We start from the raw sequence: 57671 nt of genomic DNA, 5'->3' as shown, positions 1-57671 counted from the left end.
ACGATGCTGGAAAAAATGACTTATATGGCAGCACATCATGATGATTTTCGCCGTTTGCTGATGTTCGAGCCGCGTGGTCATGAGGTGATGTCAGGCTGCATTTTAACAGAACCTTGTCATCCTGATGCAGATATTGGTGTGGTCTTTATAGAGACCGGTGGCTATTTACCGATGTGCGGTCACGATACGATTGGAGTATGTACGGCGCTGATGGAGGGCGGACTGATTGCTGCGGATAAAAAAGCAATATTGCTGGACACTCCGGCAGGCCCGGTTCAAGTGCAACTGGAGGTGGATGCGGGCAAGGTGCGACAAGTAACGTTCACAAACATCCCTTCTTTTGTGTACCGCCGTGAAGTGGAGATTCAGGTAGAGGGCATCGGGCAAGTCACGCTGGATATTGCGTATGGAGGCAACTTTTACGGCATTGTAGAGGCGGCTTCCATCGGTCTTGCACTGGAGCAGAGCCATGGGGCAAAAATTGTACGAACAGCGGTGCAGATTCGGGAGGCGGTGAATGCGGTTGTTGAGGTCGTACATCCTGAAAATCCGGTTATTCAAGGATTGACACATATTGAATTTTACGGGGAGCCTGTGGCTCCACAGGCCGATTGCCGCAACGTCGTCGTCATCCCACCGGGAGGGATCGATCGTTCTCCTTGTGGCACAGGAACCTCGGCCAAGGTAGCGGTGTTGCACGCCAAGGGAAAACTGGACTTCAATGAGCCGTTTGTACATGAAAGCATCACAGGTTCCATGTTTCGGGCTGAAATCGTGGGGGAGACGCAGATCGGTCCTTATCCGGCAGTCATCCCACAAATTACAGGCTCGGCTTGGGTGACGGGACATCATCAATTTGTGTTGGATCCTGAGGACCCGCTTAAAGAAGGTTTTTTGCTGATGTGAGCATTTTACATCATTCCCGAATGCTGAATATGAAAATAAAGATCGGAAAGGGTTGGTAAGCATATGGCACGTTTTGAAGGTGTATATGTGGCCTTGGTTACACCGTTCACGGCAGAGCTGGAGGTAGACCATAAGCGTCTTACCGAGCTATGCGAGCATCTGATTGCAAGTGGCATTAGCGGACTGGTTCCTACAGGATCGCTGGGAGAATATGCGGCTTTGTCCCCGGAGGAACGGTCGCAGGTTGTGCATACCGTAATTGACGCTGCGGCAGGGCGTGTCCCGGTTGTTGTCGGCTCGGCGGCTCCGTCCACCAAACAAGCGGTGCATTGGATTCAGCATGCGAAGGATGCTGGGGCTGCGGGTGTCATGGCACTGCCACCCATTAATTACAATCCACTGCCTCATGAGGTAACGGCCCATTATGAAGCATTGTCAAAGGTGGGCTTGCCGATCATTGCGTATAACAACCCCCATGATTACAAGGTTGACTTGACTCCAGATATTCTTGCGGACTTGTCGCGAATTGAAAATATCGTAGCAGTCAAGGAATTTTCCGGTGATGTACGGCGTATTCACGCTATTTTGGATCAGACAGAGCTGGAGGTCATGGTCGGAGTAGATAATCTAGCGATGGAGGGGGCATTGTTCGGCGCGACAGGCTGGATTTCGGGGGTGCCTAATGCGTTGCCCAAGGAAGGGGTAGAACTGTTCCGACTTGCGCAGGCGGGAAATATGGCAGAAGCGTCCGCGTTGTATCGCAAGCTGCTGCCGCTGTTCCACTATGATGCCAGCCCGCAATTGGTACAGTCCATCAAATATATGATGGAGCTGGCTGGATTTCCGGTCGGTCCGACACGTCCGCCCAGACTTGCGCTGCCGCAGGCGGATTATGACCGCATTCGCGAAGCATTTGAGGTGGCGGTTCGTCCAAGCGAAGTATCATCCTGAATGGAGGTGAAGACGATGGAGAGCCGAAATTGGATCGGTGGTGAGTGGCTGAGCCCTTCCGGCGAGGAAATGGTGGTTCACAATCCTTCGGACTTGAAGGAGGAGGTGGGAGTCGTCCATTTTTCAGAAACGAGCGATATTACACAGGCCGGGGATGCGGCACGGCTGGCTCAGGTGGGCTGGGCCGCTTTAAGTCCCGCAGCGCGGGGAGTTTATCTGTTCAAAGCAGCCGGTTTACTAGAGGCAGCATTACCTGAATTGGCTGAGCTGGCCAGTCGTGAGATGGGCAAGCCGATTACCGAGATGCGCGGAGAGGTCATGCGAGGTGTCCATCTGCTTCGGTACTATGCAGCAGAGGGTGTACGTTCCATCGGTACAGTCATTCCTTCGAATGAGCCGGGAGTGCTCCAATACACGAAGCGCATTCCGCTAGGTGTAACGGCTGTCATTACGCCGTGGAATTTTCCGGTAGCTATTCCGCTATGGAAAATCGCCCCTGCACTTTTGTGCGGAAACACGGTCATCTGGAAGCCTGCCGAACATGCTTCATTAACTGCAGTACGGGTCGCCGAGCTATTCGAGGCGGTGCAGTTTCCGCCCGGCGTACTGAACTTAGTCATTGGGCAAGGTAACCGTATTGGCGATGCCTTACTGGAGCATCCGGTACTGGATGCGGTCAGCTTCACGGGTTCTACCGCTACAGGTTTGGGCATTGCCGAGCGATGCGCGCGCCGTAACATGAAATACCAGACCGAGATGGGAGGTAAAAATGCCGCCATTGTGCTGAAAGACGTGGATGTAGCACAGGCGGTGGCGATGATTGTCAGCGGAGCTTTCCGTTCAGCCGGGCAGAAATGCACGGCCACCAGCCGGGTGATTGTGGAACAGTCTGTCTATGAGACGTTCACGGAAGCCTTACGCCAAGCGGTGGGAAAAATACAGATCGCTCCGGCGCTTGACCCCGGTGCGTATCTTGGACCTGTGGCATCCGCAGGTCAATACGAGAAGGTCATGTCCTATGTATCACTCGCACGTCGGGAAGCTCACATTTTGGCCGAAGGTGGAGCCGCCGCCGGGACGGACGACGGATATTATGTGCGTCCACTGGTGGCGACTGGACTCAATTCGTCCCATCCGTTGATTCAGGAGGAGATTTTTGGACCTGTGTTGGGGGTCGTGCAGGCGGACGACTTCGAGGATGCAATTCGACTGTGCAATGATTCTATTTATGGATTAAGCGCCTCTCTATTCACCCGCGATTTGCGGTTGGCTCATCGGTTTCTGGATGAGGCGAACGCCGGTATGGTTCGGGTTAATCAGGAGACGGCTGGTGTGGAATACCAGGCTCCGTTTGGCGGTCTGAAGCAATCCAGTTCACATACCCGGGAACAGGGCCAGGCGGCGCTGGATTTTTATTCAGCGATTAAAACCTGTGCGATCAGCTATGAGTAAGCGGGTGACGGGACGAAGTGAGACGGTGGGGAGCGCATCAGGTCATTTGCTCATATGTCGCTGTGAAGAAGTGAGTATCGCACAGATGGAGCAGGCTTGCCGCATAGGTATGGACACCGTGCGCCAGCTTAAAATGGCTACGCGGGTGACGATGGGGGCATGTCAGGGCAGGGTATGCCGACAATTGGTGGAGTCATGGTTTTACAATCAGGTTCCTGCTGCCCGCCGGGAGGCGGAGCTGTTATCGCAAAGGCCTCCAGTACGTCCCGTAACGTTCGGGCAGCTGGCAGAAGGAGGTTCCTTATGAGCCGCATGCGTATTGTAAATCATCCTATTTTGGGACCAAAGCCGGATCAGCGGCAGGTATCTTTCTTTTTTGACGGTCGTCCCATGCAGGGATTGGCTGGAGAACCATTGGCAGCAGCGCTGCTGGCTAGCGGCGTCCGTTTGCTGAGAAGGCATGAGGAATCTGGTACGGCCAGAGGTGTATACTGCGCCATTGGGCATTGCAACGAATGCCGCCTGACGGTTCATCCGTTCGGTACCGTCCGTTCCTGCCTGACCAAGCTGGAGGAAGGTATGGTGGTGGAAACCGGACGGCAGCTTTCGAATGAAATCACAGGGAGAATTGTGACATGAATGAAATGGCGCATCTCATCGTCATTGGGGCGGGTCCCGCCGGATTGTCCGCAGCTGTATCGGCTGCTGAGCAAGGATTGCCAGTCACGGTACTGGATGAGTTTACAGAGCCGGGTGGACGCATGCCCGGGCAGTATCATGAGGAAGGTAGTCAAGGCTGGTGGGTTGGCAAGCACGTTTCGGATGAGCTGATTACCCGTTGCAGGGAGCTTGGGGTGGACATTCGCTGCGGCGTTTCCGTGCATGGTATGGAATATACAACGACGTGGGAAATTTCCACTTCCTGTGGATTGTTCACTGCGGATTACGTATTGCTAGCTACGGGAGCTGCCGAAATTCCCGTTCCGCTGGATGGCTGGACGTTGCCGGGCGTAATGTCTATCGGGGCCGCGCAGGTGATGACCAACGTTCATTACGTCAAGCCGGGAGAACGCGGCATCATCGTAGGCATGAATGTATTGTCGATGGCGATTGCCCGCGAGCTGTCTGTCGCCGGGGTGAAGGTGGCGGCAATTACACTGCCGTGTGCTAATCCGCTGGCTGGTGCGGCGGCAGATCCGACAGCCTCCGCGAAGCTGCTGCTTCAGCTGTCGGGGCTAGCTCCTGCCGCTTGGATGCGCGCAGGCGGTAGGCTGGCAGCTGCGATGCGGATGGAGCAACTCATCGCGTGCTGCTATCCCCACAGAGGCTTCCGTCTGTGGGATATCCCGATCCGTTTGCGGACGGCGGTGCTGTCCGTCAACGGCCAGGACCGGGTCGAATCCGTGACCCTGGTCCACGTTAAACCGGACGGCTCGCCCATTCCCGGCAGCGAGCGCGTCGAACCCGCCGACTTCGTGGCGCTCAGCGGCGGCTTGTACCCGCTTGCCGAGCTGGCAGCGGTGGCCGGATGCAAATTCATGTACAGCCCTGAGCTAGGCGGGCATGTTCCACTGCATGGTGAGCGAATGGAAACCTCGCTCAAAGGGCTGTACGTTGCCGGCAATATTACCGGCATCGAAAGCGGGCTGGTCGCGATGGCCCAAGGCCGATTAGCCGCCGCTTCCATGCTCCATGCCGCTGGACTCGGTGGAGCAGGCGGGGAACAGCGGGTACAGGAGGCGATTCGTGAGGTCCATTTTGCACGTAAGCATGCGCTGATTCAGTTTCATCCCGGTATTACAGAGGCGAGAACGCAGTTGTACCAGCAGTGGGGGCAAACCTCTGGCAGCGGCGCGTAACGGCTCGTTGTGTTTGATATGCGTTTTTTTATCCCAAATTCGCCTTAAAGGAGGAACGGAAAGTGACTCTTAAAGCAAAAGCCCATATGAAAGCAAGGCCGTTCGCACTGAACGAGGTGGTATTGGCTGAAGGTCCCTTCAAACAAGCGATGGAGCTGAACCGATCTTATCTGTTGGAGCTTCAACCAGACCGCCTGCTGGCGCGTTTTCGGGAATATGCCGGACTTACGCCCAAAGCGCCTCAATATGAGGGCTGGGAAGCGATGACTATTTCCGGTCATACACTGGGACATTATTTGTCCGCTTGCCCCATGATGTATGCTTCAACGGGCGATGAGCGTTTCAAAGAAATCGCACATTACATTACGGATGAACTGGACGTTTGTCAGGCGGCGCATGGTGACGGATATGTATCCGGTATTCCAGGGGGAAAGGAACTTTTTGAAGAGGTATCTGCTGGAAATATTCGCTCGAAGGGCTTTGACCTGAACGGTGCCTGGGCCCCCTTGTATACACTACACAAGTTATTCGCTGGCCTGCGGGATGCGTATCATTTGACAGGCTGTGATAAGGCATTAGATGTAGAGCGCAAGCTGGCGGACTGGCTCGAAGGAATGATGAAGCCGATGAGCGATGAGCAGATGCAGCAGATGATGTTTTGCGAATACGGAGGCATGAACGAAGTATTGGCGGACTTGTACGCGGATACCGGGGAAGAGCGTTACTTGCGGCTGGCTGAGTGCTTCTGGCACAAGCTGGTGCTGGACCCGCTTAGCTCACAAGAGGATTGCTTACAGGGTATTCATGCCAATACACAGATTCCGAAGCTGATTGGGCTTGCCAAGGAATATGAGCTCACGAATGACACGAAGCGCCGGAAGACGGTGGAGTTTTTTTGGGAGCGGGTGGTGGATCATCATTCGTATGTTATTGGCGGGAATAGCTTTGGAGAATATTTTGGAGCGCCAGATGGCTTGAATGATCGCATCGGACCGCATACGACGGAGACATGCAACACCTATAACATGCTCAAGCTGACAAATCATCTGTTTCAGTGGAACGCTTCCGCCAAGGAAGTGGATTTTTATGAACGAGGTCTATTCAATCATATTTTGGCTTCGCAGGACCCGGTTCACGGAGGCGTAACGTATTTTCTGTCGCTGGCGATGGGCGGGCACAAGCATTTTGAAAGCAAATTTGACGATTTCACATGCTGTGTGGGCACAGGAATGGAAAACCATGCGAGCTACGGCAGCGGTATTTATTTTCACGATCACGATAAGCTGTATGTCAATCAGTTCATTGCTTCCACGCTGGAATGGAAGGACACAGGCGTTACAATAAAACAAAACACTTCCTATCCAGATACGGATCATACGACGCTGGAGATTCAATGTGATCAACCAGCTCCATTTATGCTACTCATCCGCTATCCATATTGGGCTGAAAAAGGAATTACCATTCGTGTAAATGGCAAGAAACAATCAGTTATATCGGAACCGGGCAGCTTTGTCTCTATCGCCAGAACGTGGATTGACGGGGATGCTGTAGAGGTGACGATTCCGATGTCGCTGAGACTGGAGCAGATGCCGGATAACCCGGATCGGGCGGCTGTCATGTATGGACCGCTGGTGCTGGCAGGCGATCTGGGACCCTTAGAAGATCCTAAAGCCAAGGAGTTTCTGTACACACCCGTATTCATTCCCCAAACGGAAAAGCTGGATGCTTGGATACAGCCCGTGGAAGGCAAGACGAATACGTTTCGTACCTTGAATGCAGGGCATCCCCGGGATGTGGAATTGTCTCCTCTGTATAAAATGCATGACCGTACGTATTCCGTATACTGGGACATTTTTACGAAGGAAGCGTGGCAGGAAGCGGAACAGGAATACACAGCGGCACGCGAAAAGCTGGCGATTCTGGAGCAGTGTACGATTGATTTTGCCCAACCCGGAGAAATGCAGCCGGAGCGGGACCATAACTTCCAGGGAGATGCCTCGACTCGCACCGGATATGTGAATAACCGACCTTATCGGAATGCGGGAATTGACGGTTGGTTTTCTTTCGATTTGAAGACAAATCCGGTTGCTCCGATGCTGTTGGTTATTACCTACACGGCTACGCTGGAAATGCCAAACTGTGGTTTTGATATTTTGATTAACGGTCATCCGCTTGAGCATTTTAGTGAAGGTTTTGATGAAGCCGATAAATTTTACAACGTGAATGCCGCTATTCCGGCTGCATATCTGGAGGGTAAGGATCAAGCGACAGTGACTTTCAAGGCCAAGCCGGGACAGCGTATTCGCAGATGTTTTGGGCTGAGGATGGTCAACAAGGACGTATATGAGCAACTCTATCAAGCTGGAAGTTCAGGTATTCATGAATGATCTGTGGAATGTTTCGTGAGAGAAAAGTAACGTTTGATTTTTAGTCCGGTATGATTTATGATGTAAGAAATATTGGATGATGCTGGAATAATCTATATGGTGGTATGATCTGATATATCCATAGTTTTATTGCGCGTGAAGCACACGGGCTGTTTCTTCCTTCATAGGGGAGAGGCAGCCCTTTTTTGTTGGGATTTTCAGAAGTATAACTTTTTTAAGAGTCAGTTCTATGATTTAGGGGGAGGGATTGCTGATTGCTCAATAGAGTCTATTTGTTTGGAATACTTTGTATTAGAAGTTTTTCTTATAGATTTTGTAATAGGGAAACCCTATAATATATAAGTTGTATCCAGTATTTTCCGAAAGTGGGGATGCGATAAGTTTATGAGATTAGAGATGATATACATAGTTTAAAGTTTAAGCTGACAAAGGGGATAGAGAGATGAGTATGAAAAAATGGATGTTGAGTTTGACGGCAGCCACGTTGCTATGGGGCGCGACAAGTACGATTCCAACGACGGAGGCGGCAAGCAGCACCAAACCCATTGAAGTCTTGTTAAACGCCAAAAAAATACAGTTTCCAGATGCTAAACCTTTTCAGGATAGTAACGATTATGTGATGGTTCCGATTCGTTTTGTATCCGAAGCACTAGGGGCTAAGGTAGGCTGGGAGAAAACAGGCGGTCAATTGGCTGTGTCGATTAAAAATGATGCACATGCTGTTAACATGACAGTGGGTCAAAACACCGCTACCGTGGATGGGCAGACCAAAACGTATGAAACGAAGATTATTTTGAAGCAAAACCGTACTTTTGTGCCGCTGCGGTTGGTAAGTGAGGGTCTGGGACAAACGGTGGAGTGGGATAAGATCAGCCGCTGGGTCTGGATTGGAAAGAAGGAAATTGCTGCTCTGGAGGATACGGGGCATAAGACGGTAAGTATCGAGCCGTATAAGAAGGCGTTCACGTCTAACCCATATCTTTTAAAAGATGCCCAAGGAAAAGTATATGACAAAGTGATGATTTTCAAAGTTTCTGACCTGCCTCTAAAGCTAGTACGTGACGTTTACAGTATTGAACCTTATACCAACGCAAAAGGTACGCCTTACCTAAGAATTAGAGCCAAAACTAAATCTACCGCAGGGAATCTTTTCTACATCTCAAAGAATAATGATACACGCTATCGTTATGCTGTTGAAGAACTGACTACGGACAACGGCGATGGTACAAGAATGTTATATTACCCTATTTATTCATCAGGAGATGAGCTTTTTAACGGGATTAAGAACTATAAATCCTTTAAGTTGCGAGATATTGAATATATCGGATTCCGCTTGGCAGCAGATGACTTTATTCCGTTGATGGTCAATCCGTGGAAAGGAAATTAGACTGATGAAGAAGGCCAAACGTATTATGGTCGTATTGCTGGCGGGGGTTCTGTTGCTATTGCAACTCCCGCCTTTTTATTTTCCCATTGACAAAGTAGCAGCAGATACGGAAGTTACGCCGCTCTCCTATTTTGCAGATAAGAATGATCGCTACTTTGTTGGTATGATGTACTTTGACATGTGGAAAAATAGCAGTAATATATGGGTCACCGATCATAAACAACCCAACAAAGGTATGGATGGGGAGGCCACTTTCACATACAAGTTTCAATTTCCAGGAAGGAAGATTAAAAACGTTGAGGCTCGACTATATACGGCATCAGATCCATCCAAATATTTTAGTGAATCGCGACAAGATAGCTACGCAGAATACAGTGATTCTATAAGTCTTGGAACGACCGATGGAAATATTCGTCCTTTTCAAAAGAAAGGAATCGGCACGGATACTACAATTATTCCGATAACTGTAAACATGAAATTGAATGCCTTTAGACCTAAAAATATCAAGGATGAATCCTGTCCGAATTGTGCTGCTAATGTTGAAGCGTACCGCATTTACCAGCCCATCCTGTTCAAGATTGAACTGGAGAGTGGTCTAATCGTCAAGCATTTTACCACTGACGGAAAATCTCTTAACAACGTATTTACACCAATAGAAGATGAACTAAAAGCTGATCAACCGTATGATTTTACCCCGCCAACCAACCCGAAATATGAGTATGTGGGTTATAAGAAAAGCACGACAGGTAAACCGCCAAGCGGAGATATTTTGCCGGGAATTGTACCCGGATTTACCTATGACGGTTCTTTTGAGCAGTTTACCGCTTATTTGTATTACAAAGAAGCTCAGGGCTGTCCTAAGCCTGGAGAAAGCCAAGAGGGAGCACCCTCAGATTGCCAAGATAATGAACAGCCAACAAAAGGTGTTGTCTGCTCCCGCCCCGTTCCAGGTCTGCGCTTGGAAACTGCCGAATTGGACCCGACAGTATCTGCCGTTATTAAAGCCGATCAGCGAGGCGCGTCACGTTTTGATGTAGCCAAGGGTATTCCAACTTCTGAAAGCCTGTACGGAAACGTGCTGGCCCGGAATTACCTGTTTCAAAACACCTACCAACAGCTCAAAGGCGAGTGCACCTACAACGTCAAGCTGAAGCGCACGTATGATCTGGAATGGGAAGATATCAACGATACCCGGCACATGAAGGTTGTGGAGTATTACAAATACGAAATTGTGAAACCGTACTCCTACTGGGTGATCGACAACCTTGAGGTGTACGGTATCAAGAACGCGCAGCTACGCAACTATGCACTGCCGGGAGGTAGTATTACGATTCCACCACGGAATTACACGCCGCCGTCTGTAGAATCAGCGACCAACGGAAAATACTATCCGGCTCCTTCTCCGGGCATCGTCGATGGGGGTTCACTTTATATTTATGGCGGCAAGAGTATGCCGAAGGTGCCCAATGAACAAAGATCACTGGAGCCTGTGGCCCAGAAGGCTACACCAGACGTGGAAGTGGAAAACGATACTGTGAAATTCAACGGTCAAACGATCATGGACCACCAGCGTGTCAAGGAAAAGGGGCCGACTCCTGGCAAAATCCCTGAACCCGTAAAAATCGGGTCGGATATCCTGTACAGCCCGGGCCATATGATTGAAAAGCACAAGATCAATAAACCCAATACGTCAAGTAGCGGTGACATTACCTATGCGATTTTAAAAGGAAATATCAATGGAGGTGCGGATAAAACGTTCCCGATACAGGGAATTAATACGGTGACTGTCCACACTCCCGTAGTGAATCTGTCTAAAGTGTCGGACGATGCTGCTCATAATCAGAAAACCCAACCTACGAAGGGACGATCCGCGCTTATTTTGGAGCGCCCTTTCCGGGTGACGATCTCGACAGCAGGTCCGCATTTGAACATTCCTGGCTATGGTGATCGGGAGTATGCCAAATATGTACGAACCAAGCAGGTGCGATTTCCGTTCGATGTGTACGACAAAGGAAAGACACTATTTTATCCACGAGGTACCTGGATCGACATTCCGGTGCTGCAGCTCGACACAGACTTTTATTTGCCCGTATGGGTGGATGAAGGCAACTATACAGTAGAGTTCCGTACCATTGCCGAAAATGCACCGGACGGGTTCACCGAACAGCACCATGCCAACACGGATATCGCCCACCATGTTGCCAATGATGTGGTAAATATAGAGGTCATCGGACGGATGTACGATTTTCATATCACGGATATTGCCGATTACCATTGGGAGCGGGTATTTCGGCAGCGAAAAGGAAGTCCAACGCATAGCGGCCTGTCCTATTGGACGGGGCTTGGCAATATTGATGGGTTGCCTAGAGGGAACCCGGAGCCATTCACCTTGCCCGTTCGCCCCGGCAGTCACCCATATGAAGGTTATGCAAATGTGGCGGTCAAGACAGGTTATCATTTCAAGTTTGACCTCAAGACCAAAGGCAATATGTTTAGCGCCAAGGACGGTATTCGCATCACGCCATCGTTCTATTGGGTGAGCAAAGATGGGCTACAGCGGGAAGAGGTAGATCTGTACACACATTCCGGCAGTCGAAAATTTATCCGTTTGGGATCGGCGGAGGATCGGGAAAAGCGCTATGTTATTTTGAATGAACGGCTACGCAATGTGCCGATGGAGGAAATGCAGGACGCGGCAGCCTACCAATACAAGCATGAGCTGAGTGAAGCACAGCAAAGCCAGTTGACACTGGAACGTTATGTTTCCCTGTATGCCCACCGTATTGCACGCAGCAAGACCTGGGTTGGACGCTACGACTGGCTGGTGCTGCCTGCGGCTGTGCGTACTTTAATCGGTCCAAAGACAGAACTGCCGGATGGGGTTAACGTAGATCGCGCTAATGCGTCGATTCAGCGCTGGTATGGTGAATATAGCCTGCCTGCTGATGTGTACGCAGTCACCAAAGGCACGGATTTGCGCGAGGTCAGTCGCCGTCAGGAGCTAAACGAGCATACAGATATATTCAAGAAAACGGGCTTTATCGTCGTCCGCTTTAATGTGGAGTCACTGCGTCAGGGGGACGCTGAGCATCCGCATTTACAGTATATAAATGGCCCGCTATTGAACCAGTGGCAACTGGAGGGTTACCACCGAGAGATAAAGGACCCGTACGGGCATACCTTTCATTTACAGGACGGGGATGTAGTATTTTATCATGCGGATCAGTCGAGCAGGGACGATTTCAGTTCATTTGTCCCTCACTAGGTTGCAGTAATCAAGACGAATCCTAATCCGTAACTAGCGCGAAAAATACGAAAACGGACAATGGGAACAATCCACTGTCCGTTTTTTATTTCCTTTTGCGTTTATGCGAATATTTAGACCTATCTTCAGCCCTCGACATGCCGTTTTCATACAGCCTTGGTGGGGGCTGTTTTATTTGGAATGAGTAAACAACACGGATTTGTGTAGGGAAATCCTCGGATATTTAAACGCGTTTGAGGGAACGGCAAAACTATAATAATAGGGAATTTAATTTATGTAAGCGCAATCATTTTGGCGTACTTGCTTGTCATCACAATACTATTGAGGAGGACGACCCGAATGGCTCAAAGGAAAGGCGCATGGCGAAAGGGAAGCTTGACCGCTGCGTTGGCAGCGATGCTGGCGATGACGGGCACGACTGGAGGAGTGGCTGCGGAAGATTTGTCCGAACCGACACTACAGGCGGAATCAGCCATTGCAGTTGAACAGAACCGTAGCGGTAGCATTCAGCTGGAAAAGTTGGATCGCGGACTGGTAGCTGCGGTGACGCAGGAAGGGGTCTTTTTAAGCTGGCGGTTATTGGCTCAAGAAGTGAACGGTTACGGTTCAACGGGGCTGACAGGAGCGGACTTCAACGTATACCGTGACGGTAAGAAGATTGCGACAGTGACCGACAGTACCAACTATGTGGATAAGGAAGGGAATGGTAAATCAGTATACAGAGTGGCTTCAGTCGTTAATGGGCGGGAAAAGGATCGTAGCGCTAAAGTGAAGCCATGGCAGCAGGGTTACTATGAACTTCCTCTCCAAAAGCCTGCCGATGGGGTAACACCCGCAGGTGAATCCTATACGTATTCGGCCAACGATATGAGTGTGGGGGATGTGGATGGAGACGGACAATATGAATTTTTTGTAAAATGGGACCCGTCGAACTCCAAAGATGTATCTCAGAAGGGGTATACCGGAAATACGTATGTTGATGCGTATACGGCCGAAGGCAAGCTGCTGTATCGGATCGACCTGGGCGTGAATATTCGATCAGGTGCGCATTATACACAAATGATGGTGTACGATTTTGACGGCGATGGTAAAGCCGAGCTGATGTTCAAAACGGCTCCAGGGACCAAAACAATTTCTTTTGATAAGAAGGGCAAGGCGAAAAAAGAAAAGTATATTACTCTGCCACGTGAGGATCGCAAAGCAGGGATCACACATGAGGATGATTACCGTTTGAGTCGCTCGGATTATTATGAGCATGTGGTGAACATGTTCATGAACTGGACGAAGCATGAAGAAGTGGTCAAGGGACAATGGCCTGCTACGCTGGAGGAATGCTTTGGCATCGCTCCGAAGTACAGTTATCCGTTATCCCGAAAGGATGCGGAAAGCCTGACAGACTACTTTATGGATGTATATGCACCATCACGGAGCGACAAAAACAAGCTGAGAGAGTTCGAGGGCTTTATTGTCGATGGACCAGAGTATTTGACAATTTTCAAGGGGAAAACGGGAGCTGAGCTGGATACCGTCCGCTATGAGCCGGAGCGTCATGACGATGGCCTCATGTGGGGCGACTACGCCATGGCCCGAATTGAACCCGCCAACCGTGTAGACCGCTTCCTGGCAGGTGTGGCCTATCTGGACGGCCGCAAGCCGTATGCCGTATTTGCACGCGGCTATTATACGCGTTCCACTTTGGCCACCTACACATGGGATGGTCGCCATCTCCAAAAACATTGGATGGTGGACAGTGGCTGGACACCAATGACCAATCCATTTAACGATGGTCCGCACGGGCGTGATGGAACGGACCCGAAATTTGGCACCTTGACCACACAGGGAGCGCATTCTTTGAGCGTGGTGGATGTGGACGGTGACGGCAAGGACGAAATCGTATACGGTTCCGCCACGATTGACCATGATGGCAGCCTGTTGTACAGCTCATTTGATGTCATGCCTCCTGAAAGTGCAACTCCGGGTCAAACCGCCAGATTGGGGCACGGCGATGCACTGCATGTAACCGATATTGACCCGGATCGCCCCGGCAAAGAAATCTTTATGGTACATGAAGGTGGCACTTACGCTCCATATGGCTATTCTTTGCGGGATGCCAAAACAGGTGAAATCATTTACGGCGCATATTCCGGCAAGGATACAGGTCGGGGAATGGTCGGTGACATAGACCCGGATCAGCGAGGTCTGGAGACCTGGGCCATAGGCCTGTGGACCGCAGCGGGCAAACAACTGGATACGAAGATACCGGGTACCAATATGAGTATCAAATGGGCAGCCGATATGACCACACAAATCGTAAACGGCGCAATTGATGTAACCCCAACCATTGAAGATTGGAAACGAGGTACATTGTTGACCGCCACTGGAACCAAAACGAACAACTATACGAAAGGAACGCCATCGCTGGTAGCCGACATTTTCGGAGATTGGCGGGAGGAAATGCTCGTCCGTACAGCGGATAGCTCAGCCATCCGTATCTATCTGAGCACAGAACCTACGACGCATAAATTGTACACGTTGATGCATGATCCGCAGTATCGCACGGATGTGGCGCGTCAAAATACCGGGTATAACCAGCCGTCCTACACGAGCTTTTATTTTGCATCCGATATGGATTGGGCGAATGTGCCGATTCCCAAGCTCTACACGCCAAAAGCCTTAATAGAGGAAGAGAGCAGTGACGAAGCGGATGAAGTAGAGGCAGCAGAGGTAGATGAAAAAGAAGTCGATGGAACGATAGTTGATGGGACGAAAATAGATGTGAAGGAATGATAAGCGGAGACTATTTCCCAAAATATATAATAAAAAATTAAAGTTTCTTATCTCAAAAGGAGAGCCGTATTTACGGACTCTCTTTTTTTACGTCTTGATGTTATTGAGAATATAAAATGTAACCGCACACATGTAAATGTTGTGATATCTTACCTAACGTGAAATTTGACACATATGTGAAATGAGGATAAATGACAGAGATTTCATGGAGAAGTGAATTGACTGTATTTGTCCCTGTCTCTAAGATGTAATTATATTCCAGACAAAACAGAGAATTGTGTAAGGGAATATAACATAGAGAGGAGGGAATGAATGGACTCTTTGGCTGATCTCTCGGAAACCCCCTTAGCATTAGAAACCCTCAGACGACATCCCTGTTATAACGAAGAGGCACATCGCTATTTTGCGCGCATTCATCTTTCAGTAGCCCCGGCATGCAATATTCAGTGCCATTATTGCAACCGCAAATTCGATTGCGTCAATGAAAGCCGTCCCGGCGTTGTTAGTGAACTGCTTACGCCGGAGCAGGCGGCTAACAAGACCTATGGCGTAGCGGCACAGCTGATGCAGCTGTCCGTTGTCGGCATTGCGGGACCTGGAGATCCGCTGGCCAATGCGGAGGCGACCTTCGATACCTTCCGCCGGGTCCGTGAGACAGTTAAGGACGTCATATTCTGTCTCAGCACGAATGGCCTTACCTTGATCAGGCATGTCGACAGGATTGTAGATCTGGGCATTTCGCATGTCACGATCACGATCAATGCTGTAGATCCAGTGGTGGGGAGCCGTATTTATGGATGGGTCTACGATGAAGGAAAACGCTATGCAGGAGAGGAGGCCGCACGGCTGTTGATTGACCGCCAGCTGGCAGGCTTGAAGATGCTGGATTCGAGAGGCGTATTGTGCAAGGTGAACTCGGTGCTGATTCCCGAAGTCAATGATGCCCATCTGCCGGAGGTAGCCAGGGTGGTCAAGGAGCACGGCGCAGTGCTGCACAACATTATGCCGCTCATCATCGCACCTGGTAGCCGATATGAGCAGGAAGGGATGCGTGCCCCCCGTCCCCGTCTGGTCCGGCAGCTGCAGGAGAAATGTGCTGAAGCGGGAGCTGTCATTATGCGCCATTGCCGTCAGTGCAGGGCGGATGCGATTGGACTGCTGGGCGAGGATCGCAATCAGGATTTTACATGGGAGAACATTGCGGCTGCTCCTCCCATGGATGAAGAGGCAAGGGCACAATTTCAGAAAGAACTGGATGAGAAGGTGAGAGTGAGAATGGAACGCAAGGAGGGACAATCGCACCCCAAACAAGCGTCAACCGGGGCTGGATGTAGCTGCCCGTTATCTGGGGATAAGCCTGAAGTGAGCTTTACCTCAAAGCCAGTCCTAATCGCTGTGGCCAGTCGTGGCGGAGGGAAGGTGAATCAGCATTTCGGCCGTGCCAAGGAATTTATGATCTATGAAAGCGACGGGATTATCGTAAATTTCATAGGCATTCGTAAGGTGCAATCCTACTGCCACGGGAAAGCCGATTGCAATGGAGACAAGGCCGAGACGATGAAGGAGATCCTTTCCATGGTGCATGACTGTGCATTGCTGCTGTCGGCCGGCATAGGCGAGGCCCCCAAAGAGGCATTGCAGGAAGCTGGCGTGCTGTCTATTGTATGCGGCGGGGATATTGAGGAATCCGTTCTGGAATATGTAAAATTTCTACGTTATATGTATCCTGTGCAGAGCAATAAGGGAAGTCAGCGTAATAAGGGAGTTAAGGGCAGTCATTCGGATTTACCCATTGAACATTTTGGAGGCTGAGAAAATATGAGACAAATTGCGTTTTACGGTAAAGGCGGTATCGGCAAATCGACAACCTCGCAGAATACACTGGCTCAACTCGCGACCAAATTCAAACAAAAAATTATGATCGTAGGCTGTGATCCCAAGGCAGACTCCACCCGTCTTATTTTGAATACGAAGGCCCAACAGACTGTGCTGCATCTGGCGGCTGAAAGGGGTACGGTGGAGGACCTGGAATTGGAGGACGTTGTCCAGAAGGGCTTCGGTGACATTCTGAACGTGGAATGCGGTGGGCCGGAGCCTGGTGTCGGCTGTGCAGGGCGCGGCATTATCACGGCCATTAATTTTCTGGAGGAAGAGGGGGCCTACGAAGGGCTGGATTTCGTATCCTACGATGTACTGGGGGACGTCGTGTGCGGGGGCTTCGCCATGCCGATCCGGGAGAAGAAGGCGCAGGAAATCTACATCGTATGCTCAGGCGAGATGATGGCTATGTACGCTGCCAACAATATTGCACGCGGGATCTTGAAGTATGCCAACAGCGGTGGGGTGCGTTTGGGCGGCTTAATCTGCAACAGCCGGAATACGGACCTGGAAGCGGAATTGATTACAGAGCTTGCAAGAAGACTGAACACGCAGATGATCCACTTTTTGCCGCGTGATAATGTTGTCCAGCACGCTGAGCTGCGCCGTATGACTGTAACTCAATACAACCCGGACCATAAGCAGGCTGCGGAGTATGAAGAGCTGGCAGGTAAAATTTTGAATAATGACATGCTAACGGTTCCCACCCCTATTTCCATGGAAGAGCTGGAGGATCTATTGATGGAATTCGGCATTATTGAGGATGAAGAAACCGCAATTAACAAAGCTGAGGCGTCCGGGCAGTAGGCTGTAGCCAGAAGGCTTAATGACGGAATCATCGTGTGATGATGGGAGGAGCTGAACGCGCAGCTCGCAGGAGGGAGGAATAGGTCAAATGAGCAGTATTGTGGATAAGGGTAAGCAGATCGTAGAGGAGATACTGGAGGTATATCCCAAGAAGGCCAAGAAGGACCGGACCAAGCATTTTGAGATCGCGGATGAGGAGCTTGTGAACTGCGGGACCTGTTCTATCAAGTCCAACATGAAATCACGACCCGGCGTCATGACAGCAAGGGGCTGTGCTTATGCAGGGTCCAAGGGTGTGGTATGGGGCCCGATTAAAGACATGGTGCACATTAGCCATGGTCCCATCGGCTGCGGGCAATACAGTTGGGGTACTCGACGTAATTATGCGAATGGGATATTGGGAATCGATAATTTTACCGCCATGCAGATTACAAGCAATTTTCAGGAAAAGGATATCGTGTTCGGCGGAGATAAGAAGCTAGAGGTGATCTGTAGGGAAATTAAGGAGATGTTCCCGCTGGCTAAGGGCATCTCCGTGCAATCTGAATGTCCGGTCGGACTGATTGGTGATGATATCGGGGCCGTGGCCAAGAAGATGACAGAGGAGCTGGGCATTCCGGTCATTCCTGTACGCTGTGAGGGCTTTCGCGGGGTGAGTCAGTCTCTGGGCCATCACATTGCCAATGATGCTATCCGCGATTTTCTGATGGGGCGCCGGGAGCTAAAGGAGTGCGGGCCTTATGATGTCTCCATTATCGGGGACTACAATATCGGCGGTGATGCCTGGGCTTCGCGTATTTTGCTGGAGGAAATGGGACTGCGGGTCATAGCGCAGTGGTCGGGGGACGGTACGATCAATGAGCTGGGGATTGCGCACAAATCCAAGCTCAATCTGATCCATTGTCATCGTTCCATGAATTATATGTGCACAACGATGGAGCAGGAATACGGAATTCCCTGGATGGAATATAACTTCTTCGGCCCGACCAAGACGATGGAGAGCCTAAGAGCGATTGCTGCCCGCTTTGACGAGACGATTCAGGAAAAATGTGAGCAGGTCATCGCCCAATATATGCCGCAGATGGAGGCGGTCATCCGTAAATACCGCCCACGTCTGGAAGGTAAAAAGGTGATGCTTCTGATTGGCGGGCTGCGGGCAAGGCATACCATCGGTGCCTATGAGGATCTGGGGATGGAAATTGTGGCTACAGGCTACGAATTTGCCCATAAGGATGATTACGAAAAGACGTTTCCCGATGTAAAGGAAGGCACTATTCTGTACGATGATCCAGCGGCTTATGAGCTGGAGGAATTGGCCCAGCGGCTGAATATTGACTTAATGGGCGCCGGAGTCAAGGAGAAATATGTGTATCACAAAATGGGCATTCCCTTTCGTCAAATGCACTCCTGGGATTACAGCGGGCCTTATCATGGTTTTGACGGCTTCCAGATTTTTGCACGTGATATGGATATGACCATAAACAGTCCAGTATGGAGCCTGCTGCCGTCCCGGCAGACTGCGGAGGTGTCGGTATGAGCGAGCGTCTGAATATTGTCGATCACAATCAGCTGTTTCGGCAGGATAAATATGTGCGCCAGCGTGAGAAGAAACGAGCCTTCGAGGCCCCATGTTCGCCGGAGGAGGTTACCGACACCCTGGAGTACACCAAGACCAAGGAATACAAAGACAAGAATTTTGCCCGTACAGCCGTAGTCGTGAATCCGGCCAAGGCTTGTCAGCCGCTGGGAGCGGTTATGGCTGCACTGGGCTTTGAAAAAACGCTCCCGTTCATTCATGGCTCACAGGGCTGTACGGCTTATTTCCGTAGCCATCTTGCCCGCCACTTCAAAGAGCCTGTTCCTGCCGTCTCCACCTCGATGACCGAGGATGCCGCCGTATTCGGCGGCATGCGCAACCTCATTGACGGTATAGAGAACTGTATTGCCTTGTATCAACCGGAGATGATTGCAGTATGCACGACCTGTATGGCAGAGGTGATCGGAGATGACCTGTCTGCCTTCCTGGCTAATGCCCGTCAGGAGGGAGCCCTTCCCGAGGATATGCCAGTTCCTTTTGCCAATACCCCCAGCTTCTCCGGTTCACATATTACAGGCTATGATGCCATGCTGCGCTCTGTGCTGGAGACGCTGTATAACAAGTCAGGCCGGACGCCGCAGCCTGGTCATGAGTTGAAGCTGAATGTACTGCTCGGGTTTGACGGGTATACGGGAAATTTTGCGGAAATGCAGCGCATACTGGGGATGTTCGGCGCTACGTATACCATTTTGGGTGACCACAGCAGTAATTTTGATTCAGGAGCTACTGGAGAGTACAGCTACTATTACGGGGGAACGCCGCTTGAGGATGTGCCCAAGGCCGCAGATGCTGCCGGCACGTTGGCGATCCAGCAGTACTCTCTTCGTAAAACATTAGGCTATATGAAGCGAACCTGGGGGCAGCAGGTGTCTTCCATCTCCACCCCGCTGGGCATTCGCGCTACAGATCGCTTGCTTGAAGAGATCAGCCGTCTGTCCGGAAGAGAAATACCCGAGGCATTGAAGCAGGAGCGTGCTCGAGTTGTGGATGCCATGATGGATTCGCATGCTTATCTGCACGGCAAACGAGTGGCTATGGCGGGAGACCCGGACATGCTCATCGGCCTGATTGGCTTTTGTCTAGAGCTGGGCATGGAGCCGGTGCATATTGTTTGCTCCAATGGGGACCGGAAATTTGAGAAGGAAGCAGAGCTTCTGTTGAAGTCCAGCCCTTACGGTGCAGAAGCCACGGTTCATTCTGGTCAGGATTTGTGGCATATGCGTTCGCTACTGTTCCAGGACCCGGTGGACCTGGCTATTGGCAGTTCCCATCTGAAGTTTGCGGCGAAAGAGGCGAAAATTCCTTTGCTCCGTGTGGGCTTTCCGATCTTCGACAGGCATCATCTACATCGTTATCCGATTATCGGCTACCAGGGTACGCTGAATCTGCTTACCCAATTCGTGAATACCGTACTGGATGTCATGGAAGAGCAGGCTCCGGATCATAGCTTTGATTTGGTGCGCTAATTGCTGTATCGCGTAGATGGAAGTTGGCAGCTTGGCTTGTGATTTCAATGAATTCTATCTGAAATAAGGGGGTGTGCGGATGGAGCCGGCTGTGTCTAACGGAAGGCTGGAGGTATCCTGCGGCAACAAAATTCCCAAAAGCACGCCCTGTCCCCGGCCTGTGCCGGGGGAGGCTTCGGGTGGCTGCTCCTTTGACGGGGCCCAGATTACACTGATCCCCATTGCAGATGCGGCTCATCTAGTGCACGGGCCGATTGCGTGTCTCGGCAATAGCTGGGAGAGCAGAGGCAGCCTGTCCAGCGGCCCGGGGCTGTCGGCGTATGGCTTCACTACTGATCTTGGAGAACAGGATATCATTTTTGGTAGTGAACAGAAGCTGCATGAATCGATCCGCTACATTGTCAGCCGTTTTGCTCCTCCCGCTGTATTCGTCTATAGCACATGCGTCACAGCCCTCACCGGTGAAGATATCGAGGGGGTCTGCAAGGCTGAATCGGAGCGGCTGGGGACGCCGATCATTCCGGTGAACAGTCCAGGATTTGTGGGCAGTAAGAATCTCGGGACTCGGCTGGCCGGAGATGTATTGTTCCAGCATATTATCGGCAGTACCGAGCCGGAACAGACAACCTCCCATGATGTCAATCTCATCGGGGAATACAATATTGCGGGCGAGATGTGGCATATCGAGCGGCTGATGCAGCAGACGGGAATGACTATCCTGTCCCGAATTACCGGGGACGGTCGGTTCCGTGAGGTGGGATGGGCGCATCGTGCCAAGGCCAACATGGTCGTATGCAGCCGAGCTTTGCTGGGCCTAGCAGTCCAAATGGAGCGTAAATACGGCATTCCTTATTTTGAAGGTTCATTTTATGGAGCAAAGGAGACGAGTTATTCCTTGCGCCAGATGGCTTACCTGACCGGAGATCGTGATGTAGAGCGACGGGTGGATAAGCTGGCCGCACGGGAGGAAATGAGGCTATCGCTGGAGCTGGAGCCCTATCGCAAGCAGTTGAAAGGAAAGCGGGCAGTGCTCTATACCGGGGGTGTAAAGAGCTGGTCTGTCATTACGGCTTTGCAGGAGCTGGGCATAAAGGTGGTAGGTGTAGGCACGAACAAGAGCACTGCCGAGGATGTATCCCGGATTGCTGACCGTATCGGGGATGATGCGGAATACATCCCGGAAGGCGGTGCCCGGCAGATTCTCAAAACCGTACGGAGCCGCAAGGCAGACATGGTCATTGCCGGGGGCCGGAATATGTATATGGCGCTTAAGGAACAGATTCCTTTTGTGGACATCAATCAGGAGCGGCACAAAGCCTATGCGGGCTATGACGGGTTGTTGTCTCTGGCGAAACAGCTTGTGCATACGCTGCAGCATCCGGTGTGGGAGCTGACCGCCAAACCAGCTCCATGGGAGGAGGAGACGGAATTTGCCGATTAAATCCGCCACGAAGCCTGTCAGTATCAACCCGCTCAAGGTAGGACAGCCTTTGGGGGGCATGCTGGCTCTGCAGGGGATGTATCGCTCAATGCCTCTGCTGCACGGCGCTCAGGGCTGCTCGGCCTTCTCCAAGGCGCTGCTGACTCGCCATTTTCGAGAGCCGATAGCCGTTCAGACCTCTGCGCTGCAAGAGATGGACGTTATATTTGATGCAGATCGGAATCTGGAGGAGGCACTGGATCATATCTGGTCCAAACACCATCCAGATGTCATCGGCGTTATCAGCACGGCCCTCACCGAGGTGGCAGGCGTTGATTTTCAGTCCAGGGTAAAGGCGTTCAAGCGGGAACGGGCCTTGAAGGACAGTCTGCTGTTTTCTGTATCGCTGCCTGATTTTCACGGCTCTCTGGAGACGGGCTATAGCAGTACAGTAGAGTCGCTAATGGATGCCGTACTCGGGTTGGCCGGAGGCAAGTCCCCCAAAAAACAGCGCCGGACGCAGGTCAATCTGCTGCCGGCTTCTTATCTGACTGCCGGAGATGTTATGGAAATCAAGGATATTATCGCTTCCTTCGGCCTGGAGGTTATTACGCTCCCCGATATCTCCACTTCCTTGTCCGGTCACCTGCTGACAGGTTTCTCCCCTTTGACGAGAGGGGGGACTCCGCTGGATTCAGCCTGCCAGATGCTGGAGTCTTCCTGCACCATTGCCATTGGCGCGAGCATGGAGCGTCCAGCCCGCAGGCTGACTCATGCCGCAGGCATTCCCTACCACTTGTTCACGGGTCTGTCTGGCTTGGCCGCGAGCGATGCGTTCATACATTTTCTACAGAAAATCAGCCGCGAGCCAGCCCCTGTTCGCTTCCGCTGGCAGCGTGAAAATCTGTTGGACAGCATGCTGGATGCCCATTTCTATTATTCCGGCGCTTCGGCTGTAGTGGCGCTAGAACCGGATCATATGCTGTCGACCGCAGCCTGGCTCGAGGAGATGGGAGTGGAACTGAAACGGTTAATTACACCCTGCAGCACGCCCGCACTACAAAAGACAGAACGGGAAGTCTGGATCGGTGATCTGGATGATGCAGAGGAGAGCGCGCAGAGCGTGGATTTATGGATCAGCAATTCACATGGAAGAAAGGGAGCGGCACGGGCCGGGGCCTCATTCATACCGGCAGGCTTACCAGTGTATGACGAGCTGGGCGCCCATACATCCGTAAGCGTCGGATACCGTGGAACCATGGAGTGGGTGAACAGGGTAGGCAATGTATTGCTTGCCGAGAGGGGGAAGGGAGGATGAGGGTTGCATTTGCGACGGAGGACGGTGTGCTTGTGAATGCTCATTTTGGGCAGAGTCCTATGTTCACTGTATTCGAAATCCGGCACTCAGGCGTCCAGTTCCTAGAGCATCGGGAGATAGACCCGGGGAGCGATGAGAACGAAGCGGGCAAGATCGCCAGCCGAATTGGCCTGATCGAGGATTGTGCCCTGATCTTCCTGGTACAGATTGGCGCTTCGGCCGCCGCACAGGTTACCAAGCGGACCATTATGCCTGTGAAGGTAGCCTATGGAAGTCCCATTGAGGAGCAGGTACGGCGGCTCCAGAATATGCTGGATCGCAATCCGCCCATGTGGCTTGCCAAAATTCTGCATGCTGAGGAGGGCAACGGCAAAGCCGAATCATGAGCCTTCAATAAGGAAGAGCAACCATATGGTGTCAAGACCTGCGGACCGAATATCTTAAAGGCGGGAGCCGCACATGGAGGGATGGGCGAATGGTACAGCTGCTGGAAGACAGTAGATACGGACGCCAGTTGAAGCTGCTGGGAGTGGAAGGTCAGAACAAGCTAAAGCAAGCTACGGTTATGGTCGCAGGCATCGGAGGATTGGGAGGAACAGCGGCCATGTACCTGGCCGCTGCTGGAGTGGGAAAGCTGATATTGGCCCATGAGGGCGTAATCCATCTGCCCGACATGAACCGGCAGGTGCTGATGGACAGCGGACGAATCGGGGAGGAACGGATGGAGACGGCATTGCAGCATTTGCACCGTATTAATCCGGAGACCGAGCTTGAGGGCCACGCCCACAGAATTACGGAAGAATCCTCTGGGCCATGGGTAGAAGCGGCGGATACCGTGATTGATGCACGATATGACTTTCCGGAAAGATATGCGCTGAACAGACTATGTGTTCGACATGGCAGACCGATGATAGAAGCGGCCATGTACGCCTATGAAGTATCGTTGATGACCATTGATCCCGGTAGGACGGCATGCCTGGAATGTCTCTACCCGGAAGGCGGACAGCCTTGGGAACCTTTGGGATTCCCGGTCTTGGGAGCCACCTCTGGTTTGATTGGCTGTATGGCTGCACTGGAAGCGGTCAAATGGATTACAGATGCGGGCAATCTGTTCACTGACCGCATGTACCGTATGAATGTGCTGGATATGAGCAGCTGCACCATAGCCGTCAAACGCAACCCGCGTTGTCCGTGCTGCGGAACGGGAGGGGATACAGATGAGTCGGTTGCATATTTGTGATACGACACTTCGTGATGGAGAACAGGCTCCAGGCGTTGCCTTTTCAGCCGAGGAAAAAACTGAAATTGCCATCATGCTGGACTCGGCGGGGGTGGAGCAGGCTGAGATCGGAATTCCGGCAATGGGTAAGGCGGAGTGCAGGTCTATTGCCAGGATTGCTGCTCTTGGACTTCAGATGAAGCTAATGACCTGGAATCGCGCGGTGTTCACGGATATTGATGCAGCTGAATCGACAGGCGTCGGCTGGGCCCATATTTCGGTTCCCGTGTCGACGGTGCAGATGAAGTCCAAGCTGGGTATGAATCCTGAGCAGGTGACGGAGCTGATCCGCAAGTCTGTCGATTACGCTCTGTGTAAAGGATTGACTGTTTCCGTAGGCTTTGAGGATGCTTCAAGGGCAGATGACCTGTTCCTTGAGCAGTTGGCGAATCAGCTCTATAGGGATGGCATCCGGCGCTTCAGATATGCCGATACGCTGTCCGTTCACCATCCCGCTGCCATAGCTGCCCGTATAGACAGGCTTGTATCGCGCGTGCCACAGGATGTGGAGCTTGAGATTCACTGTCATAATGATTATGGCCTGGCGCTTGCCAATACCCTGGCAGCTTTGCAAGCGGGAGCTGTCTGGGCCAGTACCACGGTGTCGGGACTTGGGGAAAGGGCAGGTAATACGGCGCTGGAGGAGGTGGTGATGTCGTGGAGAGATCTATATCAAGGAACCTGCAGCGTCCGTCCCGAACTACTGAACCCGCTGGCTACACTGGTGTCCCAAGCCTCCAACCGAATCATTCCTGAAGGCAAGCCCATTGTGGGAGACATGGTATTCGCCCATGAATCCGGCATACATATCAACGGTCTGCTAAAGGAGCGCGCCGCCTATCAGGCGCTTGATCCGACTGAGCTGGGCACTGACCATTCCTTCGTACTCGGCAAGCATTCGGGCAGAAGTGCAGTTCAATATGTGCTGGAGCAGGAAGGAATCGAGGCAGGCTCCGGTGAAATCAAGTTCCTGCTGGAGCGGCTTCGCCTAGTCGGTGAAGATCCCAAGCGTGTCATCCATAGCGCGGATTTAAGGCGCTGGCTGCAGTATGATTCGGCAGAGCTGCCGAAATAACCGAAAAAGCGTTCCCGTCCGGTAAGTGTGACCGTGACTGGAACGCTTTCTTGCGTATCTTTTAATTTCACAACCAAAGTCTCCAATTTGCTGGTTAAACGAAGCCGTTCAGAAGGGTATAATAAAATATAGTGCTGTATAAAGTGCGTATATATGGTTTTACAGCAGGCAAGGTCGAATTTTATAACCATTACACGCTGATCTGGAAGTACGGCTATTGGGCAATTGGAGGAATGCTTGTGGGGATGATGTTTTCTTTTCTAAAAAAATATCGGGTTCCAGCCATCGCAGCGCTCGTGATGATGCTGCTGGAATTGACGGTAGAGCTATCGCAGCCATATTTGATCTCCAAAATCATTGATGAGGGCATCCGGCAGCAAGATTTGTCCGTCGTCTGGTTATGGGGCAGTGTACTGGTGGGGAGTGCCGTTATCGCTTTTATGGCGGGTATATCCAGCTCTTTTTTTGCTTCACATGCAAGTCAGGGCTTCGGCTATGATTTGCGGGAAAAGCTGTATCGTAAAGTGCAATCCTTTTCGTATCCTGTGTTTAAACGTTTTGCCACTTCGTCGCTGATTACGCGCCTGACCGGGGATGTCACGCAAGTACAGGATACGGTGTTTATGAGCCTGCGGTTTATGACACGGGTTCCGCTTGTAGTCATCGGCAGTATTGTGATGGCACTAGTTGTACATTTCAGGCTTGGGCTGCTATTGGCGGTTATGGCCCCGGTGCTGTTCGTGTTTGTGCTGGTGATGATGCGGCGAACGGTCACTTTGTTTAAGGGTGTCCAGCGTCGCCTGGATGACGTTAACGGAGTGATTCAGGAGAACCTGACAGGAATCCGGCTCATCCGGGTTTTTGTACGGATGCGGCATGAAATCGAACGTTTCGCCCATTACGGAGGCGAATTGATGAAAGGGACGGTGTCCGCTCTACGCTGGACGGAAACGACGATGCCGTTCATTTTGTTTACGATGAATGCAGGGATTATTGCAGTACTTTGGTTCGGACGCGGCCAAATTTCCACTGGGGATGCCAGTGTAGGACAGGTGGTCGCAGTCGTCAATTATTCACTGCGGACGATTGGAGCCTTGTCTGCCTTATCAGGTATCGTTGTTGTGTTTTCCCGGGCAACTGCATCTACGGGGCGGATCCGAGAGATATTGGAAACTTCTAATGAAGATAGGCATGGGCTGGAGCCTGTTTCAACACATCATACACGGATTGAGGGACAGGTGGAAATGGACCGGGTGAGCTTTCATTATCCGGGCAGTGATCTGGCTGTCCTAAAGGAAATATCTTTTAAAGCGCAATCGGGCGAGCGGATAGCTATTATGGGGGCCACTGGCTCGGGAAAATCCTCACTTGTGCAGTTGATTACGCGTCTCTATGAAGAGGATGAAGGTCATGTGCGCTTTGACGGAAAGGACGCTCGTGAACTGGATGCGTCCATATTGCGAGAGGCCATTGGCTATGTCCCTCAGGAGGTACTGCTATTCACCGGCTCGATTCGGGATAATATTGCTTGGGGGCTGGAGAATGCCAGCCTGGAGGAAATTAAGGAAGCCGCACGCATGGCGCAAATCCATAATATGATTGAACGCTTGCCGCAAGGCTATGATACGATGCTCGGGCAGCGTGGCGTCAATCTGTCTGGCGGACAGAAACAGCGACTTTCGATTGCCCGCGCGCTGGTACGCCAGCCGGCAGTGCTGATTTTGGACGACAGCACAAGTGCGCTGGATGTAGGGACGGAGGCAGCACTACTGAATGCACTCGATGGCCTGTCCTGTACGACATTTCTCATTACGCAGAAAATCAGCTCGACCGCATCGGCAGATCAGATTTTACTGCTGGATGAGGGTCGTCTGATGGCAAGCGGAAGTCATAAGCATCTCATGGATAGCTCGGATCTGTATCGACGTATCTATGGATCACAATATGGAAAGGAGGAGTCGCATGTTCAAGGAACTCATTGAACCGTTCTGTCAGCCTACACCGCCGTCCGGTGTGCTGCGAAATCCGGCGGGAGCTGAAGGACGCCGCAAGGCCAAAGCGAAAAACTGGTCTGGCACCTTAGGACGGATATGGGCTTATCTGGCTCGTCGTAAGGCCAAACTGATGCTGGTACTGTTCATGGTGCTGCTCAGCTCCGGGCTGGCTCTGCTGGGTCCATATCTGGTTGGTGTAGCGGTGGATGATTTTCTCGAAGGTCCGGGTGGACGCACGTGGATTTATTTTCTCATCGGATTAGGGGCTGTATATCTACTGAACTCGCTGACCTCCTGGCTGCAAAATATCTGGATGATTGAGATTGCCCAAGAGACGGTGTACCGTATGCGTTTCGATCTGTTTTCACATTTGCATCGACTACCGATTCCTTTCTATGGCAAACGTCAGCAGGGAGAGATCATGAGCCGTCTGACCAATGATATCGAAAATGTCAGTTCTACGCTCAACAGCTCCGCCATTCAGATTTTTTCGAGCATATTGACGCTAATCGGTACACTCACGGTGATGCTGTGGTTAAGCCCGCTGATGACCCTGCTGACCTTTATCGTAGTGCCACTGATGGCTGCCGGGATGCGCTGGATTACACGTCGCACCGGGCCCTTATATAAGGAACGCCAGAAGAATGTGGGCGAACTGAACGGATACATCGAAGAAACGCTGTCCGGGCAGCAGATTATTAAAGCATTTTCGCAGGAAAAGAGAGTCATCCATGGTTTTGGCGAGCGCAATGACCGTATTCGGCTGTCGGGCTTCTGGGCACAAACGATTTCAGGCTTTATACCGAAGCTGATGAATGGACTGAATAATCTAAGCTTTGCTATTGTAGCGGGGATCGGTGGGATTTTGGCCATTCGCGGCTCCATTACTATAGGTACAATTATTGTATTCGTAGAATATGCCCGCCAGTTCACCAGACCGCTGAACGATTTGGCTAACCAGTGGAACACCCTGCTGTCCGCCATTGCCGGAGCTGAGCGTGTATTTGAAATATTGGATGAAGATGAAGAGTCCAAGGATGAACGCGGTGCAGTGGAAGTAGGGCATGTAGAGGGGGCGGTGCGGTTTACGGATGTTTCCTTCGGTTATGATGAGGGAAGCGCTACGCTGGAAGGTATCTCTTTTGAAGCCAAACCCGGTGAAATGATCGCGCTGGTCGGTCCGACCGGGGCAGGAAAAACGACACTGATCCAGCTCCTTTCTAGATTCTATAGCCCCGACAAGGGCACGATTACGCTGGACGGACGCGATATTACCACCATACAGCGTGAAAGCTTGCGCTCCCGCATGGCATTTGTGCTACAGGACTCCTTCCTGTTTCAGGGGACGATTCGTGAAAATATCCGTTTCGGCAGACTGGACGCCACCGATGAGGAGGTTGAACAAGCATCGAAACTGGCCAACGCCCATTCCTTTATCATGCGGATGAAGGACGGATACGACAAGGTGCTGGAAGCGAACGGCAGCGGCATCAGTCAAGGGCAAAAACAACTGCTGGCTATTGCCCGTGCTATTTTGGCCAACCCTTCCATTCTTGTACTCGACGAGGCAACCAGCAGCATCGACACCATTACTGAGATGAAGATACAAGAAGGACTGGAGCGGCTTATGCAGGGTCGAACAAGTTTCGTCATCGCACATCGGCTGAATACCATTCGTCTGGCTGACCGGATTCTGGTCTTGAAGGATGGCCGTCTGGAGGAGCAGGGTTCTCATGATGAGCTGCTGGCTCACAAAGGCTTTTACAGTGATTTATATTATGGTCAATTGAGTAAGCAAAGCTCTTAAGCCGGCTCTCGATTCACAGATTTGTAGGCAAGATGTAGAAGCTTTATGATGCTAAAAAGGACTACCCTGGGGGTAGCCCTTTTTAAGTATGCCTTTTGGTGACAAGAGATGTTTGAAATTAACATACCCCCTTGAGGGCAGAGGCTTTTACGCTGGTAAGCGTATTATTACTTCAAAAGGTCACTGTTCTGGTTGTGGGCAATATCGTCTATGAAGAAAGCCGAGCAGTGTTTTCACAAAATTAAATATACCCATACCCCGTATATGTATGTTAGTATGGGTGTGCAAGAATAAAATCCCACTTCAAAGGAGAGTCATCATGAAAATCGCAATCATGCTTTTCGATGGAATCACAGCATTAGATGCCATAGGTCCATATGATGTATTTGCTGCTACACTGAAATGTGAAGTGAAGTTTGTCGCTAAGAAAAAGGGGTTAGTCAAACTGGACTCAAATATGGGTTATTTGCATGCCGATTACAGTTTTTCTGAAGTACCTTCAGCTGATATTCTTGTTGTTCCAGGCTGCAGTCCGCCAAATTATAAAACTCCAATGAATGACGAAGAAACGTTAAACTGGATTCGCCAAATACATGAAACTACGAAATGGACCACGTCGGTTTGTAATGGCTCTCTGATTTTGAGCGCCGCAGGCTTGTTAAATGGAACCGTAGCCACCAGTCATTGGGGCTCCTTAGACCTGCTTCAATCTCTTGGAGCCATTCCAACAGATGAGAGAGTGGTTCGTCAGGGCAAAATCATTACAGCAGCCGGTGTCTCCTCTGGTATTGATATGGCACTCCAGCTAATAGCATGGGAATTGGGAGAAGACATGAGTAAAGGAGTCCAGCTGATTTTGGAATACGATCCTCAGCCTCCGTTTGACACGGGTTCACCCAAGAAAGCACCTGCTATATTGGTAGAACAAATAAGAGGTATGTTACAAGAGTTTGCAAAAAGGGAGCCTCATGTGTAAATCAAGAATAACAAGATCTCTTTTCGGTATTAGCTAGGCTCAATAGGTTTGTATTTTTATTTACAATGCCCCCTATTTCAACTAATATAGTTTACACATAGTAAAGGGTTACATAGTGTAAAGGGTTGGAGGGGGTTACAAACATGAGCAGCTTACCTAAGTCTGCTACATTTCCGCTTTTCATTCTGATGCTGAATTTGTTTATTGCTTTATTGGGTCAAGGCATGGTGATTCCCATTCTGCCTGAATATCTGAAACAATTTAATGCGGCAGGAGCTGCTGCGGGGTATCTTATTGCCGCATTTGGAGCAGCACAGTTTATTTTTTCGCCCCTAGGTGGGCAGCTTTCGGATAGATGGGGTCGAAAATCCATGATCATCACCGGTCTGTTTTTAACGGTCATTTCGGATCTCATGTTTGCTGTATCTACGACATTGCCCCTTTTATATATTGCCCGATTTATTGGGGGGATGGGTATTGGATTAATGGTTCCTTCCAATATGGCCTACGTTGCTGATATTACCACTCCTGAAACTCGCGCTAAAGGAATGGGGTACTTGGGTGCTTCCATGAATTTGGGGATGGTGCTTGGTCCGGGGTTAGGCGGTATGATCGCTGAGTTTGGCATAAGGGTGCCCTATTTTTTTGCTGGTGGACTTGGACTTGTTGCTACGCTGCTTAGCTTGTATATGCCAGAGACATTACCCAAGGAAAAACGAAAACCCGCTAGCCATTGGGTCCGCCGGGAACCCATTCGCAACCAAATCCTAAATTCATTTCGGACATCCTATTTTCGTTATCTTCTCCTCATTCTGATCATGACATTAGGTTTGATGAATTACGAAACAGTGTATGCTCTTTTTGTGGAACGAAAATATGGTTTTGATGCCACTAAAATCTCAATGATCATTACGGTTGGTGCAATTATAGGCATCGTTGTGCAGATATGGCTACTTGATTATCTCATCAAGAGACTTGGTGAGATGAAGCTTATACGTCTTTCTTTGATCATGACAGCCATCGCTTTACTGTTAATGATCATTAAGATTAATCTAGGTTATTTGCTGGCGGTATCTGCTCTATTTTTTGCTTTTAATGCCTTCCTAAGACCAACGGTAAGTACAATGATCGCGAACTCAGCTGGTGATCGCCAAGGATATGCCGCTGGATTGAATACGACGTATACCAGCCTAGGCAATATATTGGGACCCATTTTAGCGGGCTTGTTGTTTGACAAACACATTCATATTCCTTATATTTTTGGTGCACTTATCCTTGCATCTGCCCTTTTCTTAACCTTACAAAAATCGAAAAATAAGAAACGGATGGTTGTGAATGACTGAGAACTGGCACCAGAATTTAAAAAACAAAAATCGGGAAGAACTCATTGCGGCTGCGAAGGAACTTTTTATGAAGCAAAGCTTTCTCAAAGTTAATATTAAGGATGTATGCAACGTGGCTGGTGTAAGTCGGGTCACATTCTATAAGCACTTTCAGTCCATGAACGAACTGATCTTTGAGGTCCAGATGGAAATCCTTGAGAGCATGACCGAATTTGTTAGAAGGGCACCTTCAGCTGAAATGAGCGGGAAGAAGATGCTTACTTCGATGCTTGATGCATGGATTAATTACGCTTGGCAACATCCGGAATACATCAAGTTTATTCTTTTATTCGATCTGCATTACGAAGCTTATGATTCAAATCAAGAACTCAAAGAACAGTACAACAATTTTGTTAGCCGGGAAAAGGAACGACATTTCCTGATGGATGCTCTGGAAGCTGGATTCCAAGATGGATCATTAAAGTCCGACACGGAGCCCTTGAAGACCGCTCATTTTATCTTCACGTCTATGATGGGTATACTCCAGAAAATGAGTCTGACGTCCAAGGACGAACGGAATAACGAACTTGAGGATATAGAAATTGCTAACCGATTTGTGGGGATGTTGATTCAGTATTTAAGTCCAGAAAGTGATGAATCCCCTACCTTTTAGGTAGAAGTCGCCTGCTACATTCCAAAGGATTATAGATCGTCCAATGGTGTGAAATAGAAGTACACGGCTCAGTCTGTTAAACTGTGAAAATAGAGCGATTTCAGATACGTTGTCGTGTTAGCCTTATCTATTTAGTGGAGGTGCGGGGATGAACGGAAGTCTGTTTGAGCCACGGCTACGTGACGGGGATTATATTCCCCGTTTTTTTGCTTACTATTACAAGCAATGGCATGACTATACCATGTCTTACCACGATCATCATTCCACTGAAATTATGTACATGATTTCCGGCTTTTGCAGGGTAGATGTACAAACGGGAGAGAACACGGAAGAAAGCATCACGCTGCGTAAAGGCGAGTTTATTATGCTGGACGCAGGTGTACCGCATCGACTGGTGGTGGAAGGAGAACAACCGTGCCGGATGCTAAATGTAGAGTTTGGTTTTACGGAAGGGGTGAGGGTAGGGCCGTCTATCCGACAAATCGCAACGGAGGAGCAGGAGGTCACGACTCTCATGTCACGTCCGTTCCCGTATCTGGTACTATCGGACCCGGAAGAGGTATATTATGCGCTGAAAAGTCTCGTGCTGGAGCTGGACCAACGAAAAGAACAGCCGGGTGCAATGGCAGAGATGCTTTTTATGCAATTGCTAGTACGAATTGCACGTCTACGGGAAGAGGCAGAGCGTAGCAACACGCAGCAAACGGATATGTACATCAAACGATGCATTGAATTTCTCCATCTGAACTATGATCGAGAGATTGTGGTCAAGGACATGGCGGCGGCCGTGAATCTGCACCCAGGTTATTTGCACCGTATTTTCAAAAAACATACGGGGCTAACACTCACCGCGTATTTAACAATGCTGCGAATGGACAAGGCCCGTATGCTTCTTCAGCAAACGGACATTCCCATTCAAGAAATTGCCGATTATGTAGGCGTAGCCAGCAGGCAGTATTTTCATATGCTGTTCAAAAAGCACACAGGCCAAACCCCTGTAGAATACCGCTCTGCTGTAGAGCGCAATGTGAGGAACTATGCGGAGGAGGAAGGGGACTGAATATATAGGAAGTTTTATGATTTATTCATATTCGCGTGGAGCTTACCTGATAAATAAGGTAGGCTTTTTTTTGATTTTGAAAATAGGCAATTGGATTCAGGTTCAAAAGAATCATTTTTTGGGAGTTGAAATTCATATAATTATTTTAAATCGAAGATGTTCAGAGGCGAATTAACTTTATTTCTTTGAAAATGAAGACGTATTTTCACAAGTATGGATGCTTGCTTTGGGTAAAAAGAATCTGAATGATAGTAAATCTTTCATTTTTATGCATGATAATAGGTCTTATATCTTGATTGTTTTATAAGAGTTATAAATTTACAATAACAAAAACACTTCGTATGATACCTATAATGTAAGGTATAAATTGGAATTCAAATGGTTCTTTGGATTCAATTATGTTATAAAGTTCCATGAAATGAATATTGAGATTGAACATATAAAGGAGTTTTACCGTCGATGGGACATATGGATGAACAAATTGCAGACATGATTAATACTGCACGGAAGGAACAACAGGGTGCATCTGGTCTCCCGAAATCGGATTTACACAATTACATAGAATCTGAGAGCGGCTTGGAACTTTATCCACTTAAGATGCTGGACGGAGAACGAATCGCTTTTGCAGAACGTCCTTTGCTGAACGACAAAATTTCGATATGGTTGCCCCGGACTTTCACCGAGATGGGTGAGCGGGAGATTGAACTTAAATATCCTTCGAGTTATCGCCCACCGCTCATTTTGACCGATCCAACAGGGGAGATCAATTTTTCTTTTAACCTGACACCAAGCGAACTGACGGATGAGGAGCTAGAGGCGTTCACCAGCGAGATGATCTACATTTTGCACCACACGCAAAAGTTGACGGAATGGTATGCAGACGGTGTGTGCAAGGTGTACGGACGACGGGTCGGATACTGTGAATTTATGACTCCGGCTTTGAATACGCGTCTGTATAATCTGACCTTTTTTGCAGCTCTGGAAGGGCATGCGCTTATATGCTCATTTAACTGTACGGAGGAACGTATGGATACATGGCGTCCGGTCGCTCAACGTATGATGACCACACTAAAAATCCTGCCTAGTGAGGCTGAAGGAGAAGGAACATGGAGCAGATAAGCACCACCTATTCTAATCTGAAAATCACGCCTTATCAGCTTATCAATGTACAGGAGCTCTACCTGGTCAAGCAGCTGAACGACCACACTCGGTTGCGTTTTACCGCTGTCGTGCCTGAGGAACTAAAAGATACTTATGTGGATATGACCAAATTTGACTCACCTGTCGGAATCTCGCAGCTGGCTGAGGATGGCACGGAGGTTCCCTTGTTTAGCGGAACAGTGCTGGCGATTGAAGTGAAGGCGGTACGAGATGTGTACTACCTGGAGGTAGAGGCTGTGTCGCATACCTACAGGCTGGATGTACGCCCCCAAAGTCGTTCTTTTCAGGACAAAAATATGAAGGTGGATGAACTGCTGCGTCGTATTTCGCTTCTTTATCCTAGCTTGGACATCATGGATTCGGCCACCGGAGGAGCGTCGATCGGGCGGATGTGGGTGCAGTACCGCGAGACTGATTGGGCTTTTCTCAAGCGGCTGGCTTCCTATTACCATACCTCCCTTATGCCCGCGGCCATATTTGATACCCCAAAGTTCTATTTTGGCATTGAGGAAAGTGGAACAGCCGTTCAACTGGACAATTATCATTACACGGTAAGCAAAAGAATCTCGGCATATCGCTACTTTGCAGGCAATGATACAGCTTCGGTGGACGAGCAGGATTTTCTCGATTATACCGTTGAAACAGAGCAGGTGCTGGAACTGGGCAATGAAATCCAATTCCGTGGCAAAACGCTATATGTATACGAGGCACAAACTCGTATGACGCAGGGAGTACTGCTGCACACATATACCTTGACGACACATAAGGGGTTGCGACAGAAAGCGTATTATAACGAGCAGTTGACGGGTCTGTCTCTGGAGGGAAAAGTGATCGCTGTCGAACGTGATCGGGTTAAAGTGCATCTGGATATCGACCCGGAGCAGGACAAAAATACAGCCCACTGGTTTCCATATGCAACAGGGTATAGTGCAGAGGGGCATAGTGGCTGGTATGTGATGCCTGAGCTGGGGGATAAAGTGCGTATTTATTTCCCGAACCAGCATGATGACGAGGGCATCGCGAGTAGCTCGGTCCGGCAGGATCGGGGGGATGGCGGCCACAATCATTTGAAGCATCCCGACGTAAAAATTTTCCGAACGCCACATGGTAAGGAAATCCGCTTGACACCGGACGAGGTGGTGATTACCGGCAAGGATGGCGCTGTTTTCATCAAGCTGAATCAGGGCGACGGTATTCATATGGTGAGCAACAAAGATATTCATTTTTCGGCAGGCGGTAACATCCACATGGAGGCGGGGCAAAAGGTGACTATTTCCGCCGGTCAGGAAATCAACCTGTCCAGCCGCAGCAGCCATATTACACTCGGTGGTGACACATCGGTCGTTGGCAGCGAAGTCAAAACGAATTGACGGAGGAAGCAGACCATGGCAAAAGAAAAAGCATCCATGACCATTCAGGCCGGATCAGGTGCAAAAAAAGGATATGTGGTTGCAGGGGCTATTTTGAAATGCAACCGTGGTACACAACCCACCCGGCTCAAGCGTCCGTTTAGCCACGGTGTTTACATCAAGGACAAGGCCCAGATGAATGTGGGGGATCACGAACCGGGAGTTCATATATCTGGGTTTGGTAACTGTTTTAGCTCGGCCAATCCGGCGGTTCAAAATAGCGAGATGGTGGACATTTTCGGTGTGAAGAAGGCGCCTTGTATTCCGGTCATTCTTCGACCCTGGATTGGGGGCAAGCAGGATGTGCTCGTCGAGGGACAGCCTGCCTTGCTGGAGCATTGTACCAATGCCTGCCTGTATTGCGGAGCAATAACGATTGAAAATGACGGGCAGAATCTGGAATGATAGTGGGGGTTTCTCATCAAATGGACAAGGTGCAGGAAACATCCGGTTACCGTCATGTGGAATTACTGAGTAAAGTTCCGCTGCAAACCATGACAGACATTCGTATTGAGCGTAGATTGGGCGACCATGTGCGTTTGGTAGTAAGTGGTATCGTGCCGGAGGAAAATCAGGAACGGTTTATGGAGTTAGAGAGTGAAGCCGAACCGGTTGAAGTCATCGAAAAGGACAAGGATGGCCAGCGGCTGCGTACGTTGTTTCATGGACAAATGACGCGTATCACGCTGAAGCAGGTACACGGTATTCATTACGTACAGTTAGAGGCCATATCACATACGATTCGGCTCGATGTGAGGCCTGTGACCCGGTCTTTTCAAAATCATACCATGACGTATGGGCAGCTGCTGAAGCAGGTACTTACTGGTTATACAGGCGCAGATGTGATTGATACGGTCAGCGGGGGTGCTCAACTGGGCGCTTTGACATTGCAGTACAGAGAAACAGACTGGGCATTTTTGAAAAGGATGGCTTCCAGATTTGGAGCTGTGCTTGTGCCTGAGGCTGCCGCAGATGCCCCCAAGTTCTGGTTCGGTATTCCCGAGGGGCGACCCGCAACACTGGATGAGGTCCCGTATCGTTCAAGAAAAAGCTTTGTCGGCGCAGATGGGGCTTTTTCTGACGGGGACGGTTTGTCATGTGGAGCATCGTCGGTGTACGAAGCCGCAGCAATCCTTGGCGGCCCTCTTCCAGGATCGGGTCATGTGGACGACGGAATAAAATATTTTTGGAGTGATTCAAGCAGCAGTGAGCGACTATCTGCTGTCAGCGTGGATGGCTTCATGGGTAGAGCATTGCCTGGAGGAGCAGACCTTTGGCAAAGACAGCCGGGGATTCAAATCGGTATGCGCCATAACGAAGCCAACACCCCCTATGGTACGTTCTATACTGTGGAGAGTGCACGATATTTCCGCCCGGGAGATGTACTCTCTTTTCAAGGCAAGGAACTGCTCGTTGCGGATATCGTGTCCCGGATGGACCGGGGGTTGTTTTTACATACCTATACACTGGTTTCTGAAGATGAAATTCGGCAAAAGCCGATCTGGAACCATTCAGTGAGAGGGGCCTCCCTAGAGGGCCAGGTACTGGAAGTTGAGCGGGATCAGGTACGTGTACATCTCACCATAGATGCTGTACAGGAACGGGAAAAGGCATGCTGGCTCCCCTATGCAACAGGCTATAGTGCAGAGGGCCATAGCGGCTGGTATGTGATGCCCGAAAAAGGAGACATGGTGCAGGTACAGTTCCCGACTTTGCAGGAGTCGGATGGTTTTGCAGCCAGGTCTGTGAGGCGCAGTGGCAAGCCTATACCCGAGTTAGGCAATCCGGACATTAAATACTGGGGCACTCCTCATGACAAGCTGGTTAAGCTAAGCGCGCAAGAGTTGCTGGTATCGGCTAAAACGGATAGCGTATATATTTCACTTGATGCGAAGGGAATACAGGTACACAGTGACCATACGCTTTCAATTGCGGCCAAACGGGGGCTAACGATCCACGCGGAGGACACACTGGACATTACGGCAAACGAGGCCATTTATTTGCAAGCAGGTAGCAGTAGTATGGTGATAGACGGAGAGACGGATATTCGTTCGTCGCGAGTGAAGCTGGATGGGATAATCAAGCGTCCGGTTTTCGTCGCTGATCTGGAGCCCGTGCCAGAACCGCCGTTGATGTCGATCAAGGCGTATCAGGCCGCCCACGCGCCGAAGAGTACTGGCGGGGCAGGAGGAGGTTCTCCGAGTGAACAGGGTTCGGGGAGCAGCAAGCCTGGGAAGGTAGGTGTTTCCCCCGCTGCGTCTGCATCGCCCAAGGCAAACCTGCTGGGCGGTATGCTGAACGTAGCTCAGAAGGCGCTGAGTATCATCGGTACGGTTCCCGTATTGGGAACGCCTGCCCGGATAGTGAGCAGCAAGCTCGCCTCTATTCGCCGCGACGTTGCCAAGGGAGGATCAACCCGTGCCTTGAAGTATGCGGCCGCTGGTTTATCCATGCTGGCAGGCGTGCCATCAGGAGGCTGGGCTGTGCTGGCCGGAAGGAATCTGGCGCGGGAAGCCGTAGCCTTTAACCGCCGGGTAGCTGCTTATAAAAAGAGCGGTGTCGGACAACGCTACGCCGCCGCTTACAGAGGCAAAGTATGGACGGCAGCCCGCAACATCGCTAGTTCCAGATCATTAGGGGAGCTAGCGAAAAATCTAGCCCATAATATGGACAAGCTGAACACGGAGTATCACAAAATTCCGCTTGAAGTGAGAAAAGGTTGGCGGAATAAGGAAGTTGAACAGTTACAACCCTTAGATGCCACCGGAGCGAAGAAAATTCTTGATGAGAAATTTGGTTCCATTAATCAAAATGACCAAAATAGAAATCTTGAATTTGAGGAATATGTTAAGAATGTAATGGTGATGCGTGAAGGAGAAACAGGTTTTTTAGAAGAAAAAGAAAGATTAAGGAATGAGTATGAAAGATATTATAAGTTTAATCCAAATAGGGATTTTGAAACTTGGTTTGCAAGGCTAACACAAACGAGTAAAGTAGAAAGTAACTCGGAGACAAAAGCCCAGTGGGCCTTCGTAGAGCTGATTTTAAATAAAAAGGATCCGTACCCTAGGCCAGTAAATCCCGAGCTAAAAGGAAAAACAGAGCCAGATGTTCGTTTAGAAACTGTGATGAATGCAGGAGCCAAAAAAGCGGAAAAAGAACAAGCTGAAGCTGATCTAAGGCGATGGTATCAAAATTTATACAAGGGTAAGCAACAACAGACTTTTGAAGAATGGTTTGCCCATCTTACAAGTAGTGATAAGATGGAAGCCGAGCAGGCACTAAGTGAATTCCGTGGGAAGATAGCATTAGAGAGCGCAATTTCTCAAGCACAGTTCGAACTCATAATTTCCACCGCATCTATCTTCCAATCAAGACAGAGCACCCGTCCGACTCTTGGTATTGTATCTCGCGGCATGTCAAAAGGAGCAGGGGGCATTAAGGGGAATCCTAAGATACCAGAGGGGACGGGGAATCCTTCACCTGAACAATTGTTAAAAATTAAGCATGCTAATATGAAGAACCCTAGAGGGGGACTTAATGATTTGATTCCATTAGATATAAGGGTAGCTAAAAAGACGCAGAAACCTGTACGTAGGCATCTTACCCAAGGTGAAAAGAAACTAGCTCATCAGCATCTAGACGATCTTGCAGCACGCAGGAATGGGGATCCAAATGCAGCCCAAAGATTAGCTTCCGATAAGTACAGAGAACACCCCCGTGATGATGGATGGACTAGCCTCGACATTATTGATGAGAAAAAAACTACTGGAATAACGAACGTTATGAGGCTTCTTTATAAAGAAGTAGATGATGGGATAGAATGGAGAGTTATTCAGAACCATTAAAATTAGGAAAGGCGAGTTTTAAAATTTAAGTAGAGAAGCACCAGCAAAAGGAAATTATCCATGGTAGGCTTCAGCCTTTAAGAAGATATGGATACTATTTTAAGCGGAATGGAAGATGAAAAAAGATGATTAAAAGGATTCTAGAATTAATAGCGAATGCTCTTTTAGACGAAGATAATTATCTCTTAGAAGATGCTTTAAGGTTACTAAAGACTAATGCTAATTTAGAAGAATTAGTAGATGATTACTATACTCAGCTTGTGCGCATAATTCCTATGGTTAAGGAAGATAGTGCGAAAGTACTTTTAATCGAAACCATAGTTAATTCTCCAGATTTCAATGGTGATGATGAACTCTTAGATGAGTATATAAAACTGATCGCACAAGGTGCGACTTATGTCAAGGATGCAGTCAGCTGTTTAAATTCATTTAATAATCATGGATGTAATGAGATATTTGTAAAACTAGCCGAAAATGTAGATAAAGAACTTGCCTTTGAAATATTAGTATTAATGGACGAATCTAAGTGGGGACCAGTCCCTAAGTCTCTTCAGCCCTTTTCACAACAACTTGAGTCATTTGCGAAAGAGGTTCGGTTACAACAAAAAATAGGGTACCGTTCATGGATTATTGGAGCATTTTTGTTAATTGTTCATCCGTTGTGTTCAAAATATGCATCTATAAGTGCGTTAACCTTCGGATATCCTTATACTGAAGCGGCCGTAAACGATTGGGCGTGGGTAACTCCAAAAAGTACAGAATCTATAATTGAATCTAAAATAGTAACCCCGAAGGAAGCTGAAATATTGAGGGAATTAGGCGGATTATTATGGAATAAGACGAATCTGACTCCAGAACTAGCTACAAAGCTTTACTCGGAATTTTTTGAGGATAGGAATCCGTTTGATGTTATTTTTACTTTGCCAGAGTAGTATAATTCTTTGACAATAAAAAAATGTTAAGGAATGAAAGGGGATAATTCTTTAAATAGTTTGGTAATTTCTTTACAATTCCAGTAACAAGATCGTACAATACAACCAACAAACAAACACTTGATAAATTTTCAAAAGCTCTTCCCAACTTGAACCCTGAGTAGGAATGAGCTTTTTTTGCCTGCAGAAAATGAGCTGAGGAGCTGAACTAAATGACAAAACGTGAACAAGTCATTCAACAGATGGGGCTGCTTACATAGGCACATAAAGCATACGAATAGCTTATGGATGAAATTCGTGGTTACTGCCAGCAAGCTAAGGAATTGTGCGAACAGTTGGCGTTAGTCAACGCTACGTCGTCGCTATCCATTAATCAAAAACTGCCCATCATAATTTCGAGTGATTAAAGGAGAAGTAGGAGGATAAATTACACATAAGCAACAAGAAGCCTCTGAACCATTACCGATTTAGGTCGGTATGAATTCAGAGGCCGTGTGATTTCATGCATTATAACAGTGCTGGGCTTTTTGAGAGCTAAAGTTGGGTCATTTCCCAAGCCACATATTTTCCATCTGTTCAAGTGATCTCCCCTTGGTTTCGGGAACCTTGCGCCATATAAAGACTACGACGAATAACGAGATGGCTCCGAATAACCAGAAGGTATTGGACGGACCGGCTGAACTCAGCAGAGGAGGGAATGCCTGCGATACCAGATAATCACCGGCCCATAGTGCCATCGAAGCGATGGCTACAGCTTTGCCGCGAATGCGGTTCGGAAAGATCTCAGAGATCATGACCCATACGATTGGCCCAAGCGATATAGCGTAGGAGGCCACGTAGATCAATATCATGATGAGTACGAGCGGTCCGGTGGTCAAACCCATTTTGAATGCGGCTCCAATAATGACCAAACAGCAGGTCATCAACGAGGTGCCGATTATCAGCAGGATTTTTCGTCCCGCTTTGTCGATCAGCCATACAGACACGATGGTAAACAACACATTGATCAACCCGATCCAGATGGTCTGGGTCAAAGAAGCGTCTGTACCGAGTCCCATTCCTTTAAAGATAACCGGCGCGTAGTACAAAATGGCATTGATGCCGGTAATATGCTGCATAATGGCGAGCATGACACCGATAAAGAGAGCGACCCGAATACCGGGAGCAAACAATTGTTTCAATGAGTTGTTCTCATTTTTGAATGATTCCTTGATATCAAGCACTTCCTGCTTAGCGGCTTCTTCACCGTGAATTTTCAGCAATATCGGCAACGCTTCATAAGGCCGATTCTGTTTAATAAGCCATCTCGGGCTTTCGGGTATGAAGAGCATCAAGAGCATAAAGATCAGTCCTGGAACAGCTCCCACTCCGAACATCCAGCGCCAGGCTGTTGAGACACCCCAGGCTTCATCCCCCAGGCTGACGATCCACGAATTCTGAAAATAAACCAGGAAAATGCCCGTTACGATCGCCAGCTGATTTAAAGCAACCAAACGGCCGCGGTATTTGGCAGGAGCGATCTCCGCATTGTACACCGGACAAACGGTGGAAGTGATGCCTATGCCAATGCCGCCGATCATGCGAAAGATAACATACCCGGTGAACGAGTCTTGAAGCGCAGAGCAGATCGAGCCGACGACGAATAAAAATCCGGCGGCCAGTAATACCTTTTTTCTACCGATCCTTTCACTCATGTAGCCGGAGAGAGCCGCTCCCGTGATACTCCCTACAATCAGACTCGACACCGCCCAACCAACCTGAAATTCGCTCAGCGAAAAACGCTGCTGTAGGAATTCAACTGCTCCCGAAACGACCGCGATATCAAAACCGAACAATATCCCTCCAAGCGCAGCTACGATGGATACCAGCGTCACGAAAAGCATATTGGGTTTTTCTGATTGAAGCGCTTTCTGTTGAGCGCTTTCATTATGAATGATTACTCCCATATAATCATCTCCCCTCCAGATTCCTAGAACCTCATTCCGTTCTTCGAGGAGAAGTATAACATGCGCTTATAAAAGAAAGGCCGGTTATCGTCTTCAATAAACGGACCTTTTCACGCACGATTTTGGCTTCGGTTCTCGAATTGGAGACGGAGGAGCCAAATCTAGCATTACCTTGTCATTCGAGCTTAAAAAAATCCATGCCGATGGTCGGCATGGATGAATTTCTACTATTTTTGGCTTTTGAACTCAGTGGGAGGAACCCCCGTTATCTTCTTAAAGACACGGCTAAAATAGTTTGGGTCCTTATAACCCACTTCAAAGCTGATTTCTTTCAGAGCAAGGTTACCCTCCTTGATCAGAGAAATAGCTTTATCAATCCGTAGCCGGGTTACGAAGTCGATGAACGTCTCTCCGTATTCCTGTTTGAAAATTTTACTGAAGTAGTGGGGATTCAAATGGACAAAATCAGCCACTTCTTCCAGCGAAAGCTCATCGTTGAATCGTTCCTCGATATACATTTTCGCTCTGCCCAGCATAGTCAGTGTTTGAACCTCCCGCTGTTCGCGTATCCGTTGCAGTGCTGACATGACGTACGTCTGCTGAAGCATTCCATTCTCCGCTTTGACGGCAAGCACAGAAGCGTTTCCAGCCTCTGACGACTTCAGTTCGTCAAAGTGGCAGTAACCTCCATCCCGCTTGCGTAGGGTGGAGGCAAAAACGGCTTCGAAATAGGACTTGCGAAGTCCTTCCTCGCCGCTATGCAGCGATCCGATTCCAATGGCCGTCTTAATGCCAAGTTGCTGGTGGGCAAGCTCGGAGAGCTGCTGAACGAGGTGTTTAACCAACTGGCGCCAGTCGTTTTCGCTGGTGGCAGGCGGCTTGCATAAAAAAGTGGCTACATGATGGTCGATCAGGGAGCTTACAATGGCATTCGGGCCATGTGTTTTTACATAGCTTCGGAAATGCTCGTAAATTTTCTTTTTATCCTGCTCGTCCGTATATCCGTCAAAGGCGGCAATGATGGCGCTTCCCTGATCAAGAGGAAAGTCCAGCCATTCTGCTAGCTGGGAAGCGCTCGAATCCACTGTCTGGTCGACCATAAGCATTAAAGCCAGCTCATTTTCTGCGAGCGGCATCAGCTGTGAGATTTTGTGCCTAAGCTCCAATTCTTCCGTACGTGCTCGCTTCTCGCACTCAATTTCTTCAATCAGTCGTTTCAGTGTGCCGATGATCAGTTCTCGCTTCGCCGGCTTCAGAATATATTCTTTTACGCCCAAAGAGAGCGCCTTCTGGGCATAGGCAAAATAATCGTAGGCAGTGACGAGCACGAATCGGGTATCGGGAAGCCGCTCCTTTAATTCACGAAGCGCTGCAAGCCCGTCGATTCCGGGCATATTGATATCCAGAATCGCAATATGGGGGCGGTGCTCTTCCGCACATTCAATCGCCATGCGACCGTTGCCGGCATGAATAAACCGGAATATCCCCGACATCGCCCGTTCCACTGTCAATTCCAGTCCTTCTCTCTCTAAAGCCTCGTCATCCGCGATTAACAACCGATACATCAGTCTACTCACTCTCCTTCTTGACTGGAATTCGTATGGTTATGGTAGTACCTCGTCCGGTACTGCTACTGATTTCAACCATTCCTTCTTTTCCGTAGAACAACTGCAGCCGCCTAAACACATTTTGCATTCCAAGTCCTGTTGAACTGTCACTTTCGACTTTGCCTTCAAGACGGAGCACGGACAGTCGGGTTTCCTCCGTCATACCCTTTCCGTTGTCTGAGATTTCAATTTGTACATCCTCGTTCGCTCGCGACAACGTCAACGTGATAATGGCTCCGTCCTCCATATCTGCCACACCATGAAGAAAAGCGTTTTCAATAAATGGCTGGATCGTCAAGGCCGGAATTTGCTGCTGAAGAACGGAAGCGTCAAAGTGCAGATTAAAGAGAATTCTGTCCCGGAAGCGCGCCTGCTGAATGGTCACGTATTCGCGAATATGATCCAGTTCCTCCTGAAGAGTTACGGGTTTGTCCAGCTTCTGCAGACTGTACCGTAGTAGATTGGACAGCGAGACGATCAGGTCGCTGGTTTTCTCCGCCCCTTCCAGGATCGCCAGCTTGGAGAGCACATTTAAGGTATTGAATAAAAAATGCGGATTAATTTGATTTTGCAGAGCCAGAAGCTCCAGTTCCTTCACAAGCCGCCGCATTTCCAGACTCTGTTTATCCTTCTCAATGAGGATGCTCAAATCGGCGGACATTTGCGAAATGGCGTCCGACAGTACGCCTAGCTCGTCATCCCGTCGCGGTGGGGGCTTGATATTCAGATCACCTGTAGCGATTCGCTTCGCCAGTCCGACAAGTCTGCCGACAGGGCCAGTAATGCTGCGCGAGATCCAGATTGCAAGCAAAACCCCCATCAGCGCGTTCATGCCGAACAATGCCACTCCTAAAACGTTCATTCGCTCATTTTTGTTCCGAATGTTCTCGATGATCGGCCGGTAATAGGCCAGTTCAGCATCGATCAGTCGCTGTCCCTCCTCATGAATATAGCTGACGGTTTTCTCCGCTTCAATATAATGTTCAAAAGCCGATTGAGGATCTTGTGTATTTGCATCCAGAACTGCGGCTTGTTTCTGTTCAAGAAATGTGGTCAACAAATTCACGTAGTCCTCCTCGGCGAAAGAAGGGTCGGTCGAGTCGGAGACTTCTTGGATTTTGCCTTTCAACTGCATTAATTGGTATTCTGTCGGACCCTGCATAGCCTTATCGTCCCTTGGATTAAGCAGATAGGCATATAGGAGCTTTAAGTTGCTCTCCGCCGATTCGGAGGTTTGCTCGATGAGGAGAATGCGGCCAAGCATTTCATCGTAGCTCTGTTGTACGACCTTTCCGCTTTGGAATACAAAATAAGCGATGATATTGGCGAACACAACTAGAAGAGGGATGAACAGAAGCAGCTTCGTTCTGATCGTCATCGTCTGTCATCTCCGGACATGTTGTCGGGAGTGTCCGCATGCACTTCATATACCCTGGTGTATGTTAATTGCTGGGGATCATTCCCCTTTAGATAATCATTCAGCAATTTTATGGCCTTAGCCCCCATTTCTTCTGGCTGTTGAACAAGGGTCAGTTCGATTTTGCGATCTTTGATCGCTTCCAACGTCTCGGCCATATCGTCAAAAGCGAAAATTTGCAAATTCCGCGCGCCGCGCCGCTCCGAGGCTTCCAGAATGCCAAGGCCGTCCAGCGCACTGAATCCGACCATGTAGCGGATCTGCGGATATCGGGCGAGCATGTTTTGAGCTTGCTGGGCTGCCTGAAGCCGTGAAATATTTGAGGAGCGAATCTCCACAATGTGGAGATTGGGATAGCGGCTGATCACGGAGCGAAATCCGGCAAGCCTGAGTCGCTGATTCTCGACGTGCTCGCTACTGATCATAACTCCAATGTCGCCACGCTCTCCAGAGGCTTTCGCTAATAGCGCGCCCATCTGTTTTCCTGCTCCTTCGTTATCCGTTCCGACGTAAGCCAGCCTTCGGGAGTCCGGTTCGTCCGTATCGATCGCGATGACAGGTATGCCAAGTCCGGCTGCTTTGTCGATTAATCGTCGATACTCCGGATCATTTATCCCTTGAACCAGAATTGCATCCGCCTTGGCAGCGATCGCTTTATCCAGCAGTTTGATCTGCTCGGACGGATTAATGCGGTCTGGACCGATATAATCGAGCCGCATACCGTACTGTTCCGCTTCTTTTCGGGCTCCTTGTTCAATGGACCGCCAGTAATAATTGTCTAGCTCTTGCGATATCAATACCACTTTTGTATCGGAACCCCCGTCGTTTGGTGAAACCGTCTTCAATTGTTCTGCAAATTGGTGGATTTGAAAGGAAGACAGAGTGAACTGAAAGAGCAGCCAGGCAAATAGCAGGAAGACCGGGATAAGGATAAATGTCCATTTACGGTTTGACATGTCTTGCTCCTTTGTAAATATTTAGAGACTTAACTCATTATACAGTAGCCAAAGAAGCGTAGGCAGCTATCGCCATCATAAGCGCGATTATTGAGGAGATGGAAGTCGAGCAGACACTAAATGAATTCCGTGGAAAGATAGCATTGGAGATAGGCCCCTACCAGTAGGATTAGGACATTTTTAAGTCCAGAAACTGCTGCAGGGGCTTAAGTATATAAAAATAACCTCACTAAATCAGACCATGCTTTTTAAAGCTGTGAAACAGTCCATCTTCATCCACAGCATCCGTAATGTCATCTGCAATGGCTTTGAGGCCCGGTTTGGCATTTCCCATGGCAATTCCTAGGGCACAATATTCAATCATTTCAGCATCGTTCATCCCGTCTCCGATAGCAATGGTGTCTTCTTGGGATCTTCCCAAATGCTCAATAAGCTTTTCAATAGCTACGGCTTTGTGAATACCGGGAACCATTAGCTCACCACTGTCTTGCCCGAAAGCAGATACAGTACATTGAATAACCTCAAATTTCCCTGCGAATTCCTTTTTGATTTGTTCAAAAGGAACATTTTTATTTTCCAAAAAACATGCTTTGTTCACGTCACTACGGTACAGGTTGTCCTCTCCTATAGTTAGGCCGGTGATAAAAGGATGCGGGCGTTGTTCTTTTTTTTCTCTGGCCACGGGATCATTGTCTACATCTCCGTAGATAAGCCGTTCCACATGGGGCAAAAAGTTTTTACTCGCAAACAGTCCCCCGTTCGATTCCAAATAAAAGTCCAAATCATGTTCATCAAAGTAATCGACCATATGTCTAACATCTTCATCCGATACTTTGTGGTGATATAACATCTCACCTTCGATTTCTACAAAGCCCCCGCCAGCTCCGATGATCCCGTCAAAACCGACCTCCATGATAAAATCATAAATCTCCGCTTTGGATCGGCCAGTGCATAAATAAATCAGATGTCCGTTCTTTCTCGCTTCGATACATGCTGTTTTTGCAGATTCGGGAATCATACCATCATCATTCACTAGCGTTCCATCTATATCTAAAAAGATAATCTTTTTGTTCATCTTAGGCTGCTCCTTGCTCTCCAATGTTTTCTTTTATGTTACTACATTTACCGCACTTAAAGTACATATTGAACTGAAAAAACACTAGATAGAAAGAGAGAAACGGGATGGATCAAAATGGAAATGGGAAACCCTCTGATCACGCGAAAGTTAGGATTTTTGACACCTAAATACGAAACTGGTCATGATTTTGATAACGCTTTCCACAGGCCTATTGCTACAATGACGGTATATACCCATTCTAATTACCGGAGGTTGAATGCCGTGTCATTTAAAGTAGCTTTTATTGGAGCAGGAAGCATCGGTTTTACCCGTGGAATTTTGCGAGATCTGTTATCGGTGCCGGAATTTAATGATATTGAAGTGGCTTTTACGGATATCAGTCAGCACAATCTGGATATGGTTACTGAGCTGTGCCAGCGGGATATTCGCGAGAATGGTTTGTCCATACAAATACAGTCCTCTACGGACCGTAAGATAGCTTTAAAGGATGCCAAATACGTCATTTGTACGATCCGGGTTGGCGGGCTGGAGGGCTTTGCAACCGATGTGGATATTCCACTGAAATATGGCGTGGATCAATGCGTGGGCGATACACTGTGTGCAGGAGGGATTATGTACGGTCAGCGTGGTATTGCTGAAATGCTGGCCATCTGCAAGGATATCCGCGAGCTAAGTGCACCGGATGTATTGCTGCTGAACTACTCGAACCCCATGGCAATGATGACGTGGGCCTGTAATAAATACAGCGGTGTGCGTACAATCGGTCTATGTCACGGCGTACAGCATGGGCATCACCAAATTGCCGAGGTGTATGGTCTGGAGAAGCAGGATGTGGACATTGTGTGCGCCGGAATCAATCACCAGACGTGGTACATTCAGGCGTCACATGAAGGCAAGGATCTGACAGCCGGGCTGCTGGAGGCTTTTGAAAAACATCCCGAATATAGCCGTACCGAAAAGGTGCGCATCGACATGCTTCGCCGTTTTGGCTATTACAGCACAGAGTCGAATGGTCATCTAAGTGAATATGTACCTTGGTACCGGAAGCGTCCGAATGAAATTATGGACTGGATTGATCTAGGCAGCTGGATCAACGGAGAAACAGGCGGCTATCTGCGTGTATGTACAGAAGGACGTAATTGGTTTGAAACAGATTTCCCTAACTGGATGAAAGAAGAGCCATTGGAGTACAAGGCGGAAAATCGCGGTGAAGAGCATGGTTCATACATTATCGAAGGTCTGGAAACCGGACGTGTATACCGGGGGCATTTTAATGTCGTTAATAACGGTGTGATTTCCAATTTGCCGGACGATGCGATTATTGAAGCGCCTGGATATGTGGATCGGAATGGTATCTCCATGCCACATGTAGGAGACCTTCCGCTCGGTCCTGCTGCCGTCTGCAATGTAAGTATTTCCGTCCAGCGTTTGGCTGTCGAAGCAGCTGTACATGGTGACGACATGCTACTTCGGCAAGCGTTTATGATGGACCCGTTAGTGGGCGCGGTGTGTAATCCCAAAGAAATTTGGCAGATGGTCGATGAGATGCTAGTGGCACAGGAAGCATGGCTGCCGCAATACGGAGCAGCGATTGCCGAGGCGCGCCAACGTTTGGCTGCAGGCGATCTGATTCCAACCCGGCCTTATGAGGGAGCAGCACGACTTAAGGCGAAGACGGTTGAAGAAATGCAACTGGATCGGGATGCCGCCAATAAAAATGCAGGACAATCCGACAAGGGCAAGGATCGCGAAAAAGTGTAGAACAACAAGGGCAGAGATTGACTTCACAACAATAAAAGGGTGTTTTCACGGTCATGAGGGCCTGAAAACACCCTTTTGCTGTCGATAGATATAACGATTTGGCATAGTTGGCGTGCTGGAGTTTATCATTGTCGATTTAGGCTGACGGAAATTAAAGAATACGGTCTTGCTTTTTATGAATTTGCTCTTTTGCCGTCGATCCTAAATCTCCCGAAAGCTTGTTATAGCAGGGATGTTCAACAAATGAAGAAACCGACTTCAGAAAAAGAGGGGCCGTGATGAACCACTAGGGTGGCAATTCATATGCCTAATTAATAATGTAGTCCTTAATTTATTCAATTTACAGCAGATTTCCAGCTCACTATAATCTAACATAGGAGGTGACAAAAAGGGGAAAATGTGAGCGCATGCACAAATAGAAAGCGCTTACCTTTCGCAACTATGAACGCCACTTTTTTTGGAGAGAGTAGAGTAGGCGTAACTCACAATTAATCATGTAACAATCAGGTGCCGACATAGGAAGATTCAACAAAATCCACGGAAAGATAGGTGAAGCAATTGAAAACAAAGCAAGTGCTTCGTAAAAGCATGAAGTATGCTTTTGCGCTATCACTCGTCGCAAGCAGCTTTCTACCAGGTGCAGGATTTACGGATAAAATACATGCAGAATCCCATGTCGATAATCCTTACCAAGGAGCGACAAAATATGTTAACCCTGATTATGCGGCTAGTGTCGACACATCGATTGCCAAAATTACGGATGCCAATCTGAAAGCAAAAATGCAAACGGTCAAAACGTTCCCGACAGCCGTATGGCTTGATCGTATTGCTGCTATTAACGGTGGTGGGGGCAAGCTTGGCTTGGAAGCGCATTTGGACCAAGTATTGGCGCAAAAGAAAGGCAACATGCCGATTACGGCGGAATTCATTGTGTATGATCTGCCCGGACGAGATTGTCATGCCTTGGCTTCCAATGGTGAATTGCCGTTGACTCAGGCAGGTCTGGAAACGTACAAAAAGGATTATATTGACAAAATCGCTTCTATTTTTGCGAATCCCAAATATAAGGATATTCGCATCGTAGCGATCATTGAACCGGACAGTTTGCCAAATCTGGTAACCAATCTGGATACTCCCCAATGTGGACAAGCCAAATCTACAGGAATTTATGAGGCTGGCGTTAAATACACAATGAATAAGCTGAACGAGATTCCGAATGTGTACAAATACGTGGATATCGGTCACTCTGGTTGGTTAGGTTGGGATAACAACCGTACAGCAACGGTATCTCTGTTTACAACTATCTTCAAAGATACTAGCAAAGGTTTGTCCAGTGTGGATGGCTTTATCACGAATACAGCCAATACTTCACCGTTGACAGAACCGAATCTGCCTGATCCCAACCTGAATATTGGCGGGCAGCCGATCAAATCATCCAAATTCTACGAATGGAATCCTAATTTCGATGAATCGGATTTCGCTGAGTCCTTGCATAGAGATTTTGTCAATGCAGGCTGGCCAAGCTCGCTCGGCATGTTAATTGATACCGGCCGTAATGGATGGGGAGGACCTAACCGTCCGACTTCCGCAGTCGGCAATGATATTAACTCCTATGTAAACTCAGGTCGTGTGGACAAACGTTCGCACCGTGGTAACTGGTGTAATAGCAGCGGAGCAGGTATGGGAACGCCGCCACAAACGGCTCCAGCTGGCCATATCGATGCCTATGTCTGGGCGAAACCTCCGGGTGATTCCGATGGTTCCAGCTCACTCATTCCGAACGATGAGGGTAAAGGCTTTGACCGTATGTGTGATCCTACCTATACAACCAAGGATGGCACATTAACAGATGCTTTGCCGAATGCACCTATTTCAGGAGCTTGGTTCCATGATCAGTTTGTGATGCTGGTACAAAATGCGTACCCTGCAATCGTGCCTTCCACTGGTGGTGTGGACCCAGCGCCTACAGCTCCAGCTGTACCGTCTGGCTTAAAGGCCGTAGCTGGTAATGCTCAAGTGACGCTGACTTGGAGTGCGTCTACTGGTGCCGATAGCTACACGGTAAAACGTGCCACTAGCGAAGCAGGTCCTTTTACAGCCGTTGCCCCTCTTGTAACGGAAAGAGAGTACACAGATAAGGGACTGACGAACGGAACAACTTACTTCTATGTTGTAAGTGCTACGAATGCGAAAGGAACAAGTAAAGATTCTGCAACGGTAAGTGCTGAACCTAAAGGTACACCGACTGATCCAACAGAACCAGCGGGTGATCTGGTTGTAATGTACCGGGCCGGGGACACCGACCCAGCGAATAACGCAGTTAAGCCTTTCCTTAACCTGAAAAATAAAGGCACAACACCCGTGAAGCTGAGTGAGCTGAAAATCCGTTACTATTTTACGAAGGATGGCAGCCAAGAGCTGCAATCCACAGTAGACTATGCGCAAGTAGGCAATGATAACGTGCTGCGCACCATTACAGACAACTATATTGAAATTGGTTTCAGTGCTGCTGCCGGCACGCTCGCTGCTGGAGCGCAAACAGGTGATATTCAGATCCGCATGAACAATAGCGACTGGTCTAACCTGAACGAATCCAATGATTATTCCTTTGATCCAACTAAAACCTCTTATGCAGAATGGAACAAAGTAACGTTGTTCCACAATGATAAGCTGGTGTGGGGAATCGAGCCTTAGGATTCGGCTAGAACATGTGCCCCTTGAGTGATTGAAAAGTAGTAAAAGAAGGCTACGGCATAACTGTCGTAGCCTTCTTTTACGTCTTCGAATAAAGAATTTGATGACCAAGGGAATAAGCATTGAAATTGTGTATAATGAAAAAAAGAATGCTGTTTCTACTGTGGAGGGTCATCATGAGCAAAAAGTTAATCTTAGATGTAGATACGGGCATTGACGACGCGCTTGCTATTGCGTACGCGGTCCATTCGCCGGAATTGGAGCTACTCGGTATTACAACCACCTTTGGCAATATCTCGGTGGAGGAGGCAACACGTAACTCACTGATTCTGCTGGAAAAACTAGGGGTAGAGGCTCCGGTCGTGTCTGGGGCTCACAAGCCGTATGCTCGGGAGCTGTTCAAACCTTATTCTCGGCATATTCACGGTGAAGACGGTATTGGCAATCAGTTGAAAGGAGCGCCCTCCCGTCAGGCTGCGTCTGGGGATGCCGCTGATTTTATAATCGGACAGGCTCGTCGCTATGAGGGCAAACTTACCCTGGTAGCTGTGGGACCGCTGACCAATCTTGCATTTGCATTGGATCGCTGTCCCGAATTGCCCCAATTGCTTGAGCGTCTGATCATCATGGGCGGCGCGGTCACAGTGAAAGGGAATGTAACTCCAACGGCTGAAGCGAATATTTACGCCGATCCAGAAGCCGCAGCCTATGTGCTGGGAGCGGGCTTTTCGCTTACGCTCGTCGGGCTGGACGTCACGATGCAGACACTGCTTCCCCAGCAGGATGTGGACAAATGGCGTGAGCAAGGGACCGAGCTGGGCGCGTTTATGGCAGATATGACAGACTTTTATATGGAAGCCTATCGCAATTTCAGACCTGGCATTGCAGGCTGTGCTTTGCATGACCCTTTAGCCGTAGGGTTGGCTATTGACTCCAGTTTTGTGGAGACGCGTCCAATGCACATTGCCGTCGAGGTGGGCGATTCCACCGAGGTTGGTCGCACCCGTGAGATGCAAAATGAGAACGAAGCTCAAGCACTGACTACGGTTGATGTGGCACTTGAAGTCGATGCGGAGCGATTTTTGCGTCATTTTCTTAGCCGGGTGGTATAAATTAGCCGGGTGGTATAAAAAAATAATTCAAAGATTGCCGATGAATCTGCATCGGCAATCTTTTGTGCATACATGTTTAAGGGCTTTCATCTAGAGGTGGACTCACCGCTATAAAAATCCCACGTCATGGTATAATATGTGCAATTGGATAAAACTGCCAGACTACAAAGGAGGAGATTGATTGTGTTTTCTGCTGCTCGACGACTACCTTTGCTGGAACATATGTATAATCATGCCCCGACAGGAATCGTGATTTTGTCGAGGGAAGGGAAGTGCCTGTACGTCAATCCCGCCTTTTGCAAAATGGTCGGATATGAGCAGGAGGAATTACTGGATATCCGATATTACCATCTCTTGTATAAAGAGGCTCAGGATCAGCGAGGGTTGAGGGAGGCTTACGCAGGTTGGCTACAGGCTACGGATCAAGTCTATAAGACAGAGCTACGTTTGAAACATAAACGGGGAACATCCGTCTGGCTATCGCTGGAATTAACCATATTTGATGATGAGGCTACCGAGCAATCATATTTGATTGCGTATGCAATGGATATCACGGAGAAAAAGGACATGGAGCAGGTGCTCTCGGATAATGAGGATTTGTATATGCTGATTACGGAAAATACGCCGGATGTTATCTCATATAGCACGGCGGACGGCATACTCCAATATATCTCTCCTTCGGTGGAAAAACTCTTAGGCTATACGAAACAGGAGATGCTTGGGAAAAAACGATTGCAATTTTACCATGTCGAAGATGCCGATTACATGCGTGTACATGGAATGTTCAAGGAAACAGGCATCATGAAGCGGCGTGTTCGTCATAAGGACGGGCACTATTTGTGGCTAGAAGTATCGTACCGCATTATTCGGGATGAACGGGGCAGAATCAAGCGAGTTCTATCCATCGGACGAAATATCACAGAGCGCCAGAAGAGCGAGGAGAACCTGGCAAAAGCTCAACAGTTGGCGATGTTCGGCTCATGGGACTGGGATCTGGTCAACAATGTTATGCATTTTTCCAAGGAATTTCGCAGCATATTTGGCTATTGTGTCAAGCCGGTTGAAACAAGTATTGACGCGTTCATGGCGGCTGTTCATCCAGAAGATACAGAGCGCATGAAACAGATTATCACCAACGTTATATTGAAGGGAATACACGAAGAGACCTTTTACCGAATTGTATTGCCGAATGGGGAACAAAAGGTACTGCGTTCAATCTGGGAAGCTGAAATGGACGAGCATGCAGGCAAGCCCGTTCAAGTGGTGGGTATGATCCAGGATGTTACAGAGCACCGGGAAATGGAGCAGCGCCTGCGTGAAAGTGAAAACCGCTATAAGTCACTATTTCAGCATAATCCACTCGGGATATGCGCCGTGAATATGGAAGGTCATATCTTAAGTGTGAATCCGAGCTTGGAGGAGCTTACGGGTTATACGAAGGATGAGTTGCTTGGGGCTGACATACTTATCATGGCTTCCTCTGAGGAACAGGATAAAATCAAGCGTCACATGGAGCTGGCCCAGCAGGGTGAGACGCAAACCTATGAATCGGAATTTATACATAAGGAGGGGGAGCGTCTATTTATCAAGATGACGAATATCCCGATTTTCGTGCAAGAGGAAATTGTAGGCTGCTACGGGATTATAGAAAATGTTACCCCTCTCAAAAGCTACATTGCTCAAATTGAGAAGCTCAGTAATGAGCATTCGCTTATTTTGAATGCTGTATCCGAAGGAATTGTGGGTTTAAGTACCGAAGGACATGTCCGCTTTATGAACCCGGCAGCTGTCGAGATGTTCGGCGTAGGATCGGCCAAACCGCTGAATGGCGCATGCATAGACATGATCCGCCATGCTGACGAAATTGGCAGTCATTTTCCGGACGAACAGTCCTCTATTCTTCAAGCGATTCGAAGCGGAGCCTCTTATCAGGCAGAGGAAGCAGTATTTTGGAAAAAAGGCGGGTCCAGCTTTCTGGCCTCCTATCGAATCAGCCCTTTGATGGATAATGGCGAGCGAAAAGGGGCTGTGATGGTTTTTGTAGACAGGACGAATGAAAAGGAGATCATTCGGGCCAAGGAGTCTGCCGAACGCGCCGATCGGGCCAAGTCAGAGTTTCTCTCTGTGATGAGTCATGAGCTCCGTACACCGATGAACGGCATTATAGGTATGGCGGGGTTACTCGCAGATACTGAATTGGATGAGGAGCAGCGTAGCTATATAGATATTATTACCAGTAGCAGTGGTGCTTTAATGCAGATATTGAACGAGATACTGGATTTGAGCAAAATCGAAGCTGGTAAAATGTCTTTGCTGCACGAATCCTTTGTGCTAGATGACGTGGTCGGCAGTGTGGCTGACCTATTCATGACGCAGGCTATGGAAAAAGGCATTGAGCTGGAATGGCATGTGGATCAGGAAATGCCGGGGATGCTGGTCGGTGATCATGTGCGTATCCGGCAGGTGCTGGTGAATTTGGTGAGCAATGCGATCAAATTTACGGAGCGAGGGCGTGTAAATATCTTTGTGGAGAGAAAGGCTTACAGCCGTCGTAAAAATAGATGCCTGATTGAGTTCAGTGTTACTGATACTGGAATCGGTATTCCAGCAGACCGCCAACATCTATTGTTTCAGCCTTTTTCCCAGCTTCATCCGGCATTGAACCGGAAATATGGAGGGACAGGCCTAGGCTTGTCCATCTGCAAAAACCTGGTCAAGCTAATGGGAGGTTCCATTGGTGTGGATAGCGACGAGGCCAAAGGAGCAACATTCCGGTTCCAGCTGGATCTTAAACTGCCGGAAGGGCAAACGCTTGCCAATATATGCCGTGATCAGCCTTATGATTCAAAGGAAGGCTAAAAAGACATAGCCGTGATGCAGGATGCATCACGGCTATTTTTGTAAGAAATGTTCAAAGAAAAGATTGACAAACTGTTCTAACTGTACTATTAATAATAGTACAGTTAGAACAGTTGAACATGTATAAATGAATTTGAGCCAGTGTTGAAAGGAGGAAGTCCATGTGTTCGAGCTGGATATCCGCAGCCGTAAGCCGATCTACGAACAGCTTATGGAGAAGGTCAAGGAAATGATCATGTACGGATCGCTTCAGCCGGATGAGCAATTGCCTTCTGTACGGGCATTGTCCGCTCAACTTACGGTGAATCCGAATACGATTCAGAAGGCGTATCGCGAGCTGGAACGCGAAGGATATATCTATTCCGTTCAGGGCAAAGGCAGCTTTGTCACGCCTACCCAGCAGCAGCCGCAACAAATGAAGCGGGATGAGATTCGGGTGGCATTGTTAAAACAGATGATCGAAGCTGTCCATTTCGGTTTTACACAGCAGGAAGTGGACGACATATACGTGGAAGCTATGCAAACAAAGGAAAGGGGGATGTCCCTTGATTGAATTAAGGGAAGTCACAAAGACATTTACAGAAGAAAAGGCTGTCGATCAGCTTGCCCTTACGGTAAAGAAGGGCTCCATTTTTGGGCTGCTGGGCTCGAACGGGGCAGGGAAAACGACCTTGCTCAAAATCATTGCCGGAATTTACCGACCGGATACTGGCAAGGTGCTAATCGGTGGTCAGCCAGTGTATGAGCAGCCTGAAGTCAAGCAGCACATTCTGTTTTTACCGGATACCCCTTATTTTTTCCCGCAAGCGACAATTCGTCAGATGGCCCGGTTTTACCGCTCCATTTATCCAAGTTGGAGTGAGGAACGCTACACACAGCTTACGGATATTTTCAAGCTGGACCCGAAGCGCAAACTTCACCGTTTTTCCAAAGGGATGAAGCGCCAAGCCGCTTTTTTGCTTGCCTTGAGCTGCATGCCTGAGCTGCTGGTTTTGGATGAACCCATTGATGGTCTGGACCCAGTGATGCGTAGAATGATCAAAAATCTCTTGTTCCAAGAAACCGCTGCACGTGAGATGACCGTCGTGATCTCATCTCATAATTTGCGTGAGATTGAAGACATGTGTGATCATGTCGGCATTATGCACCAAGGTCGGATGCTATTGGAAAAAGAGGTCGATGACCTCAAATCCGATACGCATAAGGTGCAGGTTGCTTTTCGGGA

41 protein-coding genes (2 of these 41 cut by a window edge) are annotated in these 57671 nt (G+C 49.0%); 36 read left to right on the top strand and 5 right to left on the bottom strand.

Features of this window, described 5'->3' with window-relative positions; genetic code table 11:
• The 30 genes from JOD82_RS23950 to JOD82_RS23805 all read left to right on the top strand — a co-directional run.
• Nucleotides 1–906, top strand: the 3' portion of a protein-coding gene (locus JOD82_RS23950) for a proline racemase family protein (RefSeq protein WP_209950062.1). It extends 96 nt beyond the left edge of the window; the window shows 906 of its 1002 coding nt (coding positions 97–1002); its start codon lies beyond the left edge, outside the window; the stop codon is at nt 904–906.
• Between the two features lie 63 nt (nt 907–969).
• On the top strand, nt 970–1857 hold the full coding sequence (locus JOD82_RS23945) for a dihydrodipicolinate synthase family protein (RefSeq protein ID WP_069010324.1): 888 nt from the start codon (nt 970–972) through the stop codon (nt 1855–1857).
• A 15-nt stretch (nt 1858–1872) separates the two neighbouring features.
• The gene (locus JOD82_RS23940; protein ID WP_209950061.1) at nt 1873–3309 is read left to right on the top strand and encodes an aldehyde dehydrogenase family protein; all 1437 of its coding nucleotides are present in this window, start codon (nt 1873–1875) and stop codon (nt 3307–3309) included.
• Entirely contained in the window at nt 3302–3616 is a 315-nt protein-coding gene (locus tag JOD82_RS23935) for a (2Fe-2S)-binding protein (protein ID WP_209950060.1), read from the top strand. The genes JOD82_RS23940 and JOD82_RS23935 overlap by 8 nt, the downstream gene beginning before the upstream one ends.
• On the top strand, nt 3613–3948 hold the full coding sequence (locus tag JOD82_RS23930) for a (2Fe-2S)-binding protein (protein WP_209950059.1): 336 nt from the start codon (nt 3613–3615) through the stop codon (nt 3946–3948). The genes JOD82_RS23935 and JOD82_RS23930 overlap by 4 nt, the downstream gene beginning before the upstream one ends.
• Nucleotides 3945–5168: an NAD(P)/FAD-dependent oxidoreductase gene (locus tag JOD82_RS23925; protein WP_209950058.1), complete on the top strand. Its 1224-nt coding sequence runs from the start codon at nt 3945–3947 to the stop codon at nt 5166–5168. The genes JOD82_RS23930 and JOD82_RS23925 overlap by 4 nt, the downstream gene beginning before the upstream one ends.
• Before the next feature lie 86 nt (nt 5169–5254).
• Nucleotides 5255–7555, top strand: coding sequence for a glycoside hydrolase family 127 protein (locus JOD82_RS23920; protein ID WP_209950079.1), 2301 nt, complete (start codon nt 5255–5257; stop codon nt 7553–7555).
• A gap of 442 nt (nt 7556–7997) precedes the next feature.
• On the top strand, nt 7998–8942 hold the full coding sequence (locus tag JOD82_RS23915; RefSeq protein ID WP_209950057.1) for a stalk domain-containing protein: 945 nt from the start codon (nt 7998–8000) through the stop codon (nt 8940–8942).
• Nucleotides 8943–8946: 4 nt separating this feature from the next.
• Complete coding sequence (locus JOD82_RS23910; RefSeq protein ID WP_209950056.1) at nt 8947–12207, top strand: DUF5704 domain-containing protein; 3261 nt, start codon at nt 8947–8949, stop codon at nt 12205–12207.
• Between the two features lie 339 nt (nt 12208–12546).
• Nucleotides 12547–14994 carry a rhamnogalacturonan lyase gene (locus JOD82_RS23905; RefSeq protein ID WP_069010329.1) on the top strand — a complete coding sequence of 816 codons (2448 nt, stop codon included), beginning with the start codon at nt 12547–12549 and terminating at the stop codon, nt 14992–14994.
• A 312-nt stretch (nt 14995–15306) separates the two neighbouring features.
• Nucleotides 15307–16806 carry a nitrogenase cofactor biosynthesis protein NifB gene (gene nifB / locus JOD82_RS23900; protein ID WP_209950055.1) on the top strand — a complete coding sequence of 500 codons (1500 nt, stop codon included), beginning with the start codon at nt 15307–15309 and terminating at the stop codon, nt 16804–16806.
• 6 nt (nt 16807–16812) lie between these two features.
• Nucleotides 16813–17679, top strand: a complete 867-nt coding sequence (gene nifH / locus JOD82_RS23895) for a nitrogenase iron protein (protein WP_069010331.1) — start codon at nt 16813–16815, stop codon at nt 17677–17679.
• An 88-nt stretch (nt 17680–17767) separates the two neighbouring features.
• Nucleotides 17768–19216 carry a nitrogenase molybdenum-iron protein alpha chain gene (nifD, locus tag JOD82_RS23890; RefSeq protein WP_209950054.1) on the top strand — a complete coding sequence of 483 codons (1449 nt, stop codon included), beginning with the start codon at nt 17768–17770 and terminating at the stop codon, nt 19214–19216.
• Entirely contained in the window at nt 19213–20742 is a 1530-nt protein-coding gene (gene nifK / locus JOD82_RS23885; RefSeq protein ID WP_209950053.1) for a nitrogenase molybdenum-iron protein subunit beta, read from the top strand. The genes nifD and nifK overlap by 4 nt, the downstream gene beginning before the upstream one ends.
• 79 nt (nt 20743–20821) lie before the next feature.
• Nucleotides 20822–22183, top strand: coding sequence for a nitrogenase iron-molybdenum cofactor biosynthesis protein NifE (nifE, locus tag JOD82_RS23880; protein WP_209950052.1), 1362 nt, complete (start codon nt 20822–20824; stop codon nt 22181–22183).
• Nucleotides 22173–23480 carry a nitrogenase iron-molybdenum cofactor biosynthesis protein NifN gene (nifN, locus tag JOD82_RS23875; protein ID WP_209950051.1) on the top strand — a complete coding sequence of 436 codons (1308 nt, stop codon included), beginning with the start codon at nt 22173–22175 and terminating at the stop codon, nt 23478–23480. Before nifE ends, nifN begins: the two co-directional genes overlap by 11 nt.
• Nucleotides 23477–23866, top strand: coding sequence for a NifB/NifX family molybdenum-iron cluster-binding protein (locus JOD82_RS23870; RefSeq protein ID WP_209950050.1), 390 nt, complete (start codon nt 23477–23479; stop codon nt 23864–23866). Before nifN ends, JOD82_RS23870 begins: the two co-directional genes overlap by 4 nt.
• Before the next feature lie 89 nt (nt 23867–23955).
• The gene (locus tag JOD82_RS23865; RefSeq protein WP_209950049.1) at nt 23956–24720 is read left to right on the top strand and encodes a HesA/MoeB/ThiF family protein; all 765 of its coding nucleotides are present in this window, start codon (nt 23956–23958) and stop codon (nt 24718–24720) included.
• A complete protein-coding gene (locus tag JOD82_RS23860; protein ID WP_209950048.1) occupies nt 24698–25834 on the top strand; it encodes a homocitrate synthase/isopropylmalate synthase family protein in 1137 nt (378 codons plus the stop codon). The genes JOD82_RS23865 and JOD82_RS23860 overlap by 23 nt, the downstream gene beginning before the upstream one ends.
• A 245-nt stretch (nt 25835–26079) precedes the next feature.
• Nucleotides 26080–27816 carry an ABC transporter ATP-binding protein gene (locus JOD82_RS23855; protein WP_209950078.1) on the top strand — a complete coding sequence of 579 codons (1737 nt, stop codon included), beginning with the start codon at nt 26080–26082 and terminating at the stop codon, nt 27814–27816.
• Nucleotides 27797–29635 carry an ABC transporter ATP-binding protein gene (locus tag JOD82_RS23850; protein ID WP_209950047.1) on the top strand — a complete coding sequence of 613 codons (1839 nt, stop codon included), beginning with the start codon at nt 27797–27799 and terminating at the stop codon, nt 29633–29635. Before JOD82_RS23855 ends, JOD82_RS23850 begins: the two co-directional genes overlap by 20 nt.
• Nucleotides 29636–29954: 319 nt before the next feature.
• Nucleotides 29955–30611, top strand: a complete 657-nt coding sequence (locus JOD82_RS23845) for a DJ-1/PfpI family protein (protein ID WP_039269397.1) — start codon at nt 29955–29957, stop codon at nt 30609–30611.
• Nucleotides 30612–30754: 143 nt separating this feature from the next.
• A complete protein-coding gene (locus tag JOD82_RS23840; RefSeq protein WP_069010341.1) occupies nt 30755–31954 on the top strand; it encodes an MFS transporter in 1200 nt (399 codons plus the stop codon).
• Nucleotides 31947–32606: a TetR/AcrR family transcriptional regulator gene (locus JOD82_RS23835; RefSeq protein ID WP_069010342.1), complete on the top strand. Its 660-nt coding sequence runs from the start codon at nt 31947–31949 to the stop codon at nt 32604–32606. The genes JOD82_RS23840 and JOD82_RS23835 overlap by 8 nt, the downstream gene beginning before the upstream one ends.
• A gap of 148 nt (nt 32607–32754) precedes the next feature.
• Entirely contained in the window at nt 32755–33666 is a 912-nt protein-coding gene (locus JOD82_RS23830) for an AraC family transcriptional regulator (RefSeq protein WP_069010343.1), read from the top strand.
• 459 nt (nt 33667–34125) lie between these two features.
• Nucleotides 34126–34785 (top strand): hypothetical protein, encoded by a 660-nt coding sequence (locus JOD82_RS23825; RefSeq protein ID WP_029516074.1) that lies wholly within the window; start codon nt 34126–34128, stop codon nt 34783–34785.
• Nucleotides 34773–36197, top strand: a complete 1425-nt coding sequence (locus JOD82_RS23820) for a hypothetical protein (protein WP_069010344.1) — start codon at nt 34773–34775, stop codon at nt 36195–36197. Before JOD82_RS23825 ends, JOD82_RS23820 begins: the two co-directional genes overlap by 13 nt.
• A gap of 15 nt (nt 36198–36212) precedes the next feature.
• Nucleotides 36213–36641, top strand: a complete 429-nt coding sequence (locus JOD82_RS23815; protein ID WP_029516076.1) for a DUF4280 domain-containing protein — start codon at nt 36213–36215, stop codon at nt 36639–36641.
• Nucleotides 36642–36661: 20 nt separating this feature from the next.
• Nucleotides 36662–40084 carry a phage baseplate assembly protein V gene (locus JOD82_RS23810; protein ID WP_209950046.1) on the top strand — a complete coding sequence of 1141 codons (3423 nt, stop codon included), beginning with the start codon at nt 36662–36664 and terminating at the stop codon, nt 40082–40084.
• 125 nt (nt 40085–40209) lie between these two features.
• Nucleotides 40210–41016, top strand: coding sequence for a hypothetical protein (locus JOD82_RS23805; protein WP_029516078.1), 807 nt, complete (start codon nt 40210–40212; stop codon nt 41014–41016).
• 545 nt (nt 41017–41561) lie between these two features.
• Here JOD82_RS23805 and JOD82_RS23800 read toward each other — a convergent pair.
• The 5 genes from JOD82_RS23800 to JOD82_RS23780 all read right to left on the bottom strand — a co-directional run bounded on the left by JOD82_RS23800 (nt 41562) and on the right by JOD82_RS23780 (nt 48017).
• Nucleotides 41562–42962, bottom strand: coding sequence for a sugar porter family MFS transporter (locus JOD82_RS23800; protein ID WP_029516079.1), 1401 nt, complete (start codon nt 42960–42962; stop codon nt 41562–41564).
• A 227-nt stretch (nt 42963–43189) separates the two neighbouring features.
• Entirely contained in the window at nt 43190–44527 is a 1338-nt protein-coding gene (locus JOD82_RS23795; RefSeq protein ID WP_209950045.1) for a response regulator transcription factor, read from the bottom strand.
• Nucleotides 44528–44531: 4 nt separating this feature from the next.
• Entirely contained in the window at nt 44532–45947 is a 1416-nt protein-coding gene (locus JOD82_RS23790; protein ID WP_039269403.1) for a sensor histidine kinase, read from the bottom strand.
• On the bottom strand, nt 45944–46942 hold the full coding sequence (locus tag JOD82_RS23785) for a substrate-binding domain-containing protein (RefSeq protein ID WP_069010347.1): 999 nt from the start codon (nt 46940–46942) through the stop codon (nt 45944–45946). Before JOD82_RS23785 ends, JOD82_RS23790 begins: the two co-directional genes overlap by 4 nt.
• A gap of 229 nt (nt 46943–47171) precedes the next feature.
• A complete protein-coding gene (locus tag JOD82_RS23780) occupies nt 47172–48017 on the bottom strand; it encodes a Cof-type HAD-IIB family hydrolase (protein WP_069010348.1) in 846 nt (281 codons plus the stop codon).
• A gap of 264 nt (nt 48018–48281) precedes the next feature.
• Between JOD82_RS23780 and melA the strand changes: the two genes are divergently transcribed.
• The 6 genes from melA to JOD82_RS23750 all read left to right on the top strand — a co-directional run.
• Nucleotides 48282–49781 (top strand): alpha-glucosidase/alpha-galactosidase, encoded by a 1500-nt coding sequence (gene melA / locus JOD82_RS23775; RefSeq protein ID WP_069010386.1) that lies wholly within the window; start codon nt 48282–48284, stop codon nt 49779–49781.
• Between the two features lie 549 nt (nt 49782–50330).
• On the top strand, nt 50331–52475 hold the full coding sequence (locus JOD82_RS23770; RefSeq protein ID WP_209950044.1) for a glycoside hydrolase family 6 protein: 2145 nt from the start codon (nt 50331–50333) through the stop codon (nt 52473–52475).
• A 176-nt stretch (nt 52476–52651) separates the two neighbouring features.
• Complete coding sequence (locus JOD82_RS23765; RefSeq protein WP_069010349.1) at nt 52652–53587, top strand: nucleoside hydrolase; 936 nt, start codon at nt 52652–52654, stop codon at nt 53585–53587.
• 183 nt (nt 53588–53770) lie between these two features.
• Nucleotides 53771–56446: a PAS domain S-box protein gene (locus JOD82_RS23760; protein WP_209950043.1), complete on the top strand. Its 2676-nt coding sequence runs from the start codon at nt 53771–53773 to the stop codon at nt 56444–56446.
• 163 nt (nt 56447–56609) lie between these two features.
• Nucleotides 56610–56999, top strand: a complete 390-nt coding sequence (locus JOD82_RS23755; RefSeq protein WP_029516087.1) for a GntR family transcriptional regulator — start codon at nt 56610–56612, stop codon at nt 56997–56999.
• On the top strand, nt 56992–57671 hold the 5' portion of the coding sequence (locus JOD82_RS23750; protein WP_029516088.1) for an ABC transporter ATP-binding protein. Its footprint extends 223 nt past the window's final position; only the first 680 of its 903 coding nucleotides appear in the window; its start codon is at nt 56992–56994; the stop codon falls past the right edge of the window. Before JOD82_RS23755 ends, JOD82_RS23750 begins: the two co-directional genes overlap by 8 nt.

The organism is Paenibacillus sp. 1182, assembly GCF_017833915.1.
In the GTDB taxonomy this organism is placed as follows: Bacteria; Bacillota; Bacilli; order Paenibacillales; family Paenibacillaceae; genus Paenibacillus; species Paenibacillus polymyxa_D.
Note: the sequence above shows the minus strand (reverse complement) of the source record. Positions and strands in the feature narration are given on the sequence as shown.

What these genes read in the sequence shown, in the direction of transcription:
- JOD82_RS23945 (WP_069010324.1), top strand. Translation starts at nt 970, where the DNA reads ATGGCACGTTTTGAAGGTGTATATGTGGCCTTGGTTACACCGTTCACG.
- JOD82_RS23940 (WP_209950061.1), top strand. Translation starts at nt 1,873, where the DNA reads ATGGAGAGCCGAAATTGGATCGGTGGTGAGTGGCTGAGCCCTTCCGGC.
- JOD82_RS23935 (WP_209950060.1), top strand. Translation starts at nt 3,302, where the DNA reads ATGAGTAAGCGGGTGACGGGACGAAGTGAGACGGTGGGGAGCGCATCA.
- JOD82_RS23930 (WP_209950059.1), top strand. Translation starts at nt 3,613, where the DNA reads ATGAGCCGCATGCGTATTGTAAATCATCCTATTTTGGGACCAAAGCCG.
- JOD82_RS23925 (WP_209950058.1), top strand. Translation starts at nt 3,945, where the DNA reads ATGAATGAAATGGCGCATCTCATCGTCATTGGGGCGGGTCCCGCCGGA.
- JOD82_RS23920 (WP_209950079.1), top strand. Translation starts at nt 5,255, where the DNA reads ATGAAAGCAAGGCCGTTCGCACTGAACGAGGTGGTATTGGCTGAAGGT.
- JOD82_RS23915 (WP_209950057.1), top strand. Translation starts at nt 7,998, where the DNA reads ATGAGTATGAAAAAATGGATGTTGAGTTTGACGGCAGCCACGTTGCTA.
- JOD82_RS23910 (WP_209950056.1), top strand. Translation starts at nt 8,947, where the DNA reads ATGAAGAAGGCCAAACGTATTATGGTCGTATTGCTGGCGGGGGTTCTG.
- JOD82_RS23905 (WP_069010329.1), top strand. Translation starts at nt 12,547, where the DNA reads ATGGCTCAAAGGAAAGGCGCATGGCGAAAGGGAAGCTTGACCGCTGCG.
- nifB (WP_209950055.1), top strand. Translation starts at nt 15,307, where the DNA reads ATGGACTCTTTGGCTGATCTCTCGGAAACCCCCTTAGCATTAGAAACC.
- nifH (WP_069010331.1), top strand. Translation starts at nt 16,813, where the DNA reads ATGAGACAAATTGCGTTTTACGGTAAAGGCGGTATCGGCAAATCGACA.
- nifD (WP_209950054.1), top strand. Translation starts at nt 17,768, where the DNA reads ATGAGCAGTATTGTGGATAAGGGTAAGCAGATCGTAGAGGAGATACTG.
- nifK (WP_209950053.1), top strand. Translation starts at nt 19,213, where the DNA reads ATGAGCGAGCGTCTGAATATTGTCGATCACAATCAGCTGTTTCGGCAG.
- nifE (WP_209950052.1), top strand. Translation starts at nt 20,822, where the DNA reads ATGGAGCCGGCTGTGTCTAACGGAAGGCTGGAGGTATCCTGCGGCAAC.
- JOD82_RS23870 (WP_209950050.1), top strand. Translation starts at nt 23,477, where the DNA reads ATGAGGGTTGCATTTGCGACGGAGGACGGTGTGCTTGTGAATGCTCAT.
- JOD82_RS23865 (WP_209950049.1), top strand. Translation starts at nt 23,956, where the DNA reads ATGGTACAGCTGCTGGAAGACAGTAGATACGGACGCCAGTTGAAGCTG.
- JOD82_RS23860 (WP_209950048.1), top strand. Translation starts at nt 24,698, where the DNA reads ATGAGTCGGTTGCATATTTGTGATACGACACTTCGTGATGGAGAACAG.
- JOD82_RS23855 (WP_209950078.1), top strand. Translation starts at nt 26,080, where the DNA reads ATGATGTTTTCTTTTCTAAAAAAATATCGGGTTCCAGCCATCGCAGCG.
- JOD82_RS23850 (WP_209950047.1), top strand. Translation starts at nt 27,797, where the DNA reads ATGTTCAAGGAACTCATTGAACCGTTCTGTCAGCCTACACCGCCGTCC.
- JOD82_RS23845 (WP_039269397.1), top strand. Translation starts at nt 29,955, where the DNA reads ATGAAAATCGCAATCATGCTTTTCGATGGAATCACAGCATTAGATGCC.
- JOD82_RS23840 (WP_069010341.1), top strand. Translation starts at nt 30,755, where the DNA reads ATGAGCAGCTTACCTAAGTCTGCTACATTTCCGCTTTTCATTCTGATG.
- JOD82_RS23835 (WP_069010342.1), top strand. Translation starts at nt 31,947, where the DNA reads ATGACTGAGAACTGGCACCAGAATTTAAAAAACAAAAATCGGGAAGAA.
- JOD82_RS23830 (WP_069010343.1), top strand. Translation starts at nt 32,755, where the DNA reads ATGAACGGAAGTCTGTTTGAGCCACGGCTACGTGACGGGGATTATATT.
- JOD82_RS23825 (WP_029516074.1), top strand. Translation starts at nt 34,126, where the DNA reads ATGGGACATATGGATGAACAAATTGCAGACATGATTAATACTGCACGG.
- JOD82_RS23820 (WP_069010344.1), top strand. Translation starts at nt 34,773, where the DNA reads ATGGAGCAGATAAGCACCACCTATTCTAATCTGAAAATCACGCCTTAT.
- JOD82_RS23815 (WP_029516076.1), top strand. Translation starts at nt 36,213, where the DNA reads ATGGCAAAAGAAAAAGCATCCATGACCATTCAGGCCGGATCAGGTGCA.
- JOD82_RS23810 (WP_209950046.1), top strand. Translation starts at nt 36,662, where the DNA reads ATGGACAAGGTGCAGGAAACATCCGGTTACCGTCATGTGGAATTACTG.
- JOD82_RS23805 (WP_029516078.1), top strand. Translation starts at nt 40,210, where the DNA reads ATGATTAAAAGGATTCTAGAATTAATAGCGAATGCTCTTTTAGACGAA.
- JOD82_RS23800 (WP_029516079.1), bottom strand. Translation starts at nt 42,962, where the DNA reads ATGGGAGTAATCATTCATAATGAAAGCGCTCAACAGAAAGCGCTTCAA.
- JOD82_RS23795 (WP_209950045.1), bottom strand. Translation starts at nt 44,527, where the DNA reads ATGTATCGGTTGTTAATCGCGGATGACGAGGCTTTAGAGAGAGAAGGA.
- JOD82_RS23790 (WP_039269403.1), bottom strand. Translation starts at nt 45,947, where the DNA reads ATGACGATCAGAACGAAGCTGCTTCTGTTCATCCCTCTTCTAGTTGTG.
- JOD82_RS23785 (WP_069010347.1), bottom strand. Translation starts at nt 46,942, where the DNA reads ATGTCAAACCGTAAATGGACATTTATCCTTATCCCGGTCTTCCTGCTA.
- JOD82_RS23780 (WP_069010348.1), bottom strand. Translation starts at nt 48,017, where the DNA reads ATGAACAAAAAGATTATCTTTTTAGATATAGATGGAACGCTAGTGAAT.
- JOD82_RS23765 (WP_069010349.1), top strand. Translation starts at nt 52,652, where the DNA reads ATGAGCAAAAAGTTAATCTTAGATGTAGATACGGGCATTGACGACGCG.